Origin of the sequence: Romboutsia timonensis, assembly GCF_900106845.1 — a bacterium.
Taxonomy (GTDB): Bacteria; Bacillota; Clostridia; order Peptostreptococcales; family Peptostreptococcaceae; genus Romboutsia; species Romboutsia timonensis.
On record NZ_LT629850.1, the window covers coordinates 1,356,187 to 1,411,431 of the forward strand.

The following is a 55,245-nucleotide window of genomic DNA, read 5'->3' on the forward strand; positions in this document are numbered from 1 at the left end:
TCAAGCCATATGAATGTTGAATTAATATCTAAATCATTAAAAATGTTTTTAGTTATACCATTTAAATAACTCTCTACACGTTTATTTCCATGATGTGTAGTAACCGTTATTTCTTCTCCTTCTTGCATAGTATAATTAAGCTTAATGAATTCTTTTGTGTAAACATTATATATTGAAGGGTTTTCAATAACAGTTCTAGCTTTAAATACTACCTTAATAGGAGTTTGTGCATCTCCTTCATTAAATATATTTGTAACTATAGAGTTATTTTTTATAGATAATTCTTTGCCTTCTTCTTCTAATTCTAAATCAAAGAAGAAATTACCTATATCATTCCCAAAATCAGCTCTATTTTCATTTATATCCTCAAAATAAGGTAAAGGCATAGCTAATTGTATTTGAAAACTTACAAGTTCATTTGTAGTTTCATAATCATCATCAAATAAAGGTGCTTGTATTACTCTTAAATTACTAGCACCTCTCAAATATCCTGCATCTGTATATATTTTCATATGACCTTTTAGCTTAGGATTAAAAGCATTATACAACTTTCTTTTTAATATATACCTTTGTTGCTCATTATCAACTTCTAAATAACAATTTAAAGTTAATATTCTATCTTTTAAAATAGTTTTAGATATATTTATACCCTCTTGATATGCACTTTTAGAACTTACTATATCAGATTCTAGTCCATCAAAGCCTTCTGGTTTGAATAAAAAAAGAGGACCTTCTCGATTTAATTCAATAGATATACCTCTTTCATTTTCATATATTATTTTATTTATCAAGTTAGTACCTCCTTTCTAAAAGTTTAATTGCATAGCTAATCTTCTCATTTGTATTTCATCTTGTCTCTTAAGTTCTCTAATACTTAGAGATTTCGGACTATTGTATGTATTATTTATAGTTATTTTCTTTTCTGCTTTATCCTTTTTGTTTATACCTTTTTTAACTTCTTCAAATATTTCTTTTAACTCTTTATTTAAAGTTTTTTCAACTAATGAAGATGCTACACTTTGACTATAAAAAGCTTTATTTAAGTTATTGCTCGATATTCTAGCTCTTTCATAAGTATCTCTATTAAATAAAGATATAGTTTCTACATTATTATCTTTATTAATTTGAATAGATTTAGATTCGCCTGACGGTGATCCTACAGTTTCATATACAGTTCTATATGTAGTTGTTATAATAATTTCCCCACGCACAGGAACACTATACGCCGATCTTATATTATTCCATGATGATATTGCAGAATTAGCCATAGATGTAACACTATTAGTAACACCTAGGTACATGCTAGTTGCACTTTGTTTTGCACTATTTGCCATCATCTCTGCGGACATTCGAATACCGTTATACATATCACTTCCTGCTTGTTTTGCAACTTGAGCTAATAGTATAAATGACTGTTTTGCTCCATTGTACATATTAGTGGCTTCTTGTTGAATGCTTCTATTAGCTTTTTTAAAGTCAGCATCTGTATCCGTTGCAACCTTAGAAGTATTAGTCTTAGCATCTTTAGACATTTTAGACATATTTTGTTCTACAGATTTAGCACCTTCTGCAGTATTCTTACTTGCACTAGAAGCAGCTTTTTTAGTATTCGTGTCCGTGTCTGTTGCTATCCCTTTAGTATTAATATTTGCCTTATCTTTTGCATCTTTTGTATTTTTATCTACATCAGTAGCTAAGTCTTTTGTATTCTTAGACGCTTTGTCTTTAGCACTTTTAGTATTAGCATCAATTTTAGAACTCATATCTTTAGTAGCTTTATCAGCCTCATTAGACATACTATTCATATGCGTAGTACTTTCTGTTCTAAGCTGATTTATAAGTGTAGCTCCATCAATACCCATGCTATTAAGATTATTTAATATAGCATCTTTCATTTGTTGTGTATTCATTGATCCATCTAAACTTATACCACTAAATATACCACTCCATGTTGTTCCCATGCTAGTTAATTGAGTAAAAGTTTCCTGGTCCATACTTTGCAATTCAGCTACTACATTATCAGCCATTTCACTAGCACCTTGTTGACCTATAGTTTTAAACTGATTAAATACATTTGTAGCGGTTTGTTTAAATGCTTCACCTTCAATTAGCATATTTTCATTTATTAATTTCATTGCTTTATCCATATCTTGTTGAAGTGTGTCTGTGCTAAACTTACCACTAGTAGCCATACTTTCTAAGTTAGCTGTAAACTTTTTAGTAGCTTGCTCATTATCCATATTTGTAGTTATACCTTCAAATAGTACAGCCATAGAATCACTTGTACCTCTTAAGATTGTAAGAGACTGTTCATCTAAATTTTGCATATTATCTGTAAATATTTTAGCTACTTGACTGGAATTATCTCTCGTAAGATTAGGTAACTCTTGCATAGCTAAATCAAAGGTATTAACTACTCCCTGTAAATCTTGTTCAGTTGAAGCCTTAATTAATTCTAAGGCAGTAGATGTTTCTGCTACTATATTACTCATAGCTTTTGCGGTATTATTTTCAACTTTGGCCCATCCTTCTTTGACTATATCATCTACTTTACTAAACTTGCCTGTTAATATAGCTCCTATAGCTTCAGCTGCAGTAGTTATTATTATAATCATATTACCAAATGTAAGTTGAACTACTCCAGCTATAAACTCACATATAGCACCTAAAATAGTTCCAAATACACCAAATTTATCTTGCAAAAAACTTAATGCATTAGCATTATCACCTATCGCTGTTATTAATCCAACTACCGCGGCAACAACTAAAGCTATTGCTATTGGAACTGCTAATGTGGCTCCCTGAAATGCTAACACGGCACCTTTAGCCAAGTTAAACCCTGTTACCATATTAGGCAACATAGTCAATAAAGTCCCACCTATCATTAAAAAAGGTCCTATGGCCGCTACCAAAGCACCTATAGCTACTATAAATGTTTGAGTTCCTTCATCCAGGTTATTGAACCATGTAAGACAATCTGTAAGCCATTCTATTACTCCTTCAAACATAGGTATTAATCTTTCTCCTACAACAATACAAGCACCTTCAAAAGCAGATTTAAGATTATCTATAGCTCCTTTTAAATTATCCTGCATAGTTTCATACATTTTACTAGCAGTTCCGTCAGAATTTCTTATTCCTTCTTCAAATTCTCGTATTTTTGGAATACCAGCTTCAAATGCCATATTTACGCCTTTTAAAGCTTCTGTCCCCCATATAGATGATAATGCTTGATCTCTTTGAGCTGTAGTCATTCCCTGAGTAGCTTTATCTACATCTGCAAGTATATCTGTCATATCCCTATAGTTACCTTGAGAGTCTACTATAGCAACTTTAGTTTTACCTATAGCTATAGCACCATCTTCTGCATTCTTCTTCATGTCTCTGAACATAGCATTTAAAGTGGTACCAGCTGAAGAACCTTTAAGTCCTTGGTCTGCAAATGTTCCTAATAATGCAGTTGTATCTGCTAGGTCATAACCCATAGCATTAGCTGAAGCTCCACAGTACTTGAGAGCCTCTCCTAATTGTTGTACATCTGTATTCGAGTTAGCTTGAGCATATGCTAACATATCAGTCATTTTAGTTGCTTCATTAGCTTTCATACCAAACATTGACATAGTATCGGTTACTATATCAGTAGTTAAAGCTAAGTCCATACCAGCTGCACCGGCTAATTTTAAAGAAGGTTCAAGCCCTGCTGCCATTTGCTCAGCATCCCAACCAGCTAAAGCCATATAAGAAAGTGCATCACTTGCCTCAGTAGCACTAAATTTCGTGCTAGCTCCCATTTCTTTAGCTTTATCTTCAAGCATTTTTAGCTCAGAACCTGTAGCACCGCTTAATGCCGATACTTTACTCATACCAGCTTGGAAATCTCCAGCAGTCTTTATAGATAAAGCTCCTACTCCAAGTAAAGGTACTGAAACAAACTTAGTAAGATTAGCTCCTGCACTTTTCATAACTCCACCTAGAGCTTCCATTTTCTGACCACTAGTTGCAGTATCTTTATTAAATATTCCTAACTGTTGAGTTGCTGATTTTATACCTTTTTCAAAACCTTTAATATCTAAATCTAAATAACCTATTGCAGTACCTGCATTTATACTCATAGATTTCCTCCTTTCTCTAGAGCCATATCTAGGAAAGTTCTTCTTGTTCCATCTTCTTTAAGTCTCTTTTCATCAAATATAACTTTTGTATCTTTATCTTCCAGAGCTAATTGAATATGCAAGCATGCTTCATTAAAACAAAAGGCTGTATATGTATTTGTAATTCCTAAAATTTCGCTAGGAAGTTTATTATAATTCTTTGCTTGCGCTATTATTCTTAAGACTTTCTCTGAACGCACGAAATCGTTCTAATCTACTTGTATCTCCTATTGCATACTCTGCAATCATTGATTTCTGAACTTTATTTAACTCTAAACCTACAGATTTAAAATCATCAACACTAGGTTCTATTAACGCTTGTTTATAAACTATTTCTGTAAATTGCTCTAAATTTTTAACAGCTCTTTCATACTCCTTACCTTTTATTTCATGACCTTTTTGTTTCTTATCAAGTATCTTCTGCACCTCTAATAAAAGAATATTTGGTAATACATCACATTGTACTAAATCAGTTAATGATACTCTTTTTACCTTTACATTTAATACCGACATATCATCAAATCCAGGTATTTCTATAACTTCACCGTTTACTTTTTTAGCTATCTGTTTTAATTCTTCTAAACTTGTTACTTGCATATTAGTCCCTCCTTAAAATAAAAAAGATAGAGAATTTAATCTCTATCCTTAAAATCTACTTCTTTTTTTCTATTTTTAATGGCTCAACTTCCTCATAAAAATCATAACCAAATGCTCTTACTCCACTTGGTAATACATCAACTATTTCTAAGGTATATGGTTTTTGACCTATAGCCGGTCTAGACTTAACCTTATACTCATTAGAATAATATTCTCCATCCTTTAGGTTCACAGGTACATTTCCACCTTTACAGTTAGGGAATGTAAATTTAGCATATTCACCTGTTGCTCCATCATCTCCAACTATTTCAGAATATACTATAGTATCAAAAGCAGTTAAATTAGGTTTTGTACCTATTGCTGTAGGTTCGTACTTTTTGAACTTTCTTGTTTCTGGATCATATTCTATTGTTCCACCCTGTACCACTTGCATAACTTCTGGCGACATAACATTATCTTTAAATGTTAAATCATATCCTAACATTAAATCTGGAACTTCTTTTTTAGCTATTAATTGATTTTTTATTATTAGTTCTTTAGCTTCACCTTCTTTAATAACCTCTTCTGTCTTTATTTCATCAGAAGTCTGAAAAGATAAAGTCCTCGGAGATTGCTCTTTAGTAACTAATTGTACTAAAACTACATCAGTTAAAGGTAGTTGTGTAAATTCATTAGCCATTTAATCGACCTTCTTTCACTTTAATTTTTTTATATGTATATGAAGTCATATATGCTTTTTTATCATCATCAATTATTATAGGCATAGGATCTATAACTCTTTTTAGTTTTTTATAACTCTTCATTTCTGATTTTAGCTTATCAGTATAAATTGATAATGAACTATATTTACCTATAGGATAATAGACCAATATTTCAACTAAATCATTGATGTATGAAGTTCCAGCTATATCACTTTCTCCATTTTCTTTTATAACTAAATAAGGACTTACGCATATTCCTTCATGTTGACCAATAGAATACACATCAAATCCTTTTATTTTTAAATATCTATATAGCTCTGTAAACATTACATCACCTTATTTTAATATATTTGCTAATCCTCTTATTGCTTTAGGACTTATTAAATCAATAGTTGGCTTAACTATTGCATACCGTTTTTCATTACAAAATTCAAGGTATACACCATAACTAGCACCATGACTCAATTCTACTCTAGCTACACTACCATTCCATTTCCAAGTACCATTAAGTGTTTGGTGTGCCTGTCCAGTTCTAGGTGTCCATTTGTAATTGTTTTTTGCATGAGCTTCCATTTTCTTAGCTACACTATCTGCATATAAACCAACTGCTGCTTTAGTTTTAATTTCTCTTTCTGCTATTCCTTTTATAAGGTTATTAGCATCAAATTTAAAACTCATATTAACACCTCTCGACTAACATATCAAAGTAAATATTTAACCTATTTTGGTTACCTAAGTCTTTGATAATATACTTAACATTATCAAGTAAGAAGTAATCATTTTCTTTTATCTTAATAGTATCTTCATCATATACAACCATAAAAAACATCTGCTTACTTCTTTTTACTTGCCCCTTATCAGTAGTAATAGCACTAATTTGAGTATTACCTTCATGGTAAAAGCCTTTTACACTGCATACAAGGTCTTTTCCTCCAAGTTCTCCAAATTCATTTTTAACATCCCTATAAATATCAACATAAGTTGGAAATTTCTCTATTACTTTTTGTATTTTAGGCTTTATTTTATTAGCTATCATAAAATCCTGCTCCCATTAGGTTTATATTTCTTTGCTAGTCTTAACCAGTATGAACTATTATTAGCTAAAGTAAGTCCTCCTGGTAATTGTATACTATCATCTTCGGCTTTTAATAATAAACATTCATATGCAGTATCATTTATGCTATTTTTGTTTTTATTTAAATAATATGCTATTTCTTCATCAGTAAAAAAGGGAGAAGTTTCCTCCCTTAATATTAATTTAAGTTCTTGAATCTCTCCCATTTTAAGTTACTCAACTTTCTTTTTTCTTGTTCTTTTAGTTTTTTGTGGGACTTCCACTTCTTCGACTATTGAAGCTAATCGTGTGCTAGGCTTCATACTTAACAACAAACTTTATTGCATCATGTCTTTTATTTAAAATGAATATGTCTTCAAATGATTCCTCAAAGTATACATATTTACCTTGAGTTAATGCACTTGGAGCTTGTAATTGTGCAAACTCATAAGATGCTATTGGTAATATAGCAGAAGGATGAACTAACATCATAGCTATATCTTTAGCATCTTCAGCAGGTGCAAAACCAGTTGTAAATGTATATTTAGTCTTCATTAATTTAGTTGGTACTGGTATTACTTCAACCTCTTCAAGCCTTGTTACAGCCTTAGCTATTGAAGATTGACCATTAGCTCTTACTATAGTTATCGCATTGTCTATTAATGTTTTTGTATATGTATCAACATATAATATTCTACCAACAGAAGGTACTAACGCTTCATCCATTTCATCCATCAAAGTTTCAAACTTAGTCATTATATTTTCAGAAGTTAAATCAGCACTTTCAGCAACTATTGTTTTTTGTTCATCCTTTAATTTATATAATTGCGATATTGTATAAGCATCCATTTCTGGGAACTTTTCAAATTCATTCATAGTTTTAGTTATATTTTGTATAGTAACAACTTGATTAGTTTCATTTACATCTTTAGGATGCACTAAAGTTTGCCATTGTCTATGATTTTTTAATGTTTTAGTTTCCCAAGCATTGTCAAAATTTCTAGTAAAAGTTCCTATTGTATCTCTATTTCCATCTGTTCTACCACCTACAGTTATAGAAGGTATTTGTATTGTTTTTGCATCTACTACTCTATATTTTGTAGCATTCTCATTGCTCCATAATCTACCAAATCTTAAAACGTTTGGGTAAGCTTGAGCTAAAGCTTGTGAATATTGTTGTGCATAGTTTAAATTTGCCATATTATTTCTCCTTTATTTTTTATTATTTTAATGATTGGAAATTAAAGTCGAACATATTAACTTCTGCTCCACCTCTTCCAAAGTTTCCTAACCCTCCAGTATTAGCCGGAGTAGTTTCTAAATCAAATAGATAGCTATCTGATTCTTTTAACTTATTCAGTTGTTCTTCTAAACCTTCTAACTTGCCCTCATTTAACTTCACATTATCTATGTCTAGTAAGGCCCTTAAAGCTTTAGAATTTTTACATTTAGCATTATTTAGTGCACCTTCTAATGCATGATCAAACTTCATCTGATTTATTTTACTCTCATAATCAGTAGTAGTTTGTTTATTTAAAGCTTGCAAGTCTTTAATCTGATTAAGTAAGTTCTCATTATCTTTATTATTTTTAGATAACTCGGCTAATTGTGTATCTCTGTCTTTTAACTGTACCTCTAATTCTTTCTTAGCTTGATTAACCTGATCAAACCTAGATTTAGGTATAAAGTTACCATCATCAACCATTATTTTTTTATCACCAAGCTTTTCTGTTACTTGTGAGTATAGTTCCTCACCTAATAATTCTTTTAACATAATATCCTCCTACGTTTTTTAACGTGGTTTCGACCACTTAGATTAAGTTAGCATTTAATTCTTTTACGTCTATTAATAGCTAACCTAAAAAGACGATAAAAAAAAGAGAACTTATAAAAAGTCCTCTCCATAATCTTTAAACCATTTATCTAATTTTATGTTTTTCTCTCCATCTACCCATGCTCTAAGTTCCGTTCCTATTTCTTCTAATGACATAGGTATTTCTGGTACTGTGGTACATAAACCATTCGGATGATCTAAAGGTACATCTTTAACACTAAACACTTGATTATCTCGTTCCCTGCATAATTCACAAGTTCTTCCATGAGAATTAGCACTAATCCACCTAATACCTTCTACATAAGGATTTTTCTCACAACTTCTTTTCTGTGCTTGTTGGAATGCATGATTAACTGCAGTTCTAGCTAATCTTCGAGCATTATAATCAACCTTTTTATTAGTACGAGGATACACTTTCGACCATTCCCAGTCCTTGACTGCATCAGGATTAACATACCTTTCTAAATCCTTAGCTATTTCATATGTACTTTTCTTATTAGCAATACCTTCTGCAATAATATAATCAATATCTTTATTAAATTTCTTAGTATATTCCCAAATACGTTCACTAAGTCCTTTACAATCCTTGTAAGCTTTACCGAATAATATCTCATTCATTGCATCTTTAGGTATCTTAGAAAACATACTTGAAAAAGTATCCTTCATATTCAAGTTGTACTGACTATTAATAGACATAAAAAAATCTAGCTGTACATTATTAGCTAGTTCCGATGATTTTTCTATATTCTTATTAATAATCTTTCCAACTTGCCTATGAATAGTTCTAATTTCTTTTTCTAGTTCATTTTTAAGCTCTTCCAAATACCTTTCCGATAAAGTATTAGGGTTAACTTTAGAAAGTTTCTTAGATACCTTTAAATACATATTTTCATATATTTCTTTTATCTGCTTTTCTTGTTTCTTAGCTAACTTAAGTTTTTTATTTTGAGCTTCTTCGCATAGCTTAAGATAATTTTTAGATGCCATATTCTATTCACTTTCTATAAAGAAATTTTTTTATTTTTCCATTTTTTATAAGCATCAAAGTAAATTTCATTTTTATCTCCATTGTAAGTTATTTCATAGTACATTCCATCACTAACAGTAGTAGATAATAAAGCTTTGTTATTTTGAAGTGTTTTGCAATTCCATACAACGAATACATCATCTGTAGTTAATTCAAAATTATCGGTCTTATCACACTCATTATTAAAGTATTTAACTATTTCTTCTTTACATATGTCTATAAATTTATTCGTTTCCATTATTCATCATCTCCTAAATCGGTTTCAAATTGGCTATAGCTATCTTCTAACATCTGCTTTTCTAATTGTATTTGTTTTAACTCTTCTTCTGCTATATCATCAGTAACATTAGTCCATTTTTTTATAAATGTTTTTCTACTCATAGTTTGAGCATTAACTTTCTGTAAATCTAATGTCATTTCCTCATCTTCATTTTCTTGTAATGGATATTGATTTTCTACAACTACATCAAAGTTTTCTAACTTAGGTAATGTAGTTATACTATAAACTTCATTCATTTCAAGTATAGCTCTTATCATCCACTCTAAAGCTGGACGCCATGACATCATTTTTTCTTCACATCTAGTAATTAATTGCCAATATAAAGCTTTCATACTCTTGCCGCTAGTCATCATACCTTGTAAATCACTATTATTTATCATAGGTATATTTAAAACTTCGTGCATATCTGCTTTTATTCTATTTAAGGTATTTTCCATTCTTGTGTCATAGTTAAAGTCAGTATCTATAGTTCCTATTTGAGCTTGTTTTCCATCCGATGCTATATCTGTAGATACATCCCAATATGCTCCTGGTTTTAACTTAAAATGTTTACTAGCTTCTGGATCTACGTCAGTACCATAAATTATCCTATTCATACCTTTTTTAAGTGCATCTAAATCCTCTGATGTTAATTTATTGTACTCTATACCGTTCTCTAGTATTTCTTCTACATCAGATTCACCTTTTAAATCACCACTTAGTCCATCATTTAAGATTACATAAGCAGGTATCCCACTTAGCTTTAAGTCTACATTAACCGCTAGTGTTTCAAGTAAATCACCATTACCATTATAGAAACCTTCGTTTAATATACATTTACCGTCTACCATTTCATACTTTTGTTTCCATATAACCTGCTTAGATTTATCTTGTTTCTGGTTCATCTGATGGAAGAATATTATCTTTTTAAGTTCATCTACTCTGTCCTCAAAAGGCTCATATACGAACTCTAAACTAGGTACAAACATTACTCTTATAGTTTTAGTAATAGTATCAGCATGAAGCTTTATAGCTATCCTTTTGCCTATAAAACAATCTCTAGCACCTTTTACCAACTTATCTTCAAATAAATTATCTTTAAGAAGCTTATTTATATACTTATTTATTTCTTCTACTTGATCCTGATACTTATCGTCCTCTACTTGTACAGTAAAAATAGGAGTTTTACCAAATAAGAACCTAGCTTCTTCTTTTATTAACTTTTTAATATAATTAGTCTTTTTCTTAGTTGGAGTATAATCTTTTTCATCAACTATCCAATCTTGACCTAGGCCATCATAAATATCATAAAGTTTTATTATTTCATTCATTTCTTTTATAACTTCATTACCATACAATCCACCTAATTCTGCTTGTATTATATTTTGCATATTACACCTCCTATCTACTGTTATAAGTTCTCTTTAAGTCTGCAACTTCATAATCATCTAATCCATACCAAATAGCACTAAAACTATGAGGGTCTATATTAAATTCGTCATATATTATGTTCCCTTTTGCATCTGTAGCATAGGTTAAGTTTTTAAGTTCTTTAACTACATCTTTACATGCATCAGAGCAATATATATTCCTAAATCTTTTAACTTTCTTTGTATTTTGAAGTCTACTTCCTGCGAACTTTTTACATTTCCTCATTCTAAAACCTTGTTGTTGATAATATTTTATAGTTTTAGGTTCTGCACAATCTGCAGTTATTAACTTATCCTTATAATCAGCTATTTCAATAGCCGTTTTATCATCTGTCATTTTATTCTTGTAATATTGATTAAATATATATAAGTCTTTATTTTCATCATCTATAGCCATACTTATCAATGCATTGTATGAAGTTTCAAAACCAAAGTCCATACCATATCTATACCATCTACTAGATATCCCACCAACTTGTTCTTGGATCCATTCATCTGGCATAACTTGAAATTGTGGCAATACTCTTGTACCATTTACCCCATATCTTCCAAGCCTGGCAACTCTATATAAATCAATATCATATGTTTTCATCTTTTCAAGTTCTTCTATATAGTCTTGTGGTAAATAGTAATTATCATCACAAGTTGAATGATGATAATATGTATTATTTGTTATAATTACTCTTTTTTCATACAATTCATCATCGTTCAGAACAATGTTATCATTTTCTTCATCTATAAAATAATGAGAATATGTCCAATTAGCTTTTTCTACAGGGTTAGTTGAACAGATTATATGGTTAGTATCTGTTAAATGCCTTAAACGACCTCTTAACTCTTTAAATGCAGCATACTTACATTCACTACATTCTTCTAACCATACTATCGATACACCATTTATCGATTTAAGTTTAGCAGGTTTATCTAGTCCTTTAAAAATTATTTGAGAACCATTAGGAAATAATATTTTCATAGGAGAACTCTTAAACTTTATTTTATCTTCTAGTCCCATAGCTACAACTATATCTTCAAATAGTGAGTAACAAGAATCTCTTATAGTGTCATATACTTCTCTTACAACTAGGCACTTTCTTTTTTCTTGCTGAAGCTTAAGCAATATCTTAGTAGCAACATGATAGCTTTTAGAACTACCATATCCACCAACTAAAAAATAGTCTTTGTAATCCCAATTAAATATAAAATCTTCAAAGTGATCATTGACTGCAAAACTAACTTCTTCCATGTTTTTCACTTGCCCTTACTACTTTTATAGTTATATCATTATCTTGTTTATTACTTAACTTTCCTACCTCAGCTTTCAGTTTTTCTATTCTTAATCTTTGTTCTTCAGTAACTAACTCTAAGTTATTATTAACCATAGAGTCATATTGCTTTATTAAGTTTCTAAGTTCACTCATGGCTCTACTTTGAGCATTTAAGAAAGTTGCATTTCTATCCCATGCAAATTGAAGTTCGTACTCTGTTTCTTCTCCATTTTCACTTGATTTAATTTTCTTGAGCTCTCTAGCCATATCATCTTTATCTCTAACATACATTATCTTTTGTGCTCTTATTATTGCAGCATATTGTATTGTTATTTGCTCCCACAATATATCAAGTTGATTTTTCTCGAATATTGCTCCTATAAGCTCTTGTGTTTCTTCTGGTAAATACCTAGAAAAGAATCCAAACTTCTCTGCATTTTTATTTTTAAGTTGTCCACCTTTAGATTTTGTTTTTTTATCATTTTTTTGTGAACGTTCACTTTTATTTTCCGAACGTTCATTATCCCAACTGTATGTCTTTTTCCAACGCCTTACAGTTCCATCCGGGACATCTAATTTCTTTGATATTTCAACTAACTTATAACCTTTTTTATAAAGTTCATATGCCTCTTTTACCTTTTCATTTGGCGCTCTTGCCATACCACCACCTCATATATTCGTTTTGGAAAATAAAAAAGAACCCTATTTCTAGAGTTCCATTAATTTAAGTTAAATCTAATATTACACTTTTAAAAAGTGCTAACTCTTTTAAATCAACAGTCGATTTAACTTTTGCATTTTTTAATATTAATTTACTATCTCTACTTTTACATATGACAGCTATTTCTTTTAAAGCTAAAGTAGTGTACTCATTAGCATCAAGTATAACACTTCCTCCAACGGTAACTATATCTTTTATAGATGCAACTGATTTTCTCATTTATCTACCACCTCCATAAAACATATAATTCTATTTAATTCGATAATTTCCTTCTTTTTTCTTATATTTATCAAACTTAGGTTTCTTTCTCATTTCTATATCTAATTCTCTTAACTTACTATCTTCTATATCATGTATCATTTTTATAGCTTCATTTGCATCCTTCCAAACCTTAACCATATCCCTCACCTTTTAATTTTGAATACTAAAAAAGACCCACACGTGAAAGGTATGAGTCCTTCTTAATATTAAACAGAAACTTAAATAATAACCTCTGAAAACGCAGCTTTATTACAAAAAGGCTACTCCTTTCATCCCAATAGGGTATTATTTTTTATTTGGTGCAAGTTGTAGGAGTTGCACCTACCAATACTCTTACTTGCATATTAGGTAGGAGGGGAGTCCTACCTTTTAGAGAAATATACATATTAGGGGAATAATTGAAATTATATAAATTTCTATATTAATATAATAACATATATAAAATTATATTTTGTCCCAACTTTGTCCTTAAAATGTCCCTCATTTTGAATTTGTAAAATTATTAAATAATTCTCGCTCTAGTATATCTGGATATATAGAGTTTATAGCACTTCTTACTAATGATTCTCTTAATTCATAGTATGTAGTTTTGGATATATGCATTTTATCTAATATTTCATATCTAGGAACTCTCTTTCTATTACTCATATATAAAATATCAAATAATTCTTTTTGCTCTAACGTAAAATTATTTATAGCTATTTCTATCTTCCTTTTTTCTATTTCTTTTTGTCTTTTTCTATATTCTAAGTAATTTATTCTTTGTTCTTTTTTTATAACTTCATTTTCTACTAATCTACTTATATTATATGTCGGACCTGTTCTTTCTTCATAGCCTATTGCTCCACATCCTATATACTCATTTTTTATTTCCTCTATATCTAATTCAATTTTTTCTATTGCACTTTTTATCCTCTTGTAATCGAATAATTTACCTTCTGTTTTTCTAAATAATTCACTATATTCTTCTTTAGTCATACTAATCCCCCTCTACATTTTCTATACTTACTTCTATACAAGCCTCTTCTGAATATTCTTTTTCAGCTAATATTGCATAAATATATCTATCATCTTTAAAAGCCTTTCCATTAAGTCCATCAAGTACACTTTTAATATAATTATCAATATCAGCTTTAGTCGGTCTTATTTTACCTTCTAAAGCGTCTATTCTTTTCTTTTTGCTGTAGCTCTTTGGTACTTCAAATTTAAACTTCATTCTTATTCTTATATAATTATCATCAAAGTAATGTCTAGCTCCATATGCCAAACTTACTAAGCTTTCAAATATCCTCGTCTTATCATCTGTAAAAGCTCGTCCTGTATTTGTGTTAAATCGAGGACGCGACTTAGGTACTGGTGCTGACGGAATTGTAAAATCAACTCTCATACTCATTCTCCTATTTCATTAATTAATTTCTGAAATTTATTCTTCAAATGTAGTCTAAAATTCAAATCCTTTTTCTATATTAAACTTATTTGTTCTGTAAGCTCACTTTTACTTAACAACTGATTAAATACTTCATATCCTACCCAATTTTTATTCTCCCATATTCTGCATGAATATAAATCTAATGCATATTTGTGAGCTTCCTCCTCCGTATTAATCCAAGCTAAATAATCTAAACTATATTTCTTTAATCTATTAAATATATCAGTTTCTAGTTTTACCTTAACTTGTTGTAATACTTTATCTTTCCAAACATCATAATCATAGTACTTGTGATCTGTTACTACTGTTGTATGATATGTATGTGTAACCTTGTCTTTACCTGCACCTATTTCTACATGCCTTTCAGACCTGCCTATTGTATATTTACATCTTAAATTCATATTCAATCTCCTATTTTCATTCAGTTATCATTATCAATATATTGATAATTTCTCTTAAAAGTTTTATTTTAACAACTTTCTTCATCTACAATTAATCTTAAATCAGAATCGCTTTTACAAAAAGGACAACATAATAAGTCGTAATCTCTACCTATATAATTCTTTCTTTCTAACTCACTCTCATTATCAAATGTATACTCACATTCTTCGCAATATATTTTAAATTTCATAACTTCCTCCAAATTTCCTTAATGGTTTTATTTTAATTAGAATTTTTATTTTGATTAATAGTTTTCAATTTCTATATCGTCTAATAGTCCATATTCTTCAATCCAAGTTTTCAAAGTTTCAATCTCAATTATAACTTCTACTTCTTTTGCATTAGTATATGTACCATTTTCTTCATTTGAAAATGTTACTTCATCTGCATCACTTATTAGAATTTTGTTTCCTATATCAAATCCTTGCATTTTTAAAAGTCCATTTTTTATCTCATAATTCATTTTAATTTCATCCTCAATTTCCTTTAAAATTTTGATTTTAATTAGAATTTCTGCTGTAATTGTAAATATAATCTAACGCAAGTCTTGGATTATTGCATAAATATAAACTCTTATATCTATTCTGCATCCAAATTTTACATTTATATTTTATTGTATTATTCTTATAGTACTTAATAATTAAATAATGTGCATTACCAAGTGAAAGCTCTTTATATATACTTCCATTCCTATTTTTCTCCCATAACATTAATTTTTTATTTTTCATAATTTCCTCCTAAAACTCCTATCTTACTTACTAAAAACTCTTTCTATTTTTATATTTCCATTTTTATAACATCTTATCTTTAATTCAATTCCACAGTGAGGACAAGATACTTTAACTATTTCAAATTTTTCAAGTACATAGTATTGCCTAGGACAATTAATACATTCTCCTGGTTTGACTATAACCTTTTCGCCATTTAAAACTCGTTTCTCAGCTTCATTTCTCTGTTCTGGTACTATATATTTCATCACTAAAGGACTTATCATAATCTCCACCTCCTATTTGTTAATACAATTATTTATATAATTTTCAATGTATTTCCATTGTTGCTTTATATATGGATCATCTAAACTTCCTCCACTCGAAGTCCAATCTCCTATTCTATTTTTTACGTCTAATAGTATTTCAGTCGGTATATTATAATTTAATATCGCATTATTAAAATCTTCATGAGTATTTATTTTCATATTAAAACTCCTCTTTTAATCTATCTCATTAAGTCTTTCTATTACTCTATCTTTAAATTCTTCAAATGCGTCCTCACTTTCATTGCTTATCACTGCATCAATTATTTCTTCAAACATTTCTAAATACTTATACATATTAATATCCTCCTATTAAAGCCCATCTTTTATTATCTAAACATTTCAAGCATAACATCTGTGAAGGTAGTATTATTAACTTTATACAATCTTTCAACTCTAGCTTCTGTTGTTTTATAATTTATAAAAAATGCTACAGCTAATATACAAATTAACACTAAAGTTTTTACTACAGTTTCAATATTTTCTTCTAAGAATTTATACATAGTTTCACCTCATAAAATATGTTTTTTTGTTTCCTAGACTATAAATCCAAGAGTTTTACTTTTTATACTTTTTTGCTACAATAGCTAGAGCATCAAGTGCTCCAACTACTGCAATAATAATTACACTTAATATTATTAAATCTTTCATAGTTGCTCCTATCTACCTTGATATGTCGCACCACATTTACATTGATATATTATTCCTAATGATGTCACAAGCTTGTACACTACTCCATTACAATACTCACATTTTTCTGCATATGCTCCTAGTATTTTAGCTTTAGCCATAACATCACCTACTTTTCAATATCTTCAATTACTTTTATTTCGGCTGGAATACCTCCACCTACGTATTGAGATATATTGTAAATGTACGCTGCTAAATTAGTCTTATTTATTTTATCTGATTCTAGTATTTCTTCTGATAATCTCTTTAATTGTCTAGAACTTTCATTGTTACACCAGTTCTTTCGGTTGGCATCATTAAACATTTCTATTAATTTTCTATTAGCTTGATCTAATTCTTTACACTTAACTTCTAATTCCTCTAAGTTAGTTTTTAAAGTGCTATTATCTTCTTTTAATGCATCAACTTTATTTTGTAAAAAGTCAGTATCTTCACATAACATCGTATTTTTATATTGTAATTCTTCAATTCTTTTTGCTAAAACTTCTTTAATTTTTTGTTCTGCTTTTAATTCATCTTTTTTAACAGCTATAACCCTATTTTTTTCAGTTATTATATTTATAGCTCTATCTAATTCTGCTTCATGTGTTTTTCTTAACATTAATGAAAATTTCATCTTTAGTTCCCCCTATTAATAATTTAATATCTCTATATCAAAATCTTCACTTATATTTAGTGGTGTGAATGTGGAAGATCCACACTCACATTTATATAATTGACTATCAGTATCTACTTCTAAAAAGTCCTCATAGCTTTCCTTATTGCAACTATTACATCTAAGTAACATACTATCTTTGTTTCTAAACTGTTCTAACTTTCCATATATTAGCCCGTTATCGGTTAAAGCTTGTACATATACTTGCTTATTTTCATCTAAATAAGTTTTTAATACTGTTCCAACTGCTCCTGATTCATGCACTATTAAATCTTTTTTCTTTAGTTTCATATTAATCCCCCTATTTGTAGTACAAAGTTATTAACTCTTTAGTTGTTCTATTAACATATGTATAGCTGTTGTGATTCTGTCTTTCTAAAAGCCATTCCATAAAATCGTATCCAGCATTAGCTAATACTTGCATTTGTCTACGTGTTAACTTCTTACCTTGTTTCATATTACTTGTCCCCCTTTGGTGTAAAGTTATATTCAATTATTTCATCATCTTCATCGAACCTATTAGCTTTTTTCTTCTTAGCTCTCTTACTTAAAGTATTCTTCTTTAATTCTTTAGCTAGTCTCTTTTCTTCCTCTAATTTAAGCCTTTGAGCTTTTGCTTCTATACTTTCAAATGCATAGCAGCAGTTCTTCATTTTTTCTTCTGCTGGGAATAGATTTTCGTATAGTATATCGTGTAATTCACACTCTTCGCTTGTCTTAGTACAGTCCTTACAATTTTTATTAAATAACTGTATTGCAAACTTTTCAAATATAGGTCTTTCCATCCTTACTGTTTTAGATTTCTCATTCATATCATCCTGGAACTTTTTTAATAGCCATTTATCTTGTATTGACATATGAAAATTACTATATCTTTTTATTAATTTATCTTTTTCTTTGTCAGGTAATCGCTCTTGTACACTATTAAAGAATTTATTGTAATAAGTCTTACTAGTTCTTATATATTTTGCTTCCTCTTTTGTCATATTTTCATGTACTACCCATCTGTCTACTATCTCCTCGATCTTATCTGCTAGGCAAAATAGTAGCATCATATCACTAATTTGTTTTTGATTAAGGTAATTAAACATTTTCATCTTATTTCTCCCCCATTAATTTATCTATTCTTTTTCCGTATAGTTTTTTAAACTCATTTGTTACAAGATCTCGTTCCATTACATTAAAATCGTTCCTTGATTTATTCCACTTTATTTCATAGATGGTTATCAGATTATCGAATGCTGGTAGTAATTCCATAACCCCTAGTTTTAACCTTGCATCTGCTTCTATTTCTCTATCTAAATCTTTCTTATTTTCATCTTTCCAGAACTCAAAATTTAAATTCTGGAAAGATGCTATGTTTACTACATCTGTATCTTTTGTAACTTGTTTGTATATTTCCATTTCTCAAACTCCTCCAATTGTTTTTGTGCAATATATTCATCTAGTATCTGACTAAGTGCTACAGTAACTTCATTATGTCCAAAACGGTCATATAACTCATTTAGTGCATTTCTTAGCTCTTCCATACTTGCCCCCTTAGTTAAATCTAGTGTAATTGTGCTGCATTTTTTTATAATATGCCGTTTTTAATTCATCTAAATTAAAACCGAAAGAATATACTAACTCAACAAATGAAGGTATTATTTGTTTTATTAAAGTATTTCTAGCATGTCTTTTGTTCCAGTTTAAAGTTGTTATTCTATAAGATAATTGATTGAAAGTTACTTCTGGAGCTGTTACTTGTATTTCTGGTATTTCCGTTATTAGATCTACTTCTAAAAAATTTGCTAAGTTTGCCATATGACTTAGGAAGTCGCCTAACTCTTCTATAAGATGTTCTCTATTAATCTCTGACTTGTCCCAAAACTTATGAAGCTTGCTTGCATTTAAAACTTCTGATAATTCACTATGTAAAGCTAATATAAGCCACATAGGGACGTTCAATGTTTCACTTGGATATTTTATATCTTTGCTAGTTTCTAAATGCTCTAAGAAGTTCTTTTGCTCCTTATTTGCATATGTAAAATCAATAACTTTATTTTTCATTTTCTAATTCCCCCATTTTCATTTGTTTTTCAAATTCTTGTTCTGCCCATTTAATCGCTTCAAATGCATTCATTGAATATTTATCCATTAAGTATTTTGCACGAGCTATAAGAGACATTCTATTCTCTAATTTAACTATCATATCTCCCACCTACTAACTAGCTTTTATCTTATGAGTAATTTCACAAAGTTTAGTTATAGCTGCGTATTCTTGCTTAAATTTAATAATTCTTCTCGATACTTGAACTTGACTTGTACCTATAACTTTTGCTATTTCTTCTTGTGAGTATCCTTGTGCTGTCATATTAAGAATTAAATTAATATCCTTAATCTCTGAATATTCAGTTCTAGTCATTATTGAATCAACTCTATAATCTTTTTTAGAATCTTCTGAAATTACAGAATCTAATAATGTTATCTTTTCATCATCTGTAACATTAACATCTGAACTTATAACTGTTATGTTTTTATTATTATAATGTTTTCTTACATACCTCTGATAAAAACGTAGCATTGCATTTTTTATCTTAAAAGTAGCTATTGTTGTAAATGCTCCTTTTGTTGCATCAAACTGTTCTGCTGCTTTTATAAGTCCTATACATCCTTCTTGTTTTAGATCATCTACTAAGTATGGATATAAGTTTATAAAAGGCCTGAAATGTTTATATAGCATAAAGTCAACTAGACTTATATTCTCTTCAACTAACTTCTCTATCTCTTCTTTAGTTCTCATATTTCTCCCCTCGCTTCATAGTATTCTGCCTTCCATCCACTCTTTGAAGTTCCATTTTTTCTTAAAAGATGAGATAGCCCAGATCTAGACAACGATAAAAATTTACTTGCATCCAATTGAGTTTCAAAGATATGTTCTTCCCCAGTTTCAACATTGTAAAGTTTTATAGGGCACAATACCTTTATTTGTCTCTTTTTCATTGACTTCTGCCTTTTATATCCTTCTTTATACTCTGCATATTCAATGTAATTTCTATCATGCAGCTTATATACATCTAGTGTTTTATCTACACTTATATATCTAACTGTTCCATCAACTTCATAACCAGCTACACATCTAGCAAATGCTAGATAATTTAAAGCTATTAAATCATCTTCTAAGCTTGGACCTATAGAATTATTAAAATTATTACTTGTTCTTATTAACATCTCAATCTCCCCTTATTTACCAGGGAGCATAAGCTCCCCTTAATTATTTCATTAACTTCATTACTTCCCCACAGTACGGGCATTTTAAAAATTCATCACTACAATTAAAATAATCTATGTCTGTATATGCTGTTTCATTTCTATTACATGTAGTGCATACTAACATTCGTTTGATATCTTCAACTTTCCCTATTCTACTTGGTGGTGTACATATTTCATTAGCTAATATAATCTCTTTTATACATTCTTCAAGCTCTTTATTTAGTTGGTTGCATTTTTCTTCGAAATCTTTATTTTCTAGATATTCAATTAAATCATTGATTAAATCTCTTTGTATAACATTCCATGTATTAAACATATATTTTTCTTCCAATTCTTCAAATCTTTTAAAGGTTTTAAGTTCTTCTATATCTGCAACTTCACCATTTTTCATAATTGATATACATAACTCTTTTCTAGTACTTAAATTTTTAAAAGTAGTAAACTTACCATCTATGATTATTAGTAACTCATAATTCCCAATACTTATCGGCAGTGAGTATAAATCTTGATTATAATCATTAACTTTAGTTTGTATTTTTTCTAATATTTTCATAAATCCTCAATCTCCTCTATTTACCAGGGAGCACAAGCTCCCTTTAATTAAATTTTCCTCTTTGGCTTTCTAGAAGTATCCTCTCAAGTTCATCTGGTGTATATTTTGTAAATGTTTGATTGCAATTATTATGAAATCTAGTATTAACAGCAGGTATAAAAGCCTTTGGTTTGTCAATAATAGGTTTATAATCATTTTTTAGAGCGGATATTAAGTAACCTACAACATCTCTTATATCAGGTTTACTTTTTACTAGTTCTAACTTTTCAATTAAATAACTAATATCTCTGTTAGTAGCTAAGTGTGTATTAGCTACTTTTTTTATTTCTTTTTCTTCTAAGTCAAAATAAGATTTTATTTTATCCTCCACCTCTTTATTAGTGGTTGTAATATTAAGTGTATTATTAAAACCTGTATTATTATCTTGGACATTTTTGTCAGGAGGGGTACTGACATTTTTGTCTATACCCTTATGACATTTTTGTCCGTAGGTACTGACATTTTTGTCACCACCTATAACACCAAGATAAATATGTCTTTCTTTCACTTCTTTAGTTCCTTCTCTGTAAATCATCTTAGAAGATATATACCCCTTGCTTATAAGTTGTTGAATCCATCTAGATACGGTTCTTGTAGTTGTTTTATATAACTCTGCAAAATAATCATTACTCGCCCAGCAATATCCTTTCTCATTGCAAAGAGCTGTTATTTCTCCATATAGTAATTTTGAATTAGGAGTTAAATCTTCATCATATCTAACATTCGCAGGTATAATTGCATAATAACTTTTAGCTATATTTTCTTTTCCCAAATTTAACACCTACTTTTTATCTTCTGTATAGTTTGATTGCTTGGAATACTCCAGCTAAAACTAGAGCATCCCATATAATCACCATTATTATTAAATTCATGTCTAAACCTCTAATGTTACCTGTTCATCTATATCTGCAAATTTATCTTCATCTAATGGAGTAAAATCTGCATCTATAAATTCTTCTTTAGGCTCATATTTAGTAAGTAAATCTAAAACTTCTTGAACTTCATCAAACTTAAGCTCTTTTAAACAATATCCATTACTCTCACAAAATTCTTGCATCTTAGATATATCCTTTGGATTATCATAGTCATATAAACCTTTCATAGATGCTAACTTCATAATCCCTTGTTTTTGTCCTGGTGTAGCATAACCAACTTTAACTTCTTTTTCGGGTAACTTATCAGGTACATTTTGTATTTCTGCCGCATCGTACATCCCTTGTAAATCCTCTGGGAATGCTTCTCTTAAAGCTGTTACCATAGCACACTTTCTTATCATCACACATGGCATTTGCTTCCAAGTACTTTGACCTTTTGAGTATTCTTCCATACTAACTTCAGACCTAATAGGGAACTTCATATCTTTTACATATACTTCGCACCATCCACCTACTAAAATCTCTTTAGGTGCTTTTAAACTACCTTCTCGATAATCCATACTTCCATCAGGTTTTAAAATTACTATTCCAGCTTTCATTCCTTCAAAGTTAGGATTTCTATAAGCTCTTTTAACAAATACATCTTTACCGACTACTATATTTGCTGGTGAGTTTCCAAACTTAATTAAGTAAGCTTCTCTTATAAACGGATTAAGTTTTTGAGCCTTACATAACTCTATAAACATTAACGTCTCCTGATCCGTAACTGCTCCATTTCCACTTACTAAGTAATTCTTAACTGTTTCTGCAGTTAATACTTGTCCTGTCTCTGTTTTAAACTCCGCTAAACTTAAAGCACTTTTATTTATTGAAACTGAATTATTCATATGGCAATCCTCCTACTTAATAGTTAAACTTGTACCAGTTTTAAGCTCTACACCATCTATAATTAAACCGTCTTTTAAATCTTTTAATAAAGCTTTTTTATCTACTTTTTTAACTTGCTCTATAGTTATATAATTTAAAGGTATAATTGCTTCATCCAATATATTTACCGCTCCTGGTGTCTTTCTGATACTTATATTCCCTAAACTAGTTTCTAGCTTCTTAACTCCCCTTAATTCCATACATTCCTTTGTGTATTCTTTTAGTCTATCTATATTATTTTTCTTAACTTTCTTTAAATCTGTAAGTCTTTTTATTTCAGTATCTATAGCATCTACTGTAGCTTCTAAGTTTCTAACTACTGCTACTATTCCTGTAGATTTAGTTTCTATTTCAGCTTCTATAATAGCTTTTATCTGTTCCACTTCTTCGACTTCATGCATATCTCTTAATGCAACTAAATCTGTGCTTAATTCGTATAAATTCATTGATATTTCCTCCTAAGTTTCATATAATATAATCAGTTTAATTTTTTTGTTTTGGCCTTTTTTAAGGCTCTTTTTTTTATTAAAATGGTAATTCTTCTGCTCCTACTGATTCAAAGTAGTTATAAGCCTCTATATCCTCTTCTAAACTATCTGTTTCTTCTTTATCTGATAGAAGTTTAAGCATTTTTTCAATTGCTCCTAATTGACCATAGTAAAGCCATTTTTCTTGACTCTTGATATCATGTTCTACCTTTACTTTTAAATATTCATCTGTTCCTGGTAATGCATCTAACATAGTGTTAAAACATTTATCTATAACCGCTTGTGTTTCTACTATACTTTGATTTAAAGCTCTTACATCACTTTGTAAGATTTTCTTTATTGCTTCCATTTTAAGCACCTACCTTTATTCTTTTATACTCTCTTAAAGCATAGAATTTTTTGTCTATATCTTTATCTTTGAATTCTTCTATAAAGTCTTGAAGTATCTTTATATTCATTTAATTCACCCCCTCCCAATTATCTAGCCAATTTAAAAATGGTTGAGTAGGTATTTTATATAACCTTCCTACTTTTATGACTTTAAACATATTATCAGTTGCTAATGCTTGTCTTATTAGACCGTATGCAGTCTTTTCGCATACTCCTAATAACTCAGCTATATCTGTTGCGGTTAATACCTTTTTCATTTTATTCCTCCTAAATTCCATATTTTATAGCCATATCTTTTACTATTGATACATAGCCTTCTATAAGTTTTTTATCTTCTGATATTACATCTAAGTAGTTAGCCTTATCTCTCTTACTCTTAGAAACACCCTCTTCTGCCATTCTTCTACGTTTATTAGTAAGTCTAATATCTAAATTAACTCCAAATCGTTTATTTAATAGTTCATAGCTTTCTGATTTAAGTAAGTTTATATGTTCAAATCCACCTTGATTTCTAGCTATTTTAGCAATTAAAGTTTGAGTTTCACTCCTCCAACTAGTAGTATCTAAACTAACTACTTCTTTTATGGACTTAACTTCTTCCTGTGCTTCGGTTGCTAACCTATTAGCTCTTAGTGCATTATTATTAGCTTGATTTACTTGTTGTCTCATATCCTTTAAACTTTGAGCTTGCATAATTATTAAATCTTCTATACAAGTTGGTTTTTGCTCTTTAATCTGTTTTCTCATTGCAAAATATTCTCTTCTAAATTTCTTTCTAAGCTCTTTTGCTTTATCAGTTCTCATAAGACTTACTAAAGTAAAATATCCTTGCTCTGATAATATGTAGATATTTTTTGAATTTGCTATGGATTGCTTGGTAAATCCTAGTTCTAAAAGTGAACCGATACTGTCGGTTGAGTTTTTTAAATCTAAAATATCAATACCTTCCTCGAATTCATCAATATTTTCATTTATTAATGACTGAATGTCATTTAGTCTTACTCCATGTATTTCAGCTATTGTCTTAGCTAGTACAACTTTTTCTCCTTCTCCAAATCCACCTTCTATAACTGGTATTTCTTTACCTAAAAATTCTTGAACTCCAGTTATTTCTATTTCTGTTTGTGCTATTGCTAAACTTGACATTTTATTCCTCCTTAAACGATTTTAGATATATTATGTTTGTATTGCTCTCTTCTCACTTGTATAAAGTCTCTTGTGAAGTTAATAAACAACATAGCATCTTTACACTCTTTCTCATTCATCATACAAACTGTTCTTCTATTAAATGCTTTACCTAATATGCAAGTTATTGCACTTTTTACTTGATGCTTTGTTTTATGGTCATCTATAACTTGGTCAAGTTCATGCTCTATTCTTTTACTTAATATAGACCATGGTGTACTCTGTACTTTCATAGCTTCTAATTGAGCTACTCTTGCTTCTAGCATTGCTATTCTTTCTTTGTCTGTCATTTTAAATTTCTCCCCTCTACATATAAATTTTAATTATGGAAAAAATATTTTTGTTGATTATAATCCTATTCTCATAATGCGAATTAATCAGTTAAAAAAATTTCTCGAATATTAAAACTGAATATATCTTCTAATAATAGAGCTTCTCTTACTGTGAATTTTCTTTTTCCATTTTCTTTATCACAATAAGCTCCTGTTGAAAGTCCAAGTTTATCAGCTACTTGCTTTTGAGTAAGTTCTTGTTTCGCTCTTTCTGATTTTAATATATTTTTCTTCATATAATCACCCCAATTCTCGTTTTGCGACTTTCTATGTTATTAGTATAATTCCCATTTTGCGAATAGTCAATACTTTTTTCGAAAAAAAATCTAACTTTGCGAATTTATTACTCAATATGCGTATTTTAGTATATTATATAAACATACAGGAGGTGATTTTGATGTCATTTGATGAAAAGTTAATATTTTCCACAAGATTACGACATGAAAGAGAAAGATTAGGGTTGATGCAAAAGGAGATGGCTCAAAAATTAGATATTCCTCCGAATACATACAATGGGTATGAAACCGGAAAAAGAAGTCCTAATCTAGAAGTAGCTAAACATATCTCGGATACATTAGATATTTCTGTCGACTATCTTCTTGGTCGTACAGATGAAAGAAATCTAAAAAAAGAAAAAACAAAACTAGATGAAAGTATTAAAACAATAGCAGCACATAGAGTTAATCCGTATGAGGATATTTCTGAAGAAGGAATTAATAAAATAAATGAATATATAGAAATGATAAGGATGATGGAGCAAAATAAAAAGTAATAAAATGGGGGTAAGGGATAAGATGCAAAATCTAAAATTATGTAAATTAGAATTAGAAAATATAAAAAATATAAGTTTATTATTCTTAAATAAAAATAATAAATTTGCAGATGGTTATGAACCATTAAAAGCTATTATAGATAAAGATTTATTTCCTAAAATATTAAATATATATAATAATCCAATTGCTACGTTATTATCTAACCCTGTATTTGAAGAGTTTAGTTATGACGGTAAGGATGATGGAACAATACAATGTCTAGGCAAAGATGATCCTCAGTTGAATACTCAAGTTCTTTTTAAATTACTAACAAAAAGTATTCAAGAAATAAATTCTTCAAATGTAGATACTATTTCTAACTTAGATAGTGTAATGTCTAGCTCAAGCTTATATGCATTTGTATTCAATTTAAACGATGATTCTACATTTACAATAGTTAGAAAAATTTATAGTTCAAATTACTTAGATAAGAATGGAGTATTTTTCTTTAAGAAGTCTAGGCTTAATACATTAAAAGAAAATTTATTTTCAATAGATTCTAAAATAGACTTTATACTTTATAAAGATTTCATTTATATACTTGGAAAATATAATTTTGAAACTTTATTTTCTTATAACTATCATTACCAAAATAAAGCTAATAATTTATTAGTCACTCTTGAAGATTCTAATATACTAGAAAATTATAAAGAATTTAAAGAAGATTGTTTAGATAGGCGTTCTATTGTAAAAAAATTAGCTATTTTAGAAGCATCTGGAGATATAAATTCTTTCTTAAATAAACTAGATAATAATCCTAAATTTATTCAAGATACTATAAAAAAATATAATTTAAATATTACTTTAAATTCAGAAAATAAAATTATATATAGTGATGTTGCTACGCTTTCAGAAATTATAAATTTAATTTCTGAGAATTATTTTGTTAGTGATATAACACAACGAAAATGTTTAGCAAATAGAAAAACATATCTTACAGATAATAAACCTAAAAAAAAATCTAGAACTAGAAAGAAAAAATAAAATTTAAAGTTTTATTAATTTAATTATGTTAATATTATATTTATGAGGTGATTTAAATGAAAAATATAACTAAATGGATTTTATTTATTTCTTCATACATTCCTTTATTTATAATATTAATTTTTACTAATATCGATTTTAATAAAACCTTAAATTCAATTAATTTAATATTATCAGGCAACTTTAAGATTATATTAAAAAATATTACTTTTGTAGATTTATATTTATGGCTATTAATTACTATCTGTATTGTATGCTTAATTCTAGTCAAATGCTTAATTATACAATCTAGAGGATTTGAGTATAATAAAAAAATTATTAATATAGAGCCAAGTAATAGTTCTGTTTTAGAATACTTCGTTACATATTTATTAACATTTTCGTCTTCTAGCTTTTCTTTTAAAGAAATTGTAGTATTTTGGTTTATATTATATATAATAGGACATTTATACATAAAAAATAATAACTTTTATATAAATCCTACATTATATCTAATGTTCAGATACAATATTTATATTGTAGAGACAAATAACGAAAAAAAATGTTTTGTTCTATCAAGATTAAATGAATATGAATTTAATAGTTATATAAACAAAGATATAAATCTTACTATATTATCTGAAGGATTTAATGGAAATATATATCTTTATAAATAAGAGCAGAATCCCTGCTCTTTTATTTGAATCCTATACCGAACATACATTTCATTTTGCGATACATATATTCTTAATAAAGGGGATAAATATGACAAAATTAGATATGCTATACAACTTAGCAAATAAGCACAATATACAAATACATTTTTTTGACTTAACAATTACTGGGTGTTTAGGGTTAAATATAGAAAAAGAAAATATGCCTAGTATGATTTTCTTAGATAATTCTTTGAAAAAAGATAAAAATAAACATATAGAAGTTCTAGCAGAAGAGCTAGGACATTTCTTTACTAGTGTTGGAATTAGTGTTGGTAATATAAAAACATATTCGGATAAATTAGAACTCAATAAAGTTGAAAATAAAGCTGATAAATGGGCTACTAATTTTTTAATAACTGATGAAGAAATTATAAATTTGATTAATAAAAATATAACTGATATCAACGAAATGGCTGAAGTCTTAAGTGTTCCCTATGAAATAGTTCTAAAAAAACTTAAGAATTTATCTATTACAAAACAATATTTAGATTTAGGAAACGGAAAATATTTAATGCTAACTAATTTTCCAAATTTAATAATTTATCAGGATATACTTTAAGGAGGTTTGACATGAATAACTATAACATCAAAAGCTCTTTTATAAGAAAAAGAGGAAATAATTATAACGTCTATATAGAATATATAGATGAAAATAATAATCTAAAGCAAAAGAGCTTAGGAAAATATAGCAATAAAAAAGATGCTGAAAAACATCTAATTGATCTAAAAAGTTCTATAAATAATAACAAGTTTATTGTACCAAAAGATATTACATTAGTCGATAGATGCATTAAATTTGTTAATGATCATAAAGAACAGATGTCAATTAATACTATTAAATCAAGAAAAACGTGTATAAGAGACATACAGGAATTCTTTAAAGATACAAAGTTAAATGAAGTTACTATATATCAAGCTCAAACATTTTGCAATGAGCTTTGTAAAAAATATAAGCTATCTACTGTTAAAAATAGAGTTGGGTTTCTAAATACAGTCTTGAAGGAAGCTTATCGAATGAGAGAGATAAATGAAAATATAGCTTCTTTCATTGAAATTAAGAAAAAAGAAGCTAAGTTTAAATCAGAAGTTTTTGATAAAGAAGAAATAAAAAAAATAGTTACGTTACTAGAAGGTAATGTAATAGAACTACCTATTTTATTAATGATGACAATGGGTCTTAGATATGGTGAAGCTTGTGGTCTTAGATGGTGTGATATAGATTTTATAAATAATACTATAAGCATAGAAAAAAATCTTATATATACTAAAGAAACAGGTTTTATATTAAAAGATCCTAAGACATTTGAATCTAAAAGGAAACTCACTGCTCCACCTCAATTAATGTCTAAATTAAAAAAAGAACATTTAAGACAAAAGAAATTGAAATTACAAGGAGTTTTAGAAAACGAGTTAGATTTAGTATGTTTAAATGATTATTTACATTATTGGCATAATGCTAATTTAAGAAAAGCATTTTTAAAACTGTTAGATATTGCAAATATAAAACATATAAGATTACATGATTTAAGGCATACTAATGCAACAATGCAATTAGCAGCTGGTGTTAGTATAAAAGTTATGTCTAAGAGATTGGGTCATACAGATATCAAGACAAGTTTAAATGTCTATTCTCATGTACTAGATGAAATGGACAAGGATGCATCTGATAAGATAGCTGACGTTATGTTTAAATAATTGTCAGTTGTCAGTTGACTGTCAGTTGAGCATATGGAAACACACTCTAACCAAGTATTTTACACTCTGCTCAACTGAAGTTATATACTAGTTTATACAATTTAAGTCGAGTACATTCTTGATATGTTGTAGACTAACAGTATATACAGTTAGTACAGTTTTGTAAATATATAATTTAAAGTAAGTTAACAAAACACTTTATAAATATAACTATTAGTAGTCCTATTTATTGTATAAAACAAATTCTAAATTTAAATATGCAATTAGCTAAATATAAATAAAAGACTAGGATATCCTAGTCTTTTATTTATATTTATTTAATATTTTTAACTTTAAATATTAAATCAAGAGAGAATTTTAAAATCAATTCAATCTTTTTATTAATAATAGTATATGCATTAGTTTTTCTATTTATATTTTATATAGTAATTGACAAATAAAGTTAGCTACAATAGTTAATATCTTCTTTTGTAGTATCATTTTTAATTCCTATATCTGATGCTATAACCGTTATTATATTCACAATTATAAATACACTAAATCCTATTCTGTATCCTAAAACAGTATCTGTACTACTTTGTATAATAAATGCTATTATTAAATTTATAAGCCCGCTACCTGTAAATTCTGATGTATTTACTATACTAGTAGATAATCCAGAATACTTTTCTTCATTTTTATATTTAACATCATTAAAAGCTTGCAAATGCCCCATGTTTATACATCCAATTATAAAAAATGCTATAGGTAGTATTATTATAGGCGGTTTCACTTTACATAATATAATTATATATCCCCATATTAATATATTTATAAATGCTCCTATTTTTAATATATTAAATTTACTGCATTTTATCTTGTTAAACAAAAAATTCATAAACATAGAGCCCACTACAAATCCATATGTAAAAAATGATATTATAAAAGCTGATACACTTTTACTTACGTTATATACATCAGTTATATAAGTAACACCCCATAAACTTGTAAATGCAGTAGATATCCCAACTAAAGAAAATAATATAAGTGAGTTATACCATGTTGATTTATTAGTAAAAACTGACTTTAGTCCATCTTGTAATCTAATTTTTTCTGCTTGTTCTACCTTTAAATCCACATTAAATCCATAATCCTTAGGAGTATTCCTAACTATTAAATATATACTTATTCCTATTGCTATACCTACTACACCAATTAGTATAAATGAGTTTCTCCACCCTATATAATCATTTAAATATACTAATGGAAATGTTGCAAATACTGTTCCCAAATTCCCTATAAATGCAAACTTAGCTGTTATAGATGGAAACTCTTCCTTTTTAAACCAATTTCCTTGAACCTTAAACATAGCAAGCAGTATTACAGATGTACCAATACCAACCATAATTCTAGATAGATATGCTAAATAAACATTGTTCATAGTTCCAAATAGTATAGATCCAACTCCTGATATAATCATACCTACACTACTTATCTCTCTTGCTCCATATCTATATATTAAAATTCCTGCTGGTATTTGCATAAGTGCATAAATATATAAAGATAGTGATGCTATATTAGATATTTGCAACTGACTAAAACCTAGTTCTTTAGATAAATTGTCTGTAACAACTGCTGTAGATAACCTTAGAAATAGTACTAATATGAATGAAAAAGTAAGTATCTACCATATACTCCATTTTACTGTTAGATAATTTTTTCTCATATAATCCCCCTGTATTTAGTTTTAAGTTTCATGTAGATTTTACCATATCTATTATTTAATATGGTAAAAATCTTTATTACTAGGTTCATATAATGCTTCTGAATTTCCACTGTGTCTAAACTTAGACATCTCTTCATATATCTTAACCCTAGCTTCATTTATATCTCCAATAGGCCTATGTTCTATTAAACTATGCCCTGGAGAAAATGATAAGTTTTCTGCTAATTTATATCTTTCCTTTGTTGCAAATATTTGAATAGGAATTTTTAGCGTTGCTACTTTTACTATTTTTGATTTTTTTATATCCCATGTTATAGATGCATCATTTGTAGGCATTTCATTTTCATTTGTTTGAATTTGTATCAGAAAATCAAATGTTGCCTCATGTTTTTTCAGATGATTTTGCATATTTTCACTTAAATAAGTAGCAGTTAAATTTTTAGGAAGTTTACTTTTATATGTGGATGTTGGAATTAATATATATTTTACAATCTTATCTCCAAACATATATGGTGTAGTACTAAAGTATCTTACATCAAGAGGACTTGTTTCATGCTTCATATTTTTTATTAAATTTAATATCTTTACTAACTTTCCTTGAATTAATAGTTCTCCTCCAAATATTAATGTATTTGATTTTGTCATATAATAAATTGCATCATGAAATAACTTTAATGTTCCAATGGGCATTATGTTAGTATTTATAAGTAAAAAATCTTGCGTACCACTTTCGTTAGACTCACATTTTTCTCCATCTACACCTAGTAACTTTATAGCAAATCCTCTAATGTCTTTTGAATTATCTCCTTTAGTTTTTGGATTAGAATTTGATATTCGTATAAATGCATTATATGTTTTAGGGCTTTTAAATACTCCTATTTTATACTCTTTTGGTAAGTTTTCATTTACTATAAATTGTGCTTTTAATAAACCTAAACACTTAGAATGTGCTTCTCTTTTTATATGATTTTTTTTATAATCTTTTTTTGTTTTCTCTTTTAACATATTTATTATATTTTCTGTTAATTCTTCATTAGTATATTTTTTCAATTTAATTTCTCCTTATATAATTTAAACTTTAATAATTAGATTATGCTTAAAATTTAAATTATATATACTTTTATAAGTTTTTTTGTTTTGTGAATATTTTTATTTCTACTAGGATATGTGTATTTTTATATTAAGAATTCTCATATAAAAATACAAAGAGCTATAACCATATATTATTTATAGTCATAGCCCTTTGTATTAAAATTTATTTTTAATAAAGCTTATCATATTTTCTTTATTTTCTTCAAGTTGCTTAACTCTATTAACATTAGCTCCTGATGGATGAGGAAATCCAATTAAAATTTGATTTTCACCTATAATTCCATCATCTTTTAATTTTAATAATACTTCCTCCACTGCTCTGCCTAATGGTATTAGTAATACTTCTTTATAGTTCTCTATTTTCTTAAATTCATCTACAAAATTTTCATATATATATTTCATTAAAAATTCACTTTTAATTAGCTTTGGTGTATGCCCCGTATAGTTTTCTTTTTTTACAAACACAGGGTATGGAATAAGAGATACTGTATGTAGTAAATAGTCCTTCTCTTCAAATATTTCACTTACACTTTCTATATGTAGTGCTTCATTTAACTTTATATCATTTAGCATATTAATTATATTCTTTCTTAAGCTACCACTAAATCTAGCTGCAACTTTACATCTATATTGAACCTCATTAATATCATCTGTAAATTCTAACTCTTTTCTAGCTGTTGATATAGCTGTACTCATTTGCTGAAATCCAGGAGTTATACCTACAATAAATATTTTTGCCTTTTGATTAAAATATTCATTATGTGGAGCATAATATATCTCTATATTATTTTCTTTCTCAATAAGAAAATCTTCTATTAATAATTCTTCTTTTGTATATTTATCTTTTATAGGTAGCTTTTTTATTATATCTTTATAATCATATAATGTTTTTTTCATATTCACCTCTTTGTTAAAATAAGATTTATTATTTTATATTTTTTATACCCTATAATAAAATAAAGTGAGCATTTAGCTCACTTCTTAATTAATATATTTTCCATTTATTTCGCTAAATATTCTATACTTCTTTTCACTTCTATATGAACAAAGTAAAAATAAGAGTGTAATTAACCCATTACATATTATTATACTTACTATATCATCAGTTATAAGTAAAGGTCTATAGCATTTTGCTGCAAATAATATAACATATGCTAAAACTATTATTTCTATAAAAAGTCCCATTTGAACTCGTCTAAATACATTATTCTCTTCGTCTTCTTGATAATTAAAAATTTGTTTTATAAAACCTTTATAAAAATATATAGCTTGCTTAAAAAAACGTATTGAGTACGCAGTAAAACCAAATAAAAATCTAATTGCTATATATAAGTATGCATATGGTTGTTGAGTGAATTTTAATAGTAATATAAATATTATTGGATCTAATATTAAAAATGCTATACCTCTTTTCTTTAGCTTCTTTTCATCAAATCTAAATTTTATCTTACTCATAGCTGTCTCCTACCTTATGTTGAATTTAAACTTTTTTTATTAAATATTACTACTTATATCAATATTTTAATTAAACAAATCAATTTAAGTTTAATTATAGATTATATCAATTTATAAATTTTTAGCTTACAAAAAATTTATAAATAGTTTTTTGAATATATTTTTCACCTTTATCTAATAAAGAAGCTTCTATAAAGCACATATTTCTTCCTATTGGTGCTGCTTGTGTTTCAAAACATATTCCATATCTTCTTTGAGTTTTATTACCATTGTAAAGTTCTACATCATCAGGGAAATTCATACTGTATATAACTACACAATCTTTGTCTGTATCAATTATCATATTTCTTCCTGATATTATATCATTTAGTTTTATTTGATTTTTAGTGTCATTTAATATAAATGCATGATCATAACCACATCCAATTTGAATTTGTTTATTATTATCGTCTATTCTCTCTCCTATTAGCATTTCTTTAGTAAAATCAAATGGAGTATTTTCTACGCTTATTTTTTTACCTGTTGGTACACAAGTTTCATCAAGTTCTAATATATAATCACAGTCTACTTTTAAGTATTCATCTGTTATCGGCCTTTTTATATTTCCACTTAAATTAAAATAGCTATGGTTAGTCATATTAACTAATGTAGTTTTGTCACTTATAGCTTCATAAGTTTGCTCTATTTTATAATCTTCATATATTTTGAAAGTTACACATAAATCTAAATTTCCTGGATAATTTTCTTCCATATCTAAAGACTTAGTATATAATTTCAAAATTACATTATTTTCTTCTTCTAATATTTTTACATCCCAGATTTTAGAATTAAATCCTTTGTCTCCTCCATGCCCTTGATGAGGATTATAATTTTTAGCTAAGTCATAATCGACTCCATCTATAGATATTTTTCCTTCACAAATTCTACCTGAAGTTCTTCCTATTATTGCTCCAAAGTAAGATGGATTTTGTATATAGCTTTCTATATCTTTATACCCTACTACAATATTTTCTAAATTTCCATTTTTATCTGGTGTTATTATTTTAGTTATTATCCCACCTAAATTAAGTATTTCTACTTCAAACCCATTATCAAATCTTACATTATACGATATTATCTCTTTATTATCTATATTTTTTAGTAATGTTTTTGTTAAGTTCATTACCATATCTACCCCCTATTAATTATATAGTTACATATTATCACATCATATATATATTATACAATAATCTATAAAGTCTTAGCATATTTTTACTATTTTATATCTTACTATTATTAATAGTTACCTTATATTTTTAATCTGTATACTAATTACAAAGTCTTCATTTTATCTATTAATTTTCTCAAACTTTAAGACTAATTATATTGATAACATCATAAAGTAATTATTTTAAAAGTTATAAATATATATAATATAGAATTTATTTATCAAGCTATAATTATAAAATTTGTTAGGAGGATTTTAATTTAAATAATGTTATAGAAACTATAAATAATAGAGTCTCTTTGAGAGTATATAAGGATACTCCTATATCTGATGAAGACTTAAAGATAATACTTAACAGCGCTATAAAAGCACCTACTGCAGGAAATATGATGATGTATTCTATTTTAAAAATAAAAAGTGATAAAACAAAAGAAAAATTAAGTGTAACTTGCGATAATCAACCTTTTATAAAAAATGCACCTCTTATTCTTATATTTTTGGCTGATGTTAATAAGTGGTTTAACTATTTCAAAGTTTGTGGTGTTGATGATATAAAAGGCCCAGGATTAAACGATTTAATACTTGGTATAAATGATGCACTAATAGCCGCACAAAATGCAGTTATAGCTGCAGAAAGCTTAGGAATTGGAAGTTGCTATATAGGAGATATTATGGAAAATTATGAAATCCATAAAAAACTATTAAATTTACCAAACTACACGTTCCCTGCTTGTATGCTTACGCTTGGATATTATCCTGATAATTATAAGCGCAATTTTAGAGATAGATTTGATAGTAATTTTGTTGTATTTGATGAAGTTTATGAAGATTTAAATATGGATAAGTTAAAAGATATGTTTACTGTTAAAGAAAATAATATGCCTAAGACTAATTCTTGTAAGGCTAAAAATTTTGGTGAGCTTATATATAAGAAAAAAATCGACTCTGCTTTTTCTAAAGAAATGAATAGATCTATAATTGAAAATATTAAATGTTTTATTGATGAAAAATAATATCTATAAATTTTAATAAATTTAAAAATACCCATATTTTATATTTAACGACATGTGGGTATTTTTAAATTAACCTTAAATAATTATACAAAATAGGCCTTAATAATTACAACTAAGATCTATAATATTAGCTTCATTTATATATTTTTCTATTATATATGTAGATAAGTCAAAATAACTTATACATTTATCAAGTATAGCTGCATCACTAGTAACTACCCTATCTAAATTTTCTAAAATCACATCTGCATTATTAACTAAAATTACTTCTGTTTTTATATTGTATAAATTTAATATATCTAGTATTTTTAATTTTAAGTTACCAGAATTAGATACAGGAGAATCTAAGTAAAATATTACACTTGGAACACTTTTTTCATCTAAAAACTTTCCTATTAATTCTATTGCATAATCTGTTTTATCAATAAGTTTATATGTTCCTCTCAATCCTGCTAAATCTCTAATGCATCCATCGCTTCCTCTTATTAAAGTACCTTTAGATAATGCTACTTCTAATGTAATTATAAGATTAAATCCATCTATATAGATAGTATCCTCATTTATTTTATTTACATCAAGTAATTTGGATTTTCTAAGTAACTTTTTACCTTCTGTACATATAGCCCTTTTAAGTGCATTTCTTTGTCGTAATGAAAATTGGTATCTATCTCCTACAAAATTTACAACAGAATCTATTTTATAATCTCTATTTATTAACCATTCTATTTCTTCTTTAGCTTTTGATAATTTTATTATTTCTTTATTAGAAAACCATTTTTTATCATTTATATCAAATCCTCTTTGAAATACTTTGCTCATATTATCTACCATCCTATTATAAGTAAATTTAATATTTTAGAATTTTATTTATAGTTTTTAATTATAGAATATAAAACAGGCTAATTTTAAATAACCTAATCATTATTTAAACTCAGCCTGTTTTATATTATTCAGATATTCTTTTAGTTTCAATTACATTATTTTCTTTATTTATCTTTAATATCATAGAACATGATAGTACTAATCCTATATAAGCTATTATAGTATATATTATAGTAGTTATCCATCCAACAGTCCAACCAAAATTGTCTATTGTTGCACCAAATATAGGGCTACCTATTGCAAATCCTAAAGCGAAAAATATTTGTATTATTCCAAGTATTGCACTATATTCTCTGTCTCCAAATAATACACCAGTCATATATGATGGTCCCATAATATATGCAAATAAAGATATACCAAAACATATTGGGAATACATATCCAAGGAAATTCATATTCGGTATAAATATTAAACATAAGCATGCTATTACAACTAATATTCCTGCAAAAGAATATGATTTAGCTAATCCAAGTTTATCAAATAACATACCACCTAAAATTGAACCAAATATTGAAAATAATCCAAACATAGAAGCTATTCTTGCTGATGGTATTAATAGTATCCCTGCCTCTTCTATACTTTGTAAATATGCTATAAATTGTAATGCTACACCAGAAACATAGAATCCAACAAATATAAAAGATATTCCTATCATCCAAAATTGTGGCATTTTAGTAGCTTCAGAAACTGTATATCCCCAACTTATATGGTGTGTAGCATTTTCATCGCCTTTTTTCTTTTTAGGAATATTAGCTTCTAGTTCTTCCTTAGATTTTGGCATTCTTACAAAGAATATTGATAGTATTAGTGATATAACTAAAGCAATTGCTCCAAATCTTATATAAGCACCTTTATACCCTATTGCTGGATCAGATAACCATTTACCCGCTATCATTTGTAAAAATATATTACCTAAGCCACCACCTGAAAATGCAATCCCCATTGCAGTTCCTTTATTAACCTTAAACCAAGCATTTATAAGAGTTGGAACTCCTATAGATGACATTGTTGCTACACCAACTTGTACTATTCCTGCTAATATATAATAAGCAATTAGATGGTTTCCTGCAAATGCAAATGCCATAAATCCTACACCAACTAAAATAGAAGCAATTATATAAAGTACTTTTACATTAACCTTTGTAAATAGTTTACCTATAAATGGAGAACAGACAGCTGATATTATAGTTCCAATAGTAAACATTAATGAAAATGATGCAAAACTAAAACCTTCTGCCTTTACTACATAGTTTATAAATGTAGGCGGTAAATTTGACCCTACCCCAAACGGTATTGCTTGAACAAGTAAACATACAGCAACAATTACCCAACCATAAAAGAATTTTTTTTGTTTATGGCTTTCGTTTATACCCATAATTTCAAATCCTCCTTACTAAAAATATATTACTATGAAATAATATTGTATATAATTGATAAGTTTTATAAGCAATAAATTATTTCAACTATATTTATATCTTTAGCAATAATGTAAAAAAAATGTATATTTTATATTTATTATTTCTTTTTTTAATAAAAAATAGCAATACATTACATATATTACAATGTAATGTATTGCTATTTTTATTTTTTTAATTAACCTATTTATATTTAACAATGAAAGTAGTAAATACTATACCGATAATACCGCCAGTCGAGTCTATCATTACATCTCTAAACTCACCACTTCTTCCAGGTATGAATAATTGATGAAATTCATCACTACATGCATATAAAAATGTACCTAAAAATGCAATTATTATTGCTTTTTTTATATTGTCTTCATATACTGACATGAATAAAAATATTGCTAAAATACAGTATGAAAACATATGAGCACATTTTCTTACTATAAACTCACCTATATTAATACTTGTAAGATAGTCCATTATATTACCTATTATTGGCAATTTGCTTATAATATTTATTGTATTTCCAGAATGAATAGATGATATTGATGCTGGTTGATTCGACATATAAAATATTACACCCATCCATATTATAGCTAATGCTATACAAATCTTCTTTCTCATAATAATTCCCTCTTTTTTAATTTACCTATAAAAATTCGCTTCGCTAGAATGATATATTGGCGAACTATTTTGTATTCATCTGCTACTTAAAATTATATCATAAATTTTAATAATTTCCAAAAAAATGGTAAAAAAATAAATACTGTATCTTAGTAATTTAATCTATCTAAATTACTAAGATACAGTTATTTTTACAATGAATAAACATCAGAAAATTCTATATTACACTTATCCATTATTGAGTGTTCTTCTATAGAATATATTTTTATATCATCTTCATTATCTATTGTTTTTATAGGAAGATAAAAAATAAATTCTACTCCTGATTCAACTTCAGTGTTAAGCCAAATCTTACCTCCATGTGCTTCCACTAAACACTTAACTAAATATAGTCCTATTCCACTACCTTCATTTTGTCTTCTTGTATGGTTTTCTATTTGAACAAATTTATTAAATATTAATTGTGCATCTTTTTTTGATATACTTGGCCCATCATTTTTTAAATGAATATACAATTTTTCTTCTTCTTGCTTCACTTTAATATCTACTTCTATTTGACCATTATCATTTATAAATTTCAAGGAATTTGAAATTAAGTTTAACATTATTTTTTCTATATAACTAGGTCTACAAGCTAAAATTACCTCTTCTTCTTCTGTGTCAAAAACTATACTTCTTTCAGTATTTTTTATATAATCTGCTGCAGATAAAACTATATCCTCAACTACGCTAATAATATTATAGTTATGCATTTCTAATGTATCATGTTTATTATCAAACTTAGTTGAGTCTAAAATATTATTTACAAGCCTTAATATTCTATATCCATTCTGTTTTAAAATCTTTAAATAGTTAATTATTTTTTCTCTATCCAAGTTAAAATCATTGTTTTCAATTGATGATAATAGTAACTTTGATATCATTAATATTATATTAATAGGTGTTTTAAACTCATGAGACATATTCTCTAAAAAGTTCACTTTTACCATTTCAGATTCTATAGCTTCTTCTAGTATATCAATTTCATGTTCTAGGTTCTTAGCTCTTTCTTGCGATTTATATAACTTTTCTTTTAATTCATTTTTTAATTCTATATTAATAAAAAAATTACTAATTCTATGTAATACATCATATATAAACCCATCATGTGTATCTATACATTCATCTTTTGTATCTATACATTCATCTTTATTTTCATAATATATATACATAACACCAATTAATCTACCATCTATCTTCAAAGGCATTACTTTAAATATAGAGTTTTCATTTATTTCTACTTGAGGATCATATATTTTTCTAAATTCATAATTTAATTTATTATTTATATCTATTTTAAGCTTACTATCATATAATTCTGAAAATTCTTTGTAATTTATATTTATACTAGAGTTTTTTAAGAAAATATTTTTTTTATCACAACTTATGTATAAATTTAGCCTTTCTTTTGATTCATCAATAAAAAATAAATCTATATTAGTACTTTTAATCATATTATTTAAATTTGATAATATTCTAGATATTGACTGTATATATTCTATATTTTTATCTTCCAATTTTTGTGATTCATTAGATAAATCTTCTAATTCTTTATTTATATATTTACTATAAATAACTTCATTTGCAAGACCACCAGTTAATTTTACATTATCTTCAGAATCTTTGATAGGGAATTTATAAACTCTATAGCAATTATCTTTATTCATATCAAATTCATCTTCATAAAATAGTGCTTTTTTTTCTTGTATAACTTGATCATCTGTTAATTTACATTTTTCCCAGAATTCCTTAGACCTAATTTCCATGTCAGTCTTTCCTATTATATCTTCTTTTTTTAGACCTAATTTATTTGCTCCTTTTTGATTTATATATACATGCCTACCCTCTTTATCTTTTAACCAAATTTCATATGGTACATATTCTAATAAATTTTCTAAATCTTCTATTGTGTATAATCTTTCTCTATTTTGGTATTTAATATCCATTAAATCCCCTCTTTTCTTAACCTTAGTAATAATTTTATAATTAATTATATTATTTTAACTTGTTATGCTAATTTAATATGATTTGTAATATAGTTGCTTTTATAGCTCTACAATTACATTTGACCATTTTTAGATTTTTTCTTTTTCTTTAACTTAACATTAGGTTCGCTTGGTAAACCAAATTTAGGAATAAATCTGTCCAAACCAGTTAATGTTAATATAAGTATAGATCCAACAGCAACAAATGACATTACATTGTATTTAATTATATCCGTTGCTACAAATTGATGTAGAGGATACACTGCTGATAAAATTCCTAAATAAAAACCTATGTAAACATGCCAAGGTATTAATTGAGATCCAAATACACCTAAAGCATCTGAGAATGTAGCATTTCTTAAACGTAACTTGTACATATCTTCTTCACTAGCTTCTACATTATTTTCAACTAATTCTCTAGTTATAGGACCGACAGTGACTATTTGTGCCATTTCATCAGATAAAGCAGCATTTCCTACTATACATAATAGTCCATTCATAAACATTAATTGTCTTACGTTCTTAGCACACTTCATAACAGCATTTGATAATGGGGCGAATGCATTCATTTTAGACATTACTCCACCAAATGCTCCAACCCACATCATCATTACTATAACCCAAGAACCTGCTCCTTCAAATCCTACATATATTAAGTTTAAGAAAGAACTTAAAGATTCTACAGTTCCAGCAAAGCTTCCAAATATAAATGATGAAACTATACCTACTGCTAAACATAATAATGTTGGTAATCCTTTTATTGCAACTAATAAAACAAGTGCTAATGGAATCGCCATATAATATGGAACGCCTTCTTTAACTTGATTAAGTAAATCTACCGCAGACGCTCTTTCAATAGCTAAAGCCTCCATAACTTCTGTAGGTATTGCATCTATAGCAATACTAGCATTTGCAACTTCAGTTGGTAACCCCATAGTATTACTTATTATAAATATTATAACAGCTGAAATAATTAAGCAACCTATTGACCAAAATCCTTGAGATCTGATTCTATCGATTACTTCAACATCTTGAATACCAGAACTTACAACTGTAGTGTCTGATATAAGACCTATATTATCACCAAAACAAGCTCCACCAGCTATTGAAGCAGTTGTTAATAATATGTTACCCCCTACTATATGGTTTAACCATAAAAATATAGGAGCACATGCTGCAAAAGTTCCCCACGAAGTTCCTGTTGCAACAGATAATATTGACGTAACTAAGAAACCTACTACTGCAACAGTTCTAGCAGTTAATCCTAGGTTAAGTGATATATTAACTATAGATGCACCCACACCCGTAGACATAAATGATTCAGCCATTGCATATGCAAACATTAATATAAAGAAAACTAAGTTCAAATGCTTTACATTATCAACAGCACAGTCAACTAAATCATTAAATTTAAGCTTATCTGTTATACTTGCAACTATAAATGCATATACAGTAGCTATTGGTGCTGCTATTAAGCAGTCCACTCCTGAAATCATTAGACCAGCCAGTACAAATACCGGTGAAAATTTAAAGAGACCAATACAAAATCCCATAAAACTCTCCTCCTTAATATAAAGTATAATTGATAATTTCAATTATAAACATTTTTCGACATTTTTTTCAATGTTTTTGGTAATTTTTATTATATTTTTATTTATTGTTTTAGGATATTTAAGTATATTTATATACTATAAGATGTTTATTGTTTTTATATAAGGGTAATATATTATAAAAATAATCTTATATATAAAGAAAGGAACAGCTATGTTTAGCATATTAGGTTTAATTTTATCATTAATAATTATCATGTATTTAGCATATAAAGGGTACTCAACAATTATCACAGCACCCATAATTGCTATTATAACAATAATTCTTACAACAGGATTTAATGGTCATTTAATGGCTAATTATACAGAAGTTTATATGTCTGGTTTTGCAAACTTTATAAAAAATTACTTCCCACTGTTTATGACAGGTGCTATATTTGCAAAGCTTATGGAAGAAGCTAATTATGCCAAATCTATCGCTCATTTTATTACTCAAAAACTTGGGAAAGATAAATCAATACTTGCAGTCGTATTATCAGGAGCACTTCTTACATATGGAGGAGTATCTTTATTTGTAGTTGCATTTATACTATATCCAATTGCATCTATGTTATTTAAAGAAGCTGATATTCCTAAAAGACTTATTCCTGGAACTATTGCTCTTGGAGCATTTACTTTTACAATGACAGCACTTCCAGGCTCTCCAGAAATCCAAAATGTTATTCCTATGAAATACTTTGGAACTGATACATTTGCAGCTCCTATAATAGGAATAGTTGCTAGTGTTATGATGTTAACTCTTGGTATGCTTTGGCTTACTAAACGTGCAAAATCTGCTAAAGTAAATGGCGAAGGATATGGAAATCACAGTGATAAAAGTATAGAAACAGATTATAGTAATTTACCAAATATATTTAGTGCTATATTACCTATAATAATAATATTTGTTACTAACTTATTTTTCTCAAAGGTCTATTATGAAAATATAGATGGTAGCTACTTAAGTGAATTTGGAACTACTTTAAGTAGTGTATCTGGAACATGGAGTGTTATTATAGCAATTGTTTTAGCAGATGTTTTTATAGTTTTAACTAATTTAAAAAAAATAAAAAATTTAAAGTCAATACTTGATATAGGTGTAACAAATTCTTTTAGACCGTTACTTAATTCAAGTGCAATTGTTGGATACGGAAGTGTCATAAAATCATTAGCTGTATTTGGAGTTATACAGTCATTTATATTTGGTATATCTTCAAATCCAATAATATCTGAAGCTTTATCTGTAAATTTAATATGTGGTCTTACAGCTTCAGCTTCAGGAGGTCTTGGGATTTCACTTGATGCTTTAGCACCTACTTATTTACATATGAGTCAAGCTTTAAACATCTCACCGGAAATTCTTCATAGAATTGCATCTTTATCTTCTGGTGGACTTGATACTCTACCTCACAATGGAGCTGTTATTACAACTCTTGCGATTTGTGGACTTACTCATAAGGAATCTTATAAAGATATTTTTGTTACATCGGTAGTTATACCAATTTTTGTTACGGCTATTATCGTGATTCTTACTTCATTAAGATTTGCAGGTTAAATATATAAAATAATGAAAAGGCTATATATTAAAATTTTTTTAAATTTAATATATAGCCTTTATAATTTTATTTTTCTATTTAAGTCCTTCATATTTTTCTTCAAAGAAGTTATTCAATTTTTTTTAGCGCTATTGCAAGTATATGTTCTTCTTCTTCTGAGAAATTACCCAGCATTGAAGTAATCATTTCTTCATGAAATACTTGATGTTCCCTATAAATATTTTCTCCTTTAGATGTTAAACTTACAAGTACCACCCTTCTATCTTCTTCGGTCCTCTTTCTCTCAACATATCCTTTCTTTATAAGTTTTGTTATAGCTGCACTAAGTGTTCCTACTGTTATTCTCAAATCATGTGCAATTCTCCCATAGTTTTTGCATCTTTTATTCCTACAGCTTCTATGGTATGTATTTCCGTCATTGATAAATCCATCAAATCTATATTTTTAAGGGAATTTTCTTCTATATGTAAAATATCATTAAATAACTGTACCAATAATTTATTTAATAGCTCTTGAGTATTTGTCATTTCATATATTCTCCATTTATTTTATTTTCACTTGTTACTATAATAAATTTTATAATCTGTTTAAGTTGGTACATAATATTTTTAATAAAGTATATCTAAATGCAACCCAAAAGATACTCCTTACTGCATTTCAAAGGCTTTGATAAATGCTGTTAGTGGTGATGTAGAAAATGGACTATTATTCTGTGGTGCTGATGCATACAAAGCTGATAAGCTACGTTCTGTTGATGATGTTATAAGTGAGCTTACTTCTTTATTATAAAATTTTATAAAATTTGCACTATAAAATATTTATTTTTATACAATAAAAGCACTAGCTACTAAGCAAGTGCTTTTATATATTAATATTAGTTTAATCGCTATTTAATTCTGCTATATATATCTACTGGGAACATAAAACCTTTAATGGCTATTTGCTCATTTATACTTTCTCCCTTAATAGACCATACCCTAAACGAGAAATCTTCTCCTTTAATCTTACCTATTTGTTTTTCTAGCTTTAAATCTATTGAGTTATTAACTAATTCACATTTATATTGTTTTTCTCCTAAAGTTAATATGCCCTTATCAGTATCCCATGTATAGGTATCAAGATTTAAGTATCTTACATAGAGTAACACTGTAATAGANCCTTCTATCTTCTTCGGTCCTCTTTCTCTCAACATATCCTTTCTTTATAAGTTTTGTTATAGCTGCACTAAGTGTTCCTACTGTTATTCTCAAATCATGTGCAATTCTCCCATAGTTTTTGCATCTTTTATTCCTACAGCTTCTATGGTATGTATTTCCGTCATTGATAAATCCATCAAATCTATATTTTTAAGGGAATTTTCTTCTATATGTAAAATATCATTAAATAACTGTACCAATAATTTATTTAATAGCTCTTGAGTATTTGTCATTTCATATATTCTCCATTTATTTTATTTTCACTTGTTACTATAATAAATTTTATAATCTGTTTAAGTTGGTACATAATATTTTTAATAAAGTATATCTAAATGCAACCCAAAAGATACTCCTTACTGCATTTCAAAGGCTTTGATAAATGCTGTTAGTGGTGATGTAGAAAATGGACTATTATTCTGTGGTGCTGATGCATACAAAGCTGATAAGCTACGTTCTGTTGATGATGTTATAAGTGAGCTTACTTCTTTATTATAAAATTTTATAAAATTTGCACTATAAAATATTTATTTTTATACAATAAAAGCACTAGCTACTAAGCAAGTGCTTTTATATATTAATATTAGTTTAATCGCTATTTAATTCTGCTATATATATCTACTGGGAACATAAAACCTTTAATGGCTATTTGCTCATTTATACTTTCTCCCTTAATAGACCATACCCTAAACGAGAAATCTTCTCCTTTAATCTTACCTATTTGTTTTTCTAGCTTTAAATCTATTGAGTTATTAACTAATTCACATTTATATTGTTTTTCTCCTAAAGTTAATATGCCCTTATCAGTATCCCATGTATAGGTATCAAGATTTAAGTATCTTACATAGAGTAACACTGTAATAGACATAATAACTAATAATAATATAGATATTACTTTGAAAATCTTTTTCATAGTATATTCCTTTCAAGCTACTTTAGTTTCATCGTAATATATTTACAAATATTTTCCATTAATATTTTATCATATTCAAAAAACTAAACAAAATATTTTATCTAATTTTAAGATTTAATTCACAAAAAAGTGTGTATCTTATTCTATATTATGACATTAGATATACTAATTATCATAATTTTTTTAGAAAATACACACTTTATTTTACATAGCTTTTATTTATTTCATAACTCTCATTGCATTTAATACTGCTATTAAAGCAACTCCTACATCTGCAAATATTGCTTCCCACATAGTAGCTACTCCACCTGCACTTAGTATTAATACTATGGCCTTAACCCCTAATGCAAATACAATATTTTGCCATACTATTTTATTTGTCTTTCTTGCTATTTCTATTGCTTTAGCAATTTTACTTGGCTCATCAGTCATTAAAACTACATCGGCTGCCTCTATTGCTGCATCTGACCCTAATGCTCCCATTGCTATACCAACATCAGCTCTTGCAAGTACTGGAGCATCATTTATACCATCTCCAACAAATGCAACTTTTTCTTTTGATAATTTATTTTTAAATATTTCTTCTAATCTATCAACTTTTTCATTAGGTAATAAGTTTGAATAAACTTTATCTATTCCTAGCTCCTTAGCAATTTTATTTGCTACATTTTCATTGTCTCCTGTTAACATTACAACTTCTTTAACACCACTTAATTTTAGTTTTTTTATAGCTTCTTTACTATCTTCTTTTATTTCATCAGATATTACTATATATCCTCTATAAGCTCCATTAACTGCTATATAAACTACTGTTCCTATATCATCAGTTTTGAAATATAATATATTTTCACTGCTCATTAACTTATCATTACCAGCTAATATGTGTAAATCATTATATTTTACTTTTATACCATGTGCTGCTATTTCTTCAAAGTATGTTATTTTTTCTAAGTCTATACTTTCTTTATAGTAATTTACTATAGATTTTGCTATTGGATGGTTTGAATTTACTTCTGCATATGCAGCATATTCTATTAACTCTTTTTCACTTATTCCAACAGGCGATACTTTTGTTACTTTAAATACACCTTTTGTAAGTGTACCAGTTTTATCAAATACTACTGTATCTACATTTTTAAGTGCTTCTAAATAGTTACTTCCCTTTATTAATATCCCATGTTTAGATGAGTTACCAATTCCACTAAAGAATGATAATGGTATTGATAAAACTAAAGCACAAGGACAAGAAACAACTAAAAATACTAGTCCTCTATAAAACCAATCTAAAAATTCAGCATTAGGTACTACTAGTGGTGGTATAAATGCTATTGCCATAGCAGAAAATAATACAAATGGTGTATAGTATTTTGCAAACTTACTTATAAAGTTTTCTGTTTTAGATTTTTTGCTACTTGCATTTTCAACTAAATCAAGTATTTTTGAAACTGTTGATTCTCCAAATTCTTTAGTTACTTCAATTGTTAATAGTGCATTTTTATTTATAAATCCTGATAATGCAGACTCTCCTACACCTATTTCTCTAAGAACCGATTCTCCTGTAAGTGCTGATGTATCAACCATTGAAAAACCATCTACTACTACTCCATCTAGAGGTATTTTTTCACCTGGCTTTACAACTATTATATCTCCAATACTTACTTCTTCTGGAGAAACTACTTTTATTTCTGATCCAACTTTTAAGTTAGCAGAATCTGGTCTTATTTGCATAAGTGAAGTTATTGATTTTCTAGATTTTCCTACTGCTATACTTTGTAAATATTCACCTATTTTATAAAAAAGCATAACTCCTACTGCTTCTGGTACTTCTCCTATTATAACAGCTCCTACTGTTGCTATAGACATTAAGAAGTTTTCATCAAATACTCTACCTTTTGATGCATTTTTTAAGGCTTTTAATAATACATCATAACCTACTATTAAATAAACTATTAAAAATAGTATATTAACAAACTTACTTTCAAATCCAGTTGCAGTTTGGAAAATTCCAAAGATATACATTATACTACCTATAATTAATTTTATTAAATCACGTTTGTTTGAAGGTTCAACTTCTTCAATAGCTTCTACTTTGTTTTCTTTCTTTGTATCTAAAAAATTAACTTTTATATCAAGTCCTGGTTCTGTATCATTTATTATATCTATAATTTCTTCTATAACTAATTTTTCATCTACGTTTTTAGCTACTTCAACGGTAAGCTTTTTACTTATAAAATTTAAGTTAGACTGTACTACATTGTCTAATTTCGATACTTTATTTCCTATTTCTTCTGAACAATGAGCACAATTTAACCCACCTAATGTGATTTCAACTTTTTTATTATTTGTGTTTTCATTTCCCAATACTTTTATATCAAGTCCTGGCTCTGTATCATTTATTATATCTATAACTTCTGATACAACATCATCTTTATCTATTTCTAAATCACAAGCTATTTCTATAGTCAGTTTTTTATTTATGAAGTTTAAGTTACAATATTCTATTTCTTCTAATTTAGATACCTTGTCATTAATTACTTCTGCACAATGAGCACAGTCTAAGCCTCCTAGTATTATCTCTTTTTTACTTATACTACACGCTCCCACAAACTCATCTCCTATCTTTTATATCTTTCTTCTATATGTTCAAGCCCACAACTAAATATTTGACTTATATGGCAATCATCTAGAGAGTAAAATACAATTTTTCCTTCTTTTCTAAATTTTACTAATCTAGCTTGTTTTAAAACTCTAAGCTGATGTGATATTGACGAATGAGTCATATCTAATAGATCTGCTATATCACATACACACATCTCTTGCGCTGATAGTGCGTATAATATTCTTACTCTTGTTGTGTCTCCAAATACTTTAAATAGTTCCGCTAATTCATATAACATTTCTGTATCTGGCATTTTAGCTCTTACAGAATCAACTATATCTTCATGCAGTTCATTACTGCAACATACTTCTATATCTTTCATAAGTTCCTCCTATATAAATATATGAATATTTATATATATGAATAATCGTTCATATATTATTTATACTCATATAGTACAACTTTTGTTACAACATTGCAACTCTTTTTAAATATATTTTTTCACAAAAAAGAGGCTTATCCATTTTGATATAGCCTCTTTTGTACATAATAGACTAATATAAAAATAATTAGTTTTAGAAATATAAATCACTCTTTTAAATTATTTGTTAAACCATTCATTTGGTGATTGGTTAAAATAATGTGGTGAAAACTCTAATATACTATAGTCTTGTATGTCATTAACTTTAAGTGGTTCATTAGATAGGTAGATTTCTACTTTTTCAATAGACTCTGCTTTCATAATAAATACTCCACCACTTATATCAGATTTAAGTCCAGACATTAATATTAACCCATTATCCATTGCTTTTTGAGAATAAGCCATATGTTCTTTCATTATACTATCGTTCATTTTATCTTGATTTTTTATTTTTCCTTGTACAATAAAATATCTCATCATTACTTTCTCCTTCAGCTACATGTAATATTAACTTATTTAACTCGTTGTGCTAGTTAATTATAATTATTGAAAATACTAGAGTCCAACGAGCTATATTTTGATAGTTAAAAAACTTTATATAGTAATTTCAATATGTTTAGTAAAATAACTAGCACAACAGATTATTTAGTATTATAAATACCTTTTATAAAGNATCTACGTTTTTAGCTACTTCAACGGTAAGCTTTTTACTTATAAAATTTAAGTTAGACTGTACTACATTGTCTAATTTCGATACTTTATTTCCTATTTCTTCTGAACAATGAGCACAATTTAACCCACCTAATGTGATTTCAACTTTTTTATTATTTGTGTTTTCATTTCCCAATACTTTTATATCAAGTCCTGGCTCTGTATCATTTATTATATCTATAACTTCTGATACAACATCATCTTTATCTATTTCTAAATCACAAGCTATTTCTATAGTCAGTTTTTTATTTATGAAGTTTAAGTTACAATATTCTATTTCTTCTAATTTAGATACCTTGTCATTAATTACTTCTGCACAATGAGCACAGTCTAAGCCTCCTAGTATTATCTCTTTTTTACTTATACTACACGCTCCCACAAACTCATCTCCTATCTTTTATATCTTTCTTCTATATGTTCAAGCCCACAACTAAATATTTGACTTATATGGCAATCATCTAGAGAGTAAAATACAATTTTTCCTTCTTTTCTAAATTTTACTAATCTAGCTTGTTTTAAAACTCTAAGCTGATGTGATATTGACGAATGAGTCATATCTAATAGATCTGCTATATCACATACACACATCTCTTGCGCTGATAGTGCGTATAATATTCTTACTCTTGTTGTGTCTCCAAATACTTTAAATAGTTCCGCTAATTCATATAACATTTCTGTATCTGGCATTTTAGCTCTTACAGAATCAACTATATCTTCATGCAGTTCATTACTGCAACATACTTCTATATCTTTCATAAGTTCCTCCTATATAAATATATGAATATTTATATATATGAATAATCGTTCATATATTATTTATACTCATATAGTACAACTTTTGTTACAACATTGCAACTCTTTTTAAATATATTTTTTCACAAAAAAGAGGCTTATCCATTTTGATATAGCCTCTTTTGTACATAATAGACTAATATAAAAATAATTAGTTTTAGAAATATAAATCACTCTTTTAAATTATTTGTTAAACCATTCATTTGGTGATTGGTTAAAATAATGTGGTGAAAACTCTAATATACTATAGTCTTGTATGTCATTAACTTTAAGTGGTTCATTAGATAGGTAGATTTCTACTTTTTCAATAGACTCTGCTTTCATAATAAATACTCCACCACTTATATCAGATTTAAGTCCAGACATTAATATTAACCCATTATCCATTGCTTTTTGAGAATAAGCCATATGTTCTTTCATTATACTATCGTTCATTTTATCTTGATTTTTTATTTTTCCTTGTACAATAAAATATCTCATCATTACTTTCTCCTTCAGCTACATGTAATATTAACTTATTTAACTCGTTGTGCTAGTTAATTATAATTATTGAAAATACTAGAGTCCAACGAGCTATATTTTGATAGTTAAAAAACTTTATATAGTAATTTCAATATGTTTAGTAAAATAACTAGCACAACAGATTATTTAGTATTATAAATACCTTTTATAAAGTTTATTAAACAATTATTTAATAAACTTTATCACTTTACATGTATTAACCTTTTATTAAGACATTATATATTAATCACTTATCTTTATTTCACTATCAATTAATTGAAGATTGTATTGGCGTATTATCTCTATTAAATCTTTTGCATATCTCTTTTGTCCACTGTTATCTTCTGCTGTACTATAGCCTGCATTTTGTAAAGCATATGCTTGTTCTATATAAGTCTTTGCTTCAAATACACCATATTTTTTATATCTTTGATTATCTACTAAAAATTTTGCATGGTCTTTTATAGATTGATTTTTATTACTATATACTCTAAATTTATCTTCTATTTTTGTATCATAAAACTCAAATGTTTCTAATGTAACATACTCACCTTTCCAACTTGAATCTGCTTTAATTCCAAATAGATTATTATATATTTGAGCTAAATCTGATTCTCCCCAGCTCGATTCTAAAATTGCTTGAGCTATTGTTATTGATGGTAATATTTTATATTCTTTATAATTTTTAATGGCTTCATCTTTTATTTCTTCTATAAATTTAGTGTATTTACTATCTTCTTTTAATCTATAAGGGGTTAATCCAAAGTATTTTAATTGGTCTATATAATCATTTACTCTTTCTTTTTCTTTGTCAGTAAAATTTAATTTATTTAATACATTATCTAAACTATTTAACTTATAACCATTATCTGATTTTTCTATAAATAAATTAGCTGTATTCTTTATTTTATCATCTGATATATTCTTTATTTTATTTTTATTTTCCACTGCTATAATTGAAACTACATATTTCCAATTTACCTGTACTTTATTTTCACTTACTTCATCAACAAGTGTTATATACTTACTTACATCTNCATTAATATTAACCCATTATCCATTGCTTTTTGAGAATAAGCCATATGTTCTTTCATTATACTATCGTTCATTTTATCTTGATTTTTTATTTTTCCTTGTACAATAAAATATCTCATCATTACTTTCTCCTTCAGCTACATGTAATATTAACTTATTTAACTCGTTGTGCTAGTTAATTATAATTATTGAAAATACTAGAGTCCAACGAGCTATATTTTGATAGTTAAAAAACTTTATATAGTAATTTCAATATGTTTAGTAAAATAACTAGCACAACAGATTATTTAGTATTATAAATACCTTTTATAAAGTTTATTAAACAATTATTTAATAAACTTTATCACTTTACATGTATTAACCTTTTATTAAGACATTATATATTAATCACTTATCTTTATTTCACTATCAATTAATTGAAGATTGTATTGGCGTATTATCTCTATTAAATCTTTTGCATATCTCTTTTGTCCACTGTTATCTTCTGCTGTACTATAGCCTGCATTTTGTAAAGCATATGCTTGTTCTATATAAGTCTTTGCTTCAAATACACCATATTTTTTATATCTTTGATTATCTACTAAAAATTTTGCATGGTCTTTTATAGATTGATTTTTATTACTATATACTCTAAATTTATCTTCTATTTTTGTATCATAAAACTCAAATGTTTCTAATGTAACATACTCACCTTTCCAACTTGAATCTGCTTTAATTCCAAATAGATTATTATATATTTGAGCTAAATCTGATTCTCCCCAGCTCGATTCTAAAATTGCTTGAGCTATTGTTATTGATGGTAATATTTTATATTCTTTATAATTTTTAATGGCTTCATCTTTTATTTCTTCTATAAATTTAGTGTATTTACTATCTTCTTTTAATCTATAAGGGGTTAATCCAAAGTATTTTAATTGGTCTATATAATCATTTACTCTTTCTTTTTCTTTGTCAGTAAAATTTAATTTATTTAATACATTATCTAAACTATTTAACTTATAACCATTATCTGATTTTTCTATAAATAAATTAGCTGTATTCTTTATTTTATCATCTGATATATTCTTTATTTTATTTTTATTTTCCACTGCTATAATTGAAACTACATATTTCCAATTTACCTGTACTTTATTTTCACTTACTTCATCAACAAGTGTTATATACTTACTTACATCTATTCTATTTTTATCTATATGTTTTAAAGAGTGATATCCAATTATTAAGTACAGTGATATAAATAGGGTTATAGCGCTGATTATAAAGGTTTTAATTTTCATATTCTGCCTTCCTCCTATGATGTTTGCTATAATTCTATTATACATGGTATTTGTTTCAAAAATGTTACAAAATAGTCATTATATTTACTATATAGGTACATCTAAGTTATTATAATTAACCCTTACGTCGTGAATTTATACTTATGGTTAAAATAAAAGAGACTGATCTCTATTTTGAGACAGTCCCTTTCACTTATACACTAATCGTTTCAGCTTTTTCTTTTAAAGAAATTCTAGATACCAAGATACATACTATTAAGCAACATATTCCACTTAATATAAATGGTAATTTATTTCCTATATCAAATATAAATCCAGAAGCTAATGACCCTACAATCATACCGATAGCCTTGTAAGACCCTTGTATTCCCATTATTTCTCCATAATTATCCTTAGCAAGTTTTGATACTATACTTTGTTGTATTGGAGTAACTAAAGCACTACTTCCAACAAATATCATTATAAACATAAAGCTAAGCATTATGTTATTAAATAATGAAGCTACTAACATACTTACACCTGATACTACACAAGCAACTACTAATGTATATTTTTCATTAAACTTTTTACTTAAATAAGGGTTTATCCATAGATTCATAATTAATGCTATAAACCCTGCAACAGCCATAACTATACCATTTACCATTGTTGGCATATTAAGAACTGATTCTAAGTAATAGTTTATTGTAGAATTATAAGAAGTCGTTGCTATAGTTACTAAAGTCATAACTATCATCATTGTACTTAGTATAGGATTTAATTTAGTAGTTTTATTTCCTTTTTTAAGGTGTTTTGTATAAACTTCTATCTTACCTTGTTTTTTCTCTACAGTTTCATCTACTATAAAGTATATAATACCTGCAACTACTAAACATAGTATAAACTGAGTTAAAAATGCAACTTTATATCCATATACGCCACAAAATCCACCTATTAAAGCTCCTGCAGAACTAGCTATAGATGTTGTGGCTGTATGATATGACATATACTTTGTTCTTTCTTCTTTTGAAGATATGTCACTTACATACGCTATACATGTAGTTATAAATGCTACTGACATAGCACCACCTGCTATTCTAAATAAAAGTATTAAAGGTGTACTTTCTATAAATCCAAACCCTAGTTGGCTAATACCATAACCAATTACACCTATAACTAAAAATCTTTTTCTCCCTTTTTGGTCAGACATTGAACCCCATATAGGAGACATTACAAAGTGAGCTATTGACATTGTTGAATATAATACACCAAACATATATGTTGGCATACTTAGTGCATTTANTATCATCTGATATATTCTTTATTTTATTTTTATTTTCCACTGCTATAATTGAAACTACATATTTCCAATTTACCTGTACTTTATTTTCACTTACTTCATCAACAAGTGTTATATACTTACTTACATCTATTCTATTTTTATCTATATGTTTTAAAGAGTGATATCCAATTATTAAGTACAGTGATATAAATAG

The 55,245-nt window shown here is 27.5% G+C and carries 81 protein-coding genes (1 of these 81 only partly in view); 9 read left to right on the forward strand and 72 right to left on the reverse strand.

The features are described from left to right. The 47 genes from BN7997_RS08975 to BN7997_RS09165 all read right to left on the reverse strand — a co-directional run. Positions 1-791 carry the 5' portion of a phage distal tail protein gene (locus BN7997_RS08975; protein WP_071120469.1) on the reverse strand. Its footprint begins 94 nt before the window's first position, so the window shows 791 of its 885 coding nt (coding positions 1-791); it begins with the start codon at positions 789-791; its stop codon lies beyond the left edge, outside the window. A gap of 15 nt (positions 792-806) precedes the next feature. Then, the gene (locus BN7997_RS08980; protein ID WP_071120470.1) at positions 807-4,112 is read right to left on the reverse strand and encodes a phage tail tape measure protein; all 3,306 of its coding nucleotides are present in this window, start codon (positions 4,110-4,112) and stop codon (positions 807-809) included. Continuing rightward, positions 4,109-4,234 (reverse strand): hypothetical protein, encoded by a 126-nt coding sequence (locus BN7997_RS16225; RefSeq protein WP_278335249.1) that lies wholly within the window; start codon positions 4,232-4,234, stop codon positions 4,109-4,111. Before BN7997_RS16225 ends, BN7997_RS08980 begins: the two co-directional genes overlap by 4 nt. Positions 4,235-4,301: 67 nt before the next feature. Then, positions 4,302-4,748, reverse strand: a complete 447-nt coding sequence (locus BN7997_RS08985; RefSeq protein WP_071120471.1) for a hypothetical protein — start codon at positions 4,746-4,748, stop codon at positions 4,302-4,304. A gap of 55 nt (positions 4,749-4,803) precedes the next feature. After that, the gene (locus BN7997_RS08990; RefSeq protein WP_071120472.1) at positions 4,804-5,427 is read right to left on the reverse strand and encodes a hypothetical protein; all 624 of its coding nucleotides are present in this window, start codon (positions 5,425-5,427) and stop codon (positions 4,804-4,806) included. Further along, positions 5,420-5,776: a hypothetical protein gene (locus BN7997_RS08995; protein WP_071120473.1), complete on the reverse strand. Its 357-nt coding sequence runs from the start codon at positions 5,774-5,776 to the stop codon at positions 5,420-5,422. Before BN7997_RS08995 ends, BN7997_RS08990 begins: the two co-directional genes overlap by 8 nt. A 9-nt stretch (positions 5,777-5,785) precedes the next feature. Next, positions 5,786-6,127, reverse strand: coding sequence for a hypothetical protein (locus BN7997_RS09000; protein WP_071120474.1), 342 nt, complete (start codon positions 6,125-6,127; stop codon positions 5,786-5,788). A 1-nt stretch (position 6,128) separates the two neighbouring features. Then, complete coding sequence (locus BN7997_RS09005; RefSeq protein WP_071120475.1) at positions 6,129-6,485, reverse strand: hypothetical protein; 357 nt, start codon at positions 6,483-6,485, stop codon at positions 6,129-6,131. Beyond that, on the reverse strand, positions 6,482-6,730 hold the full coding sequence (locus BN7997_RS09010) for a hypothetical protein (RefSeq protein ID WP_071120476.1): 249 nt from the start codon (positions 6,728-6,730) through the stop codon (positions 6,482-6,484). The genes BN7997_RS09005 and BN7997_RS09010 overlap by 4 nt, the downstream gene beginning before the upstream one ends. 85 nt (positions 6,731-6,815) lie before the next feature. Beyond that, positions 6,816-7,703 carry a capsid protein gene (locus tag BN7997_RS09015; protein ID WP_071120477.1) on the reverse strand — a complete coding sequence of 296 codons (888 nt, stop codon included), beginning with the start codon at positions 7,701-7,703 and terminating at the stop codon, positions 6,816-6,818. Positions 7,704-7,725: 22 nt separating this feature from the next. After that, positions 7,726-8,277 (reverse strand): phage scaffolding protein, encoded by a 552-nt coding sequence (locus tag BN7997_RS09020; protein WP_071120478.1) that lies wholly within the window; start codon positions 8,275-8,277, stop codon positions 7,726-7,728. A gap of 111 nt (positions 8,278-8,388) precedes the next feature. Beyond that, complete coding sequence (locus BN7997_RS09025; protein ID WP_071120479.1) at positions 8,389-9,324, reverse strand: structural protein; 936 nt, start codon at positions 9,322-9,324, stop codon at positions 8,389-8,391. A gap of 14 nt (positions 9,325-9,338) precedes the next feature. Beyond that, on the reverse strand, positions 9,339-9,602 hold the full coding sequence (locus BN7997_RS09030; RefSeq protein WP_071120480.1) for a DUF6275 family protein: 264 nt from the start codon (positions 9,600-9,602) through the stop codon (positions 9,339-9,341). After that, a complete protein-coding gene (locus BN7997_RS09035; RefSeq protein WP_071120481.1) occupies positions 9,602-11,014 on the reverse strand; it encodes a phage portal protein in 1,413 nt (470 codons plus the stop codon). Before BN7997_RS09035 ends, BN7997_RS09030 begins: the two co-directional genes overlap by 1 nt. Positions 11,015-11,024: 10 nt before the next feature. Further along, positions 11,025-12,296: a PBSX family phage terminase large subunit gene (locus BN7997_RS09040; protein ID WP_071120482.1), complete on the reverse strand. Its 1,272-nt coding sequence runs from the start codon at positions 12,294-12,296 to the stop codon at positions 11,025-11,027. Further along, positions 12,283-12,978, reverse strand: coding sequence for a phage terminase small subunit (gene terS / locus BN7997_RS09045; RefSeq protein WP_071120483.1), 696 nt, complete (start codon positions 12,976-12,978; stop codon positions 12,283-12,285). Before terS ends, BN7997_RS09040 begins: the two co-directional genes overlap by 14 nt. 64 nt (positions 12,979-13,042) lie before the next feature. Beyond that, positions 13,043-13,258, reverse strand: a complete 216-nt coding sequence (locus BN7997_RS09050; protein WP_071120484.1) for a hypothetical protein — start codon at positions 13,256-13,258, stop codon at positions 13,043-13,045. Between the two features lie 30 nt (positions 13,259-13,288). Next, on the reverse strand, positions 13,289-13,438 hold the full coding sequence (locus BN7997_RS15590; RefSeq protein ID WP_154665244.1) for a hypothetical protein: 150 nt from the start codon (positions 13,436-13,438) through the stop codon (positions 13,289-13,291). A 342-nt stretch (positions 13,439-13,780) separates the two neighbouring features. After that, positions 13,781-14,278 (reverse strand): DUF1492 domain-containing protein, encoded by a 498-nt coding sequence (locus BN7997_RS09055; protein WP_071120485.1) that lies wholly within the window; start codon positions 14,276-14,278, stop codon positions 13,781-13,783. A gap of 1 nt (position 14,279) precedes the next feature. Then, positions 14,280-14,687, reverse strand: coding sequence for a RusA family crossover junction endodeoxyribonuclease (locus BN7997_RS09060; protein ID WP_071120486.1), 408 nt, complete (start codon positions 14,685-14,687; stop codon positions 14,280-14,282). Positions 14,688-14,761: 74 nt separating this feature from the next. Next, entirely contained in the window at positions 14,762-15,130 is a 369-nt protein-coding gene (locus tag BN7997_RS09065) for a hypothetical protein (RefSeq protein WP_071120487.1), read from the reverse strand. Positions 15,131-15,198: 68 nt separating this feature from the next. After that, positions 15,199-15,360, reverse strand: a complete 162-nt coding sequence (locus BN7997_RS15595; protein WP_154665245.1) for a hypothetical protein — start codon at positions 15,358-15,360, stop codon at positions 15,199-15,201. A gap of 54 nt (positions 15,361-15,414) precedes the next feature. After that, a complete protein-coding gene (locus BN7997_RS09070; RefSeq protein ID WP_071120488.1) occupies positions 15,415-15,633 on the reverse strand; it encodes a hypothetical protein in 219 nt (72 codons plus the stop codon). A 37-nt stretch (positions 15,634-15,670) separates the two neighbouring features. After that, the gene (locus BN7997_RS09075) at positions 15,671-15,898 is read right to left on the reverse strand and encodes a hypothetical protein (RefSeq protein WP_071120489.1); all 228 of its coding nucleotides are present in this window, start codon (positions 15,896-15,898) and stop codon (positions 15,671-15,673) included. Between the two features lie 23 nt (positions 15,899-15,921). Further along, positions 15,922-16,164: a hypothetical protein gene (locus tag BN7997_RS09080; protein ID WP_083335062.1), complete on the reverse strand. Its 243-nt coding sequence runs from the start codon at positions 16,162-16,164 to the stop codon at positions 15,922-15,924. A 12-nt stretch (positions 16,165-16,176) separates the two neighbouring features. Then, positions 16,177-16,365: a DUF6877 family protein gene (locus tag BN7997_RS09085; RefSeq protein ID WP_071120490.1), complete on the reverse strand. Its 189-nt coding sequence runs from the start codon at positions 16,363-16,365 to the stop codon at positions 16,177-16,179. 167 nt (positions 16,366-16,532) lie between these two features. Further along, entirely contained in the window at positions 16,533-16,706 is a 174-nt protein-coding gene (locus BN7997_RS15600) for a hypothetical protein (RefSeq protein WP_154665246.1), read from the reverse strand. A 156-nt stretch (positions 16,707-16,862) separates the two neighbouring features. Continuing rightward, positions 16,863-16,994 carry a hypothetical protein gene (locus BN7997_RS16230; protein WP_278335250.1) on the reverse strand — a complete coding sequence of 44 codons (132 nt, stop codon included), beginning with the start codon at positions 16,992-16,994 and terminating at the stop codon, positions 16,863-16,865. 8 nt (positions 16,995-17,002) lie between these two features. After that, positions 17,003-17,509: a hypothetical protein gene (locus tag BN7997_RS09090; protein WP_071120491.1), complete on the reverse strand. Its 507-nt coding sequence runs from the start codon at positions 17,507-17,509 to the stop codon at positions 17,003-17,005. A 15-nt stretch (positions 17,510-17,524) separates the two neighbouring features. Further along, positions 17,525-17,839 (reverse strand): hypothetical protein, encoded by a 315-nt coding sequence (locus tag BN7997_RS09095; RefSeq protein WP_071120492.1) that lies wholly within the window; start codon positions 17,837-17,839, stop codon positions 17,525-17,527. 10 nt (positions 17,840-17,849) lie between these two features. After that, positions 17,850-18,005, reverse strand: coding sequence for a DUF6906 family protein (locus BN7997_RS15605; protein ID WP_154665247.1), 156 nt, complete (start codon positions 18,003-18,005; stop codon positions 17,850-17,852). A gap of 1 nt (position 18,006) precedes the next feature. Next, complete coding sequence (locus tag BN7997_RS09100) at positions 18,007-18,645, reverse strand: hypothetical protein (protein ID WP_071120493.1); 639 nt, start codon at positions 18,643-18,645, stop codon at positions 18,007-18,009. Between the two features lies 1 nt (position 18,646). Beyond that, complete coding sequence (locus tag BN7997_RS09105) at positions 18,647-18,952, reverse strand: hypothetical protein (protein WP_071120494.1); 306 nt, start codon at positions 18,950-18,952, stop codon at positions 18,647-18,649. Further along, a complete protein-coding gene (locus BN7997_RS15255; RefSeq protein WP_083335063.1) occupies positions 18,913-19,077 on the reverse strand; it encodes a Spo0E family sporulation regulatory protein-aspartic acid phosphatase in 165 nt (54 codons plus the stop codon). Before BN7997_RS15255 ends, BN7997_RS09105 begins: the two co-directional genes overlap by 40 nt. A 10-nt stretch (positions 19,078-19,087) precedes the next feature. Beyond that, positions 19,088-19,597 carry a dUTP diphosphatase gene (locus BN7997_RS09110; RefSeq protein WP_071120495.1) on the reverse strand — a complete coding sequence of 170 codons (510 nt, stop codon included), beginning with the start codon at positions 19,595-19,597 and terminating at the stop codon, positions 19,088-19,090. After that, entirely contained in the window at positions 19,587-19,739 is a 153-nt protein-coding gene (locus BN7997_RS15610; RefSeq protein ID WP_154665248.1) for a hypothetical protein, read from the reverse strand. Before BN7997_RS15610 ends, BN7997_RS09110 begins: the two co-directional genes overlap by 11 nt. 12 nt (positions 19,740-19,751) lie before the next feature. Next, on the reverse strand, positions 19,752-20,330 hold the full coding sequence (locus BN7997_RS09115; protein WP_071120496.1) for a sigma-70 family RNA polymerase sigma factor: 579 nt from the start codon (positions 20,328-20,330) through the stop codon (positions 19,752-19,754). Next, positions 20,327-20,758 carry a hypothetical protein gene (locus tag BN7997_RS09120; RefSeq protein ID WP_071120497.1) on the reverse strand — a complete coding sequence of 144 codons (432 nt, stop codon included), beginning with the start codon at positions 20,756-20,758 and terminating at the stop codon, positions 20,327-20,329. The genes BN7997_RS09115 and BN7997_RS09120 overlap by 4 nt, the downstream gene beginning before the upstream one ends. Before the next feature lie 43 nt (positions 20,759-20,801). Beyond that, on the reverse strand, positions 20,802-21,353 hold the full coding sequence (locus tag BN7997_RS09125) for a hypothetical protein (protein ID WP_071120498.1): 552 nt from the start codon (positions 21,351-21,353) through the stop codon (positions 20,802-20,804). Between the two features lie 43 nt (positions 21,354-21,396). Next, positions 21,397-22,164 (reverse strand): helix-turn-helix domain-containing protein, encoded by a 768-nt coding sequence (locus tag BN7997_RS16030; protein ID WP_071120499.1) that lies wholly within the window; start codon positions 22,162-22,164, stop codon positions 21,397-21,399. A gap of 102 nt (positions 22,165-22,266) precedes the next feature. Continuing rightward, positions 22,267-23,154: a phage recombination protein Bet gene (gene bet / locus BN7997_RS09135; protein ID WP_071120500.1), complete on the reverse strand. Its 888-nt coding sequence runs from the start codon at positions 23,152-23,154 to the stop codon at positions 22,267-22,269. 12 nt (positions 23,155-23,166) lie between these two features. Next, complete coding sequence (locus BN7997_RS09140) at positions 23,167-23,640, reverse strand: siphovirus Gp157 family protein (protein WP_071120501.1); 474 nt, start codon at positions 23,638-23,640, stop codon at positions 23,167-23,169. A gap of 79 nt (positions 23,641-23,719) precedes the next feature. After that, a complete protein-coding gene (locus tag BN7997_RS09145) occupies positions 23,720-24,031 on the reverse strand; it encodes a hypothetical protein (RefSeq protein ID WP_071120502.1) in 312 nt (103 codons plus the stop codon). A 109-nt stretch (positions 24,032-24,140) separates the two neighbouring features. Then, positions 24,141-24,329: a helix-turn-helix domain-containing protein gene (locus BN7997_RS09150; RefSeq protein ID WP_071120503.1), complete on the reverse strand. Its 189-nt coding sequence runs from the start codon at positions 24,327-24,329 to the stop codon at positions 24,141-24,143. Positions 24,330-24,339: 10 nt separating this feature from the next. Beyond that, positions 24,340-25,218 carry an ORF6N domain-containing protein gene (locus BN7997_RS09155; RefSeq protein WP_083335066.1) on the reverse strand — a complete coding sequence of 293 codons (879 nt, stop codon included), beginning with the start codon at positions 25,216-25,218 and terminating at the stop codon, positions 24,340-24,342. A gap of 11 nt (positions 25,219-25,229) precedes the next feature. After that, complete coding sequence (locus tag BN7997_RS09160) at positions 25,230-25,547, reverse strand: hypothetical protein (protein WP_071120504.1); 318 nt, start codon at positions 25,545-25,547, stop codon at positions 25,230-25,232. A gap of 83 nt (positions 25,548-25,630) precedes the next feature. Continuing rightward, the gene (locus BN7997_RS09165; RefSeq protein WP_071120505.1) at positions 25,631-25,825 is read right to left on the reverse strand and encodes a helix-turn-helix transcriptional regulator; all 195 of its coding nucleotides are present in this window, start codon (positions 25,823-25,825) and stop codon (positions 25,631-25,633) included. A gap of 161 nt (positions 25,826-25,986) precedes the next feature. Here BN7997_RS09165 and BN7997_RS09170 point away from each other — a divergent pair, with 161 nt between their 5' ends. The 5 genes from BN7997_RS09170 to BN7997_RS09190 all read left to right on the forward strand — a co-directional run bounded on the left by BN7997_RS09170 (position 25,987) and on the right by BN7997_RS09190 (position 29,775). Beyond that, positions 25,987-26,361: a helix-turn-helix domain-containing protein gene (locus tag BN7997_RS09170; RefSeq protein ID WP_195906810.1), complete on the forward strand. Its 375-nt coding sequence runs from the start codon at positions 25,987-25,989 to the stop codon at positions 26,359-26,361. A gap of 22 nt (positions 26,362-26,383) precedes the next feature. Then, positions 26,384-27,385: a Kiwa anti-phage protein KwaB-like domain-containing protein gene (locus BN7997_RS09175; protein WP_071120506.1), complete on the forward strand. Its 1,002-nt coding sequence runs from the start codon at positions 26,384-26,386 to the stop codon at positions 27,383-27,385. Positions 27,386-27,441: 56 nt separating this feature from the next. Then, a complete protein-coding gene (locus tag BN7997_RS09180) occupies positions 27,442-28,041 on the forward strand; it encodes a hypothetical protein (RefSeq protein ID WP_071120507.1) in 600 nt (199 codons plus the stop codon). Positions 28,042-28,129: 88 nt separating this feature from the next. Continuing rightward, positions 28,130-28,639 (forward strand): ImmA/IrrE family metallo-endopeptidase, encoded by a 510-nt coding sequence (locus BN7997_RS09185; RefSeq protein ID WP_071120508.1) that lies wholly within the window; start codon positions 28,130-28,132, stop codon positions 28,637-28,639. An 11-nt stretch (positions 28,640-28,650) separates the two neighbouring features. Beyond that, the gene (locus BN7997_RS09190) at positions 28,651-29,775 is read left to right on the forward strand and encodes a tyrosine-type recombinase/integrase (RefSeq protein WP_071120509.1); all 1,125 of its coding nucleotides are present in this window, start codon (positions 28,651-28,653) and stop codon (positions 29,773-29,775) included. 442 nt (positions 29,776-30,217) lie between these two features. Here BN7997_RS09190 and BN7997_RS09195 read toward each other — a convergent pair whose 3' ends face one another. The 5 genes from BN7997_RS09195 to BN7997_RS09215 form a co-directional block, all read right to left on the reverse strand. Further along, the gene (locus BN7997_RS09195; RefSeq protein ID WP_330385895.1) at positions 30,218-31,438 is read right to left on the reverse strand and encodes an MFS transporter; all 1,221 of its coding nucleotides are present in this window, start codon (positions 31,436-31,438) and stop codon (positions 30,218-30,220) included. Positions 31,439-31,531: 93 nt separating this feature from the next. Then, complete coding sequence (locus BN7997_RS09200) at positions 31,532-32,530, reverse strand: catalase family protein (protein WP_083335070.1); 999 nt, start codon at positions 32,528-32,530, stop codon at positions 31,532-31,534. Between the two features lie 198 nt (positions 32,531-32,728). Continuing rightward, entirely contained in the window at positions 32,729-33,469 is a 741-nt protein-coding gene (locus tag BN7997_RS09205) for a uracil-DNA glycosylase family protein (RefSeq protein ID WP_071120511.1), read from the reverse strand. A gap of 84 nt (positions 33,470-33,553) precedes the next feature. Beyond that, positions 33,554-34,027 (reverse strand): hypothetical protein, encoded by a 474-nt coding sequence (locus tag BN7997_RS09210; RefSeq protein ID WP_071120512.1) that lies wholly within the window; start codon positions 34,025-34,027, stop codon positions 33,554-33,556. A gap of 121 nt (positions 34,028-34,148) precedes the next feature. Next, the gene (locus BN7997_RS09215; protein WP_071121402.1) at positions 34,149-35,189 is read right to left on the reverse strand and encodes an aldose epimerase family protein; all 1,041 of its coding nucleotides are present in this window, start codon (positions 35,187-35,189) and stop codon (positions 34,149-34,151) included. Between the two features lie 326 nt (positions 35,190-35,515). Here BN7997_RS09215 and BN7997_RS09220 point away from each other — a divergent pair, with 326 nt between their 5' ends. Further along, positions 35,516-36,247: a nitroreductase family protein gene (locus BN7997_RS09220; protein ID WP_278335267.1), complete on the forward strand. Its 732-nt coding sequence runs from the start codon at positions 35,516-35,518 to the stop codon at positions 36,245-36,247. A 99-nt stretch (positions 36,248-36,346) separates the two neighbouring features. Here BN7997_RS09220 and BN7997_RS09225 read toward each other — a convergent pair whose 3' ends face one another. From BN7997_RS09225 to BN7997_RS09245, 5 genes are all read right to left on the reverse strand, one after another. Beyond that, on the reverse strand, positions 36,347-37,066 hold the full coding sequence (locus BN7997_RS09225) for a DUF434 domain-containing protein (protein WP_207645585.1): 720 nt from the start codon (positions 37,064-37,066) through the stop codon (positions 36,347-36,349). Positions 37,067-37,193: 127 nt separating this feature from the next. Continuing rightward, entirely contained in the window at positions 37,194-38,504 is a 1,311-nt protein-coding gene (locus BN7997_RS09230) for a conjugated bile salt MFS transporter (RefSeq protein ID WP_071120515.1), read from the reverse strand. A 223-nt stretch (positions 38,505-38,727) separates the two neighbouring features. After that, positions 38,728-39,159 (reverse strand): VanZ family protein, encoded by a 432-nt coding sequence (locus BN7997_RS09235; RefSeq protein ID WP_071120516.1) that lies wholly within the window; start codon positions 39,157-39,159, stop codon positions 38,728-38,730. A gap of 191 nt (positions 39,160-39,350) precedes the next feature. Next, positions 39,351-41,144, reverse strand: coding sequence for a sensor histidine kinase (locus BN7997_RS09240; protein ID WP_071120517.1), 1,794 nt, complete (start codon positions 41,142-41,144; stop codon positions 39,351-39,353). A 113-nt stretch (positions 41,145-41,257) separates the two neighbouring features. Continuing rightward, positions 41,258-42,736: a Na+/H+ antiporter NhaC family protein gene (locus tag BN7997_RS09245; protein WP_071120518.1), complete on the reverse strand. Its 1,479-nt coding sequence runs from the start codon at positions 42,734-42,736 to the stop codon at positions 41,258-41,260. 211 nt (positions 42,737-42,947) lie between these two features. Here BN7997_RS09245 and BN7997_RS09250 point away from each other — a divergent pair, with 211 nt between their 5' ends. Next, complete coding sequence (locus BN7997_RS09250) at positions 42,948-44,327, forward strand: GntP family permease (protein ID WP_071120519.1); 1,380 nt, start codon at positions 42,948-42,950, stop codon at positions 44,325-44,327. Positions 44,328-44,436: 109 nt separating this feature from the next. Here the strand turns inward: BN7997_RS09250 and BN7997_RS16330 are convergent, their stop codons facing one another. Both BN7997_RS16330 and BN7997_RS16335 read right to left on the reverse strand, forming a co-directional pair. Continuing rightward, on the reverse strand, positions 44,437-44,676 hold the full coding sequence (locus BN7997_RS16330) for a MarR family winged helix-turn-helix transcriptional regulator (protein WP_330385874.1): 240 nt from the start codon (positions 44,674-44,676) through the stop codon (positions 44,437-44,439). Beyond that, positions 44,673-44,855 (reverse strand): hypothetical protein, encoded by a 183-nt coding sequence (locus BN7997_RS16335; protein WP_071120521.1) that lies wholly within the window; start codon positions 44,853-44,855, stop codon positions 44,673-44,675. The genes BN7997_RS16330 and BN7997_RS16335 overlap by 4 nt, the downstream gene beginning before the upstream one ends. Positions 44,856-44,994: 139 nt before the next feature. Here BN7997_RS16335 and BN7997_RS15435 point away from each other — a divergent pair, with 139 nt between their 5' ends. Next, a complete protein-coding gene (locus BN7997_RS15435) occupies positions 44,995-45,117 on the forward strand; it encodes a hypothetical protein (protein ID WP_330385875.1) in 123 nt (40 codons plus the stop codon). Positions 45,118-45,214: 97 nt separating this feature from the next. Here BN7997_RS15435 and BN7997_RS16375 read toward each other — a convergent pair whose 3' ends face one another. From BN7997_RS16375 to BN7997_RS15260, 3 genes are all read right to left on the reverse strand, one after another. After that, positions 45,215-45,475 carry a hypothetical protein gene (locus BN7997_RS16375; RefSeq protein ID WP_074010968.1) on the reverse strand — a complete coding sequence of 87 codons (261 nt, stop codon included), beginning with the start codon at positions 45,473-45,475 and terminating at the stop codon, positions 45,215-45,217. Further along, on the reverse strand, positions 45,444-45,578 hold the full coding sequence (locus BN7997_RS16450) for a MarR family transcriptional regulator (protein WP_456300063.1): 135 nt from the start codon (positions 45,576-45,578) through the stop codon (positions 45,444-45,446). The genes BN7997_RS16375 and BN7997_RS16450 overlap by 32 nt, the downstream gene beginning before the upstream one ends. Beyond that, the gene (locus tag BN7997_RS15260; RefSeq protein WP_071120521.1) at positions 45,575-45,757 is read right to left on the reverse strand and encodes a hypothetical protein; all 183 of its coding nucleotides are present in this window, start codon (positions 45,755-45,757) and stop codon (positions 45,575-45,577) included. The genes BN7997_RS16450 and BN7997_RS15260 overlap by 4 nt, the downstream gene beginning before the upstream one ends. A gap of 139 nt (positions 45,758-45,896) precedes the next feature. On the opposite strand from BN7997_RS15260, the gene BN7997_RS15440 reads away from it, so the two are divergent. Beyond that, positions 45,897-46,019: a hypothetical protein gene (locus tag BN7997_RS15440; RefSeq protein WP_330385875.1), complete on the forward strand. Its 123-nt coding sequence runs from the start codon at positions 45,897-45,899 to the stop codon at positions 46,017-46,019. A gap of 97 nt (positions 46,020-46,116) precedes the next feature. Here BN7997_RS15440 and BN7997_RS09270 read toward each other — a convergent pair whose 3' ends face one another. The 10 genes from BN7997_RS09270 to BN7997_RS09315 form a co-directional block, all read right to left on the reverse strand. Continuing rightward, complete coding sequence (locus BN7997_RS09270) at positions 46,117-46,434, reverse strand: hypothetical protein (RefSeq protein ID WP_071120522.1); 318 nt, start codon at positions 46,432-46,434, stop codon at positions 46,117-46,119. A 219-nt stretch (positions 46,435-46,653) separates the two neighbouring features. Continuing rightward, entirely contained in the window at positions 46,654-49,038 is a 2,385-nt protein-coding gene (locus BN7997_RS09275; RefSeq protein WP_143023195.1) for a heavy metal translocating P-type ATPase, read from the reverse strand. An 11-nt stretch (positions 49,039-49,049) separates the two neighbouring features. Further along, positions 49,050-49,415: an ArsR/SmtB family transcription factor gene (locus BN7997_RS09280; protein ID WP_071120523.1), complete on the reverse strand. Its 366-nt coding sequence runs from the start codon at positions 49,413-49,415 to the stop codon at positions 49,050-49,052. Between the two features lie 219 nt (positions 49,416-49,634). Continuing rightward, positions 49,635-49,931: a YciI family protein gene (locus BN7997_RS09285; protein ID WP_071120524.1), complete on the reverse strand. Its 297-nt coding sequence runs from the start codon at positions 49,929-49,931 to the stop codon at positions 49,635-49,637. A gap of 187 nt (positions 49,932-50,118) precedes the next feature. After that, positions 50,119-50,544, reverse strand: a complete 426-nt coding sequence (locus BN7997_RS09290; protein WP_071120525.1) for a heavy-metal-associated domain-containing protein — start codon at positions 50,542-50,544, stop codon at positions 50,119-50,121. Positions 50,545-50,555: 11 nt separating this feature from the next. Then, on the reverse strand, positions 50,556-50,921 hold the full coding sequence (locus tag BN7997_RS09295; RefSeq protein WP_071120523.1) for an ArsR/SmtB family transcription factor: 366 nt from the start codon (positions 50,919-50,921) through the stop codon (positions 50,556-50,558). Positions 50,922-51,140: 219 nt separating this feature from the next. Beyond that, entirely contained in the window at positions 51,141-51,437 is a 297-nt protein-coding gene (locus tag BN7997_RS09300; RefSeq protein WP_071120524.1) for a YciI family protein, read from the reverse strand. Between the two features lie 264 nt (positions 51,438-51,701). Further along, positions 51,702-52,406 carry a glycoside hydrolase family 73 protein gene (locus BN7997_RS09305; RefSeq protein ID WP_071120526.1) on the reverse strand — a complete coding sequence of 235 codons (705 nt, stop codon included), beginning with the start codon at positions 52,404-52,406 and terminating at the stop codon, positions 51,702-51,704. A gap of 470 nt (positions 52,407-52,876) precedes the next feature. Then, entirely contained in the window at positions 52,877-53,770 is an 894-nt protein-coding gene (locus tag BN7997_RS09310; protein WP_071120527.1) for a glycoside hydrolase family 73 protein, read from the reverse strand. 193 nt (positions 53,771-53,963) lie between these two features. Next, positions 53,964-55,025, reverse strand: coding sequence for an MFS transporter (locus tag BN7997_RS09315; RefSeq protein ID WP_195906811.1), 1,062 nt, complete (start codon positions 55,023-55,025; stop codon positions 53,964-53,966). Between the last annotated feature and the right edge of the window lie 220 nt (positions 55,026-55,245).

What these genes read in the sequence shown, in the direction of transcription:
- BN7997_RS08980 (WP_071120470.1), bottom strand. Translation starts at nt 4,112, where the DNA reads ATGAGTATAAATGCAGGTACTGCAATAGGTTATTTAGATTTAGATATT.
- BN7997_RS08985 (WP_071120471.1), bottom strand. Translation starts at nt 4,748, where the DNA reads ATGCAAGTAACAAGTTTAGAAGAATTAAAACAGATAGCTAAAAAAGTA.
- BN7997_RS08990 (WP_071120472.1), bottom strand. Translation starts at nt 5,427, where the DNA reads ATGGCTAATGAATTTACACAACTACCTTTAACTGATGTAGTTTTAGTA.
- BN7997_RS08995 (WP_071120473.1), bottom strand. Translation starts at nt 5,776, where the DNA reads ATGTTTACAGAGCTATATAGATATTTAAAAATAAAAGGATTTGATGTG.
- BN7997_RS09000 (WP_071120474.1), bottom strand. Translation starts at nt 6,127, where the DNA reads ATGAGTTTTAAATTTGATGCTAATAACCTTATAAAAGGAATAGCAGAA.
- BN7997_RS09005 (WP_071120475.1), bottom strand. Translation starts at nt 6,485, where the DNA reads ATGATAGCTAATAAAATAAAGCCTAAAATACAAAAAGTAATAGAGAAA.
- BN7997_RS09010 (WP_071120476.1), bottom strand. Translation starts at nt 6,730, where the DNA reads ATGGGAGAGATTCAAGAACTTAAATTAATATTAAGGGAGGAAACTTCT.
- BN7997_RS09015 (WP_071120477.1), bottom strand. Translation starts at nt 7,703, where the DNA reads ATGGCAAATTTAAACTATGCACAACAATATTCACAAGCTTTAGCTCAA.
- BN7997_RS09020 (WP_071120478.1), bottom strand. Translation starts at nt 8,277, where the DNA reads ATGTTAAAAGAATTATTAGGTGAGGAACTATACTCACAAGTAACAGAA.
- BN7997_RS09025 (WP_071120479.1), bottom strand. Translation starts at nt 9,324, where the DNA reads ATGGCATCTAAAAATTATCTTAAGCTATGCGAAGAAGCTCAAAATAAA.
- BN7997_RS09030 (WP_071120480.1), bottom strand. Translation starts at nt 9,602, where the DNA reads ATGGAAACGAATAAATTTATAGACATATGTAAAGAAGAAATAGTTAAA.
- BN7997_RS09035 (WP_071120481.1), bottom strand. Translation starts at nt 11,014, where the DNA reads ATGCAAAATATAATACAAGCAGAATTAGGTGGATTGTATGGTAATGAA.
- BN7997_RS09040 (WP_071120482.1), bottom strand. Translation starts at nt 12,296, where the DNA reads ATGGAAGAAGTTAGTTTTGCAGTCAATGATCACTTTGAAGATTTTATA.
- terS (WP_071120483.1), bottom strand. Translation starts at nt 12,978, where the DNA reads ATGGCAAGAGCGCCAAATGAAAAGGTAAAAGAGGCATATGAACTTTAT.
- BN7997_RS09050 (WP_071120484.1), bottom strand. Translation starts at nt 13,258, where the DNA reads ATGAGAAAATCAGTTGCATCTATAAAAGATATAGTTACCGTTGGAGGA.
- BN7997_RS15590 (WP_154665244.1), bottom strand. Translation starts at nt 13,438, where the DNA reads ATGGTTAAGGTTTGGAAGGATGCAAATGAAGCTATAAAAATGATACAT.
- BN7997_RS09055 (WP_071120485.1), bottom strand. Translation starts at nt 14,278, where the DNA reads ATGACTAAAGAAGAATATAGTGAATTATTTAGAAAAACAGAAGGTAAA.
- BN7997_RS09060 (WP_071120486.1), bottom strand. Translation starts at nt 14,687, where the DNA reads ATGAGAGTTGATTTTACAATTCCGTCAGCACCAGTACCTAAGTCGCGT.
- BN7997_RS09065 (WP_071120487.1), bottom strand. Translation starts at nt 15,130, where the DNA reads ATGAATTTAAGATGTAAATATACAATAGGCAGGTCTGAAAGGCATGTA.
- BN7997_RS15595 (WP_154665245.1), bottom strand. Translation starts at nt 15,360, where the DNA reads ATGAAATTTAAAATATATTGCGAAGAATGTGAGTATACATTTGATAAT.
- BN7997_RS09070 (WP_071120488.1), bottom strand. Translation starts at nt 15,633, where the DNA reads ATGAATTATGAGATAAAAAATGGACTTTTAAAAATGCAAGGATTTGAT.
- BN7997_RS09075 (WP_071120489.1), bottom strand. Translation starts at nt 15,898, where the DNA reads ATGAAAAATAAAAAATTAATGTTATGGGAGAAAAATAGGAATGGAAGT.
- BN7997_RS09080 (WP_083335062.1), bottom strand. Translation starts at nt 16,164, where the DNA reads ATGATAAGTCCTTTAGTGATGAAATATATAGTACCAGAACAGAGAAAT.
- BN7997_RS09085 (WP_071120490.1), bottom strand. Translation starts at nt 16,365, where the DNA reads ATGAAAATAAATACTCATGAAGATTTTAATAATGCGATATTAAATTAT.
- BN7997_RS15600 (WP_154665246.1), bottom strand. Translation starts at nt 16,706, where the DNA reads ATGTATAAATTCTTAGAAGAAAATATTGAAACTGTAGTAAAAACTTTA.
- BN7997_RS16230 (WP_278335250.1), bottom strand. Translation starts at nt 16,994, where the DNA reads ATGGCTAAAGCTAAAATACTAGGAGCATATGCAGAAAAATGTGAGTAT.
- BN7997_RS09090 (WP_071120491.1), bottom strand. Translation starts at nt 17,509, where the DNA reads ATGAAATTTTCATTAATGTTAAGAAAAACACATGAAGCAGAATTAGAT.
- BN7997_RS09095 (WP_071120492.1), bottom strand. Translation starts at nt 17,839, where the DNA reads ATGAAACTAAAGAAAAAAGATTTAATAGTGCATGAATCAGGAGCAGTT.
- BN7997_RS15605 (WP_154665247.1), bottom strand. Translation starts at nt 18,005, where the DNA reads ATGAAACAAGGTAAGAAGTTAACACGTAGACAAATGCAAGTATTAGCT.
- BN7997_RS09100 (WP_071120493.1), bottom strand. Translation starts at nt 18,645, where the DNA reads ATGAAAATGTTTAATTACCTTAATCAAAAACAAATTAGTGATATGATG.
- BN7997_RS09105 (WP_071120494.1), bottom strand. Translation starts at nt 18,952, where the DNA reads ATGGAAATATACAAACAAGTTACAAAAGATACAGATGTAGTAAACATA.
- BN7997_RS15255 (WP_083335063.1), bottom strand. Translation starts at nt 19,077, where the DNA reads ATGGAAGAGCTAAGAAATGCACTAAATGAGTTATATGACCGTTTTGGA.
- BN7997_RS09110 (WP_071120495.1), bottom strand. Translation starts at nt 19,597, where the DNA reads ATGAAAAATAAAGTTATTGATTTTACATATGCAAATAAGGAGCAAAAG.
- BN7997_RS15610 (WP_154665248.1), bottom strand. Translation starts at nt 19,739, where the DNA reads ATGATAGTTAAATTAGAGAATAGAATGTCTCTTATAGCTCGTGCAAAA.
- BN7997_RS09115 (WP_071120496.1), bottom strand. Translation starts at nt 20,330, where the DNA reads ATGAGAACTAAAGAAGAGATAGAGAAGTTAGTTGAAGAGAATATAAGT.
- BN7997_RS09120 (WP_071120497.1), bottom strand. Translation starts at nt 20,758, where the DNA reads ATGTTAATAAGAACAAGTAATAATTTTAATAATTCTATAGGTCCAAGC.
- BN7997_RS09125 (WP_071120498.1), bottom strand. Translation starts at nt 21,353, where the DNA reads ATGAAAATATTAGAAAAAATACAAACTAAAGTTAATGATTATAATCAA.
- bet (WP_071120500.1), bottom strand. Translation starts at nt 23,154, where the DNA reads ATGAATAATTCAGTTTCAATAAATAAAAGTGCTTTAAGTTTAGCGGAG.
- BN7997_RS09140 (WP_071120501.1), bottom strand. Translation starts at nt 23,640, where the DNA reads ATGAATTTATACGAATTAAGCACAGATTTAGTTGCATTAAGAGATATG.
- BN7997_RS09145 (WP_071120502.1), bottom strand. Translation starts at nt 24,031, where the DNA reads ATGGAAGCAATAAAGAAAATCTTACAAAGTGATGTAAGAGCTTTAAAT.
- BN7997_RS09150 (WP_071120503.1), bottom strand. Translation starts at nt 24,329, where the DNA reads ATGAAAAAGGTATTAACCGCAACAGATATAGCTGAGTTATTAGGAGTA.
- BN7997_RS09155 (WP_083335066.1), bottom strand. Translation starts at nt 25,218, where the DNA reads ATGTCAAGTTTAGCAATAGCACAAACAGAAATAGAAATAACTGGAGTT.
- BN7997_RS09160 (WP_071120504.1), bottom strand. Translation starts at nt 25,547, where the DNA reads ATGACAGACAAAGAAAGAATAGCAATGCTAGAAGCAAGAGTAGCTCAA.
- BN7997_RS09165 (WP_071120505.1), bottom strand. Translation starts at nt 25,825, where the DNA reads ATGAAGAAAAATATATTAAAATCAGAAAGAGCGAAACAAGAACTTACT.
- BN7997_RS09170 (WP_195906810.1), top strand. Translation starts at nt 25,987, where the DNA reads ATGTCATTTGATGAAAAGTTAATATTTTCCACAAGATTACGACATGAA.
- BN7997_RS09175 (WP_071120506.1), top strand. Translation starts at nt 26,384, where the DNA reads ATGCAAAATCTAAAATTATGTAAATTAGAATTAGAAAATATAAAAAAT.
- BN7997_RS09180 (WP_071120507.1), top strand. Translation starts at nt 27,442, where the DNA reads ATGAAAAATATAACTAAATGGATTTTATTTATTTCTTCATACATTCCT.
- BN7997_RS09185 (WP_071120508.1), top strand. Translation starts at nt 28,130, where the DNA reads ATGACAAAATTAGATATGCTATACAACTTAGCAAATAAGCACAATATA.
- BN7997_RS09190 (WP_071120509.1), top strand. Translation starts at nt 28,651, where the DNA reads ATGAATAACTATAACATCAAAAGCTCTTTTATAAGAAAAAGAGGAAAT.
- BN7997_RS09205 (WP_071120511.1), bottom strand. Translation starts at nt 33,469, where the DNA reads ATGAAAAAAACATTATATGATTATAAAGATATAATAAAAAAGCTACCT.
- BN7997_RS09210 (WP_071120512.1), bottom strand. Translation starts at nt 34,027, where the DNA reads ATGAGTAAGATAAAATTTAGATTTGATGAAAAGAAGCTAAAGAAAAGA.
- BN7997_RS09215 (WP_071121402.1), bottom strand. Translation starts at nt 35,189, where the DNA reads ATGAACTTAACAAAAACATTACTAAAAAATATAGATAATAAAGAGATA.
- BN7997_RS09225 (WP_207645585.1), bottom strand. Translation starts at nt 37,066, where the DNA reads ATGAGCAAAGTATTTCAAAGAGGATTTGATATAAATGATAAAAAATGG.
- BN7997_RS09230 (WP_071120515.1), bottom strand. Translation starts at nt 38,504, where the DNA reads ATGGGTATAAACGAAAGCCATAAACAAAAAAAATTCTTTTATGGTTGG.
- BN7997_RS09235 (WP_071120516.1), bottom strand. Translation starts at nt 39,159, where the DNA reads ATGAGAAAGAAGATTTGTATAGCATTAGCTATAATATGGATGGGTGTA.
- BN7997_RS09240 (WP_071120517.1), bottom strand. Translation starts at nt 41,144, where the DNA reads ATGGATATTAAATACCAAAATAGAGAAAGATTATACACAATAGAAGAT.
- BN7997_RS09245 (WP_071120518.1), bottom strand. Translation starts at nt 42,736, where the DNA reads ATGGGATTTTGTATTGGTCTCTTTAAATTTTCACCGGTATTTGTACTG.
- BN7997_RS09250 (WP_071120519.1), top strand. Translation starts at nt 42,948, where the DNA reads ATGTTTAGCATATTAGGTTTAATTTTATCATTAATAATTATCATGTAT.
- BN7997_RS16335 (WP_071120521.1), bottom strand. Translation starts at nt 44,855, where the DNA reads ATGACAAATACTCAAGAGCTATTAAATAAATTATTGGTACAGTTATTT.
- BN7997_RS15260 (WP_071120521.1), bottom strand. Translation starts at nt 45,757, where the DNA reads ATGACAAATACTCAAGAGCTATTAAATAAATTATTGGTACAGTTATTT.
- BN7997_RS09270 (WP_071120522.1), bottom strand. Translation starts at nt 46,434, where the DNA reads ATGAAAAAGATTTTCAAAGTAATATCTATATTATTATTAGTTATTATG.
- BN7997_RS09280 (WP_071120523.1), bottom strand. Translation starts at nt 49,415, where the DNA reads ATGAAAGATATAGAAGTATGTTGCAGTAATGAACTGCATGAAGATATA.
- BN7997_RS09285 (WP_071120524.1), bottom strand. Translation starts at nt 49,931, where the DNA reads ATGAGATATTTTATTGTACAAGGAAAAATAAAAAATCAAGATAAAATG.
- BN7997_RS09295 (WP_071120523.1), bottom strand. Translation starts at nt 50,921, where the DNA reads ATGAAAGATATAGAAGTATGTTGCAGTAATGAACTGCATGAAGATATA.
- BN7997_RS09300 (WP_071120524.1), bottom strand. Translation starts at nt 51,437, where the DNA reads ATGAGATATTTTATTGTACAAGGAAAAATAAAAAATCAAGATAAAATG.
- BN7997_RS09310 (WP_071120527.1), bottom strand. Translation starts at nt 53,770, where the DNA reads ATGAAAATTAAAACCTTTATAATCAGCGCTATAACCCTATTTATATCA.
- BN7997_RS09315 (WP_195906811.1), bottom strand. Translation starts at nt 55,025, where the DNA reads ATGTTTGGTGTATTATATTCAACAATGTCAATAGCTCACTTTGTAATG.